Raw genomic sequence first — 53,337 nt, forward strand, 5'->3', positions numbered from 1 at the left:
TGTGACTTTTTTGCCATAGAAAAGGAAATAAATGTAATCAACAACCATTTTTATGTCACAAACAGTTATCATGAGATTCATTTATAACTAATCGATCGAAATAAAAAAAGGCGAATTCTTTCTGAATTTCACCCGATTATAGAAGCTGACTGTAACGTATTTTTGACAAACTCAAACAAAAAAAAGAAGGAAAAACCGAAGTTCTCCCTTCTCAGTAAAGCTTATTTAAAACGTTCTTTTTTGGAATAGGTCGTATGAAGCAGCTCATGGGCAAGATGGCTTCCCGGTTCTTTTAAGAACTCCTCATACAAAGCAATAATCTGCGGATTTTCATGGGATTTGCGTACACTCTGCATCGCATCTTCATCATACAGAGCCTTGGCCCGTTCCTTCTTCCAATCAATCGGCTTAAATCCATTGCGGATCGTAGCCGAGATGATCGGCTGACCTCCGCCGTTGATGCAGCCGCCAGGGCAGCCCATAATCTCAATGAAATGATAAGGTGAAGTGCCTGCACGGATCTCATCCAGCAAAGGCTTAGCGCAGCTCATACTGGACGCTACCGCAACCTTAACCTTCATGCCAGCAACTTCCAGCTCGGCTGTTTTAACACCTTCCATGCCGCGGACGACGGTGAAATCTAAAGATTCTAATGGTTTATTTTCCAACGTTTCCTTGACGGTTCTTAATGCAGCTTCCATGACTCCGCCGCTGGCGCCGAAGATGACGCCGGCTCCGGAATACTGGCCGAACATATCCTGATCAAAATCTTCATCCGGCAGGTTTTCAAAGTTAATGCCATACATCTTGATCAATCGGCCTAATTCGCGGGTCGTCAAGACAACATCGACATCCGCTACGCCGTCTTTGCGCATTTCTGGCCGTACGACTTCGGCTTTCTTGGCCGTACACGGCATGATCGAAACAACGGTGATCTTGCGCGGATCGAGATTGTGTGTTTGTGCGTAATATGATTTCAGAATTGCCCCGAACATCATATGCGGAGACTTGCAGGAACTCAGATGATCCAACAGATCTGGATACTCAAACTCACAATAGCGAATCCAGCCTGGGGAACAGCTCGTAATCATCGGCAGGACGCCGTGATTCCGGACACGTTCAATAAATTCATGCCCTTCTTCCATAATCGTCAGATCCGCTGCATAATTGGTATCATAGACGCGGTCAAATCCGATTCTGCGCAGAGCGGCAGCCATTTTGCCCGTGACGCGCGTACCAATCGGCAACCCGAATTCCTCACCTAAAGCGGCCCGAACGGCCGGAGCGGTCTGCACGATGACATGCTGCTCAGGATCATTCAGAGCTTCGATCACCCAATGAATATCTTCCTTTTCATATAAGGCGCCCACCGGACAGGCGTTGACGCACTGACCGCACTGCATGCAGTTGACGTCGTTTAAGCTGCGGTCAAAGACCGGCGCGACCTTCGTATTGAAACCACGGTTGATAAAGCTGAGAATTCCCAATCCCTGAACCTTCTTGCAGGTTTCAATGCAGCGTCCGCACAGCACGCACTTGGACGTATCGCGAACGATTCCCGGGGCGACTTCATCGAATGTTGGGCTTGTCTTTTCCCCTTCATAGCGAACTTTGCGGATCCCCAGCTGCTGCGCCAGCTTCTGCAGTTCACAGTTCTGATTGCGAATGCAGGACAGACAGTCGTCGCAATGATTTGACAGAATCAGCTCCACTGTATGTCTGCGGGCCTCCAGCGCTCTTTGTGAATTCGTAAAGACTTCCATCCCTTCGCTGACAGGATAAACACAGGAAGCCCCTAAGCTTTTTGCCCCCTTGATTTCAACGGTGCAGACACGGCAGGCCCCGGTCTTGTTCACATCTTTTAAATAACAAAGCGTTGGAATCTGGATGCCGGCTTCACGGGCAGCTTCCAGAATCGTGGATCCCGGCTCAGCCTGAACTGGAATATTATTGATTTTTAAATTGATTTTCGTCATATTTCCGCTGCCTCCTTAATCGCGCTTAACCGCACCGAAGCGGCAGGTTTCCATACAAGCGCCGCACTTGATGCACTTGTCATGATCGATAACATAAGGCTTCTGACCTGGAACACCGCTGATCGCCCCAACCGGACAATTGCGGGCGCACATCGAACACTTGCGGCACTTATCCGGATCAATCGAATAATGCAGCAGTTTCTTACAAACCCCAGCCGGACAGCGTTTCTCCTTAACATGCGCTTCATACTCATCACGGAACAGCCGCAGCGTGGATAAAACCGGATTGGCCGCCGTTTGTCCTAAGCCGCATAAAGCGGTATCCTTAATCATCTTGCCCAGATTTTCTAGTTCATCTAAGGTTTCCATTGTTCCGCGGCCTTCGCAGATATCGGTCAACAGCTCCAGCATGCGCTTTGTGCCAACACGGCATGGCGTACACTTGCCGCAGGATTCATCGACGATAAATTCCATATAGAAGCGGGCCACGTCAACCATGCAGTTGTCTTCATCCAAAACAATCATGCCGCCGGATCCCATCATCGAACCCAAAGCGATCAGGTTGTCAAAGTCAATCGGCGTATCCAGATCTTCGACAGTCAGACAGCCGCCGCTTGGACCACCGGTCTGAACCGCTTTAAACTTCTTGCCGTTTGGACAGCCGCCGCCGATTTCATAGATGACCTCGCGCAGCGTAGTCCCCATTGGAATCTCGACCAGTCCGGTATTGACGATCTTGCCGCCTAAGGCAAAGACCTTAGTGCCTTTGGATTTTTCCGTTCCAATCGAACTGAACCAATTTGAGCCTTTTAATATAATCTGTGCAACATTGGCAAAGGTTTCAACATTATTAATAATCGTTGGCCGGCCCCAGACGCCGCTGACTGCCGGAAACGGCGGCTTCGGCACCGGCATGCCGCGCTTGCCCTCAATCGACTGAATCAAGGCCGTTTCTTCGCCGCAGACAAACGCACCTGCACCTAAACGAATCTCGATGTCAAAGCTGAAGTCCGTACCTAAAATATGCTCGCCGAACAAGCCCAGTTCCTTGGCCTGATCCATCGCGATCTGCAAGCGCTTGACCGCAATCGGATATTCCGCCCGAATATAGACGTAACCCTGCTGAGCACCGATCGCATAACCGGCAATCGCCATCGCTTCCAGAACCGCATGCGGATCGCCTTCCAAAATCGAACGATCCATAAAGGCTCCCGGATCGCCTTCATCGGCATTGCAGATGACATACTTGTCGCCGGCCGGCTGATCCGCCGCAAACTGCCACTTCACACCCGTCGGAAAGCCCCCGCCGCCGCGTCCGCGCAGACCGGATTTTTTTATTTCGTCGATCACTTGCTGCGGCTGCATCTCATGCAGCGCTTTGGCCAGCGCCTCATAACCATCGCGGGCGATGTATTCGCGGATATTCTCTGGATCCAGCTGACCGCAGTTCTTCAAAGCGATGCGCTGCTGCTTGGCATAAAAACGAATCTTATCGATATCAAAGATTTTTTCCTGAGTAAGTTCATCAATATCATTCATTTCCAGACGTTTAACCGGCTGCCCCCCGATAAAATGCTGCTCGATGATCTCCGTGACATCTTCCGGTTTGACATGACAATAGAAAATTTTATCCGGATAAACCGCCACAATCGGGCCTTTCTGACAAAGGCCGAAACAGCCGGTTTTAATCACGCGGATCTGTTGATCCAGTCCGCGTGAGCAGAGCTGTTCATTCATCTGTTCCATGATCAGCTGCGATGATGACGAAGTACAGCCCGTTCCCGCGCAGACTAAGACATGCAGCCGTGGTTCTCCCGGAACTGCCTGAGCGCCGGGATTGCGCAGAGCGATTTCCTTCGCCGCTGCTTCCCGCAGCTGACGAAGTTCATTCCATGATTTCATGTGCTTCTCCTCTTCCTTCCCTAGTGAATGCCGGACTCGGTCTTAATGATCGCTTTGATCCGATCCTCCAGCGCGGTTGAGCTGGTCGCATTGCCATAGACCTGATCGTCCAGAATAGCCACCGGCGCTAATCCGCAAGCGCCTAAACAACGCGTTGCATCCAATGAAAACAAGCCGTCAGCACTGGTCTGATTCACTTTTGTTCCCGTCAGATCGCAAATCCGCTGCAATAGATCCGCTGAGCCTTTGACATAACAGGCCGTCCCCATGCAGACGTTAATCACATGCTTGCCCTTAGGTTCCGTTGTAAACTGCGTATAGAATGTAACAACACCATACACCTCGGCCGCTGATACGCCGGACGCCGCGGCAATCTTTTCCATCGCTTCAAACGGAATATAGCCCAGTTCTTTCTGGACATCGTGCAGCATCAGCTTGACCGGTCCCGGCCGTCCGCGATGACGATCGACAATCCGATCAATGACCTGCATCGACTGTTCGTTGAGTTTCCCCATCCTTTCACCTCCACGTGTTATTTGGGTTCTCTATTGAAAACATCACAGGGATGATTCAACCTTGTTTTTCAGCCAGCCTAGTATGCCGTCAGCGGCTGCGCTGAGCAGGATAATCCACAGCGTCCAGGCCATCAGCCCGGTCATATCCAGCGCCACCCGCGCCGCATACGACATCTGCCGGCCAATGCCAACCCGCACCTGAGTAAGCACTTCCGCCATCACACAAACCCGCAGGCCAAGCCCAAAGCCGGTCTGAATCGCTGCCGCCAGATGCGGCAGAGCCTGGGGAAGACGGATCTTCCAGAAAACAATCCACGGCGTTTCCGGATAGCAGCGCAGCACATCCTGCAGCTCGCTGTCCAGCAGATCCTGACTGAGCAGGATAGCGGTATAAAAGACCGGAAACAGCACGCAGAAGCTGGTTACCATCACGCTACCTTCGCTGCCCAGCCAGATCAGAAAAACCATAATATACGATAAATTCGGAATCGTCTTGATAATCACTTCCAACGGTTCAATGAAGCGCCGCACGGTTTTGTTCAGGGCTGCAGCATAGCCGCACAGACCTGCGATCACCAGTGAAAGACCGAAACCTTTCAGCATCCGTCCCAAACTGGTCAGGGTCTGACGATAGAAATCGGGCCGGGCAAGATCGCCGAGCATCCGGTTCAGTACGTCCAACGGCATCGGAATCAGAATATCGTTATTGACTTTCATCGCCAGCCCCTGCCAAAGCACAAGCAGCAGCACGATCATGATTCCCTGTTCTTTTTTTAACCCTTGTCGCTGATTTCTCATGAAATTATTATATCATCAGACCGAATGGAAACGCTATCTTTATTTCCGCTTTTTCGACCTTTATTTTGTTTTCCATTTCACAAAAAAGGCAGATTAATCCGCCTTTTTCGGTTCTATTCTGGATTATTTGTTCAAACGAAAAACAACATGATTGCTTGCGCCCAGCATCTGCGGCTTTTCACACATCGCCATATGAAATTCCAGCCAGCTTTGAAACGGTTCCGGTTTCAGCGCATTGAGCTTCTCTGCCAACAGCTCAGCCATCCCATCCGCCGCAAATTCCTGCACCGGCGTCCAGCCCTCTGCATCCAGCCAGCGATGAACTTGTTCCAGGCTCAGAAACACAAACGGAATATCCGCAACCTTAAAGGTACTGCGGTCATACCGGCCATTGTCCAGAAATTCTGAATTGTAGACCATGGCTTCGGTCACAAACACCATATCGTTGTTGATAAAGGCAAAGAATGCCGCCCCGCCTGATTTTAAAACCCGCAGCACCTGTCGGACGCATTGGGTTCGCTGAGCCTCCGTTTCAAGATGATACAGCGGCCCCAAACACAGGACAAGATCAAATGCTTCCTCCGCCAGTGAGCTGAGATCCAGGGCATTGCCCTGAATCACCGTCAAATCCATTTCCGGCTGACGTTTGGTCTGAATGAGCGCGCAATGCTTCTTCACCGGTTCCACGGCTGTGACTGAATATCCTTCAGCGGCATATTTCAGGCTGTACGCGCCCGTTCCGGCCCCAACGTCCAGAATCCGCATTCCCGGCTTCAGAAATTTTTCAATCTGCCGCGTCGTCGTTAAAAATTCAATGGTACGCGCCGGCGAAGCCGTCAGCCGATGTTCTTCATCGAAATAATCATAGATCAGTTCCAGATCCATTCGTTCCGCCCCCTATCTTCTTGCCTCTAACTTAAAGCTTCGGCTTAGGCGTCCAGACGGCTCAGCAATTCGCAAAGCAAAGCGTAGGTTCGCTGGAATGAAGCCAGATTCAGCTTCTCCTGCGGCGTATGAGCACCGCTGGCTTCCGGCACCATTGTGACGATGTCAATATCGGGAATCATCTCGCAGAACACACCGCATTCCGTACCGCCATGGCCCGCTTCCAGTTTCAGTTCCTTCCCGGTTTTCTCTTTCACCAGCTCCGCCAGTTTCTGCCGCATCACACTTTCTTCCTTGTAATCCCACGCCGGATAGCCGTTGTCAAAGCTGCAGGTCCAGCCATATAAGCCCGAAAGAATCTCCAGTTCATCACTCATCTTCTCAATCCAGCTTTTCTGCGCGGAACGCAGCGAAAGCGTGATGACTAGGCTGGAACCACGGCGCTTGATCGAGGCCAGATTTTCCGAAGCCCAGGTTAAGCCTGGTATCGCCATGCTTTTGGCCCGCAGACCATTGGGCAGAACGGTGATAAAATCAATAAATGCCTTGGAATCCTCAGCGGAATAGACGTTTTCAATCGTCGTGTCCTCACTTAAGGTCAGCGTGACCTCCGGGTCACTGGCTTTCAGTTCCGCCTTCACATCCGCCGCTACTTTTTCAATGGCTTTGCGGACCTTCCGCGAATCCTGACTTGCGAAGCGAATCCAGCAGTCCCGCGGAATAGCGTTGTCTTTGTTGCCGCCGTCCCAGTCCGCAATCCAGACTTCCAGCTCGTTTTTGACTAATTCCCGCAAAGCGCGGATCGCAATCTTGTTGGCATTACCTAGCTCCTTATCGATATTGCCGCCGGAATGGCCGCCTTTCAAGCCGGAAACCGTCAATTTCCAACCGCTGCCGTCCCATTTTTCCTGCGGCCGCACACGCGTCATTGTGCAGACCAAACCGCCTGCTGTCGACACTGCCGTTTTATCCTCACCGCCGCAGTCCATATTGATCATGCGATGCGCGGTGAAATACTCCTTTTTCAGCCCCTGAGCACCGTTCAGGCCGATTTCTTCCATAACGGTGAAGACGCATTCCAGCGGCGGATGCGGTTTCTGATCATCCTCCAGCAGGGCCAGCATCATGGCCACACCAACTCCGTCGTCCGCCCCCAGCGTTGTGCCGCGGGCCATCAGCCAGCCGTCTTCGACATAGGTGTCTAACGGTTGGGTTTCAAAATCAAAATCAACGTCTGCTTCCTTTTCACAGACCATGTCCATATGCGCCTGCAGAATCACGGCGCCGTGCTTTTCCATCCCAGCTGTTCCGTCTTTGTAGATCATCACATTGTTCATTTCATCCTGAATCCAGCGCAGGCCATGATCCTTCGCAAATTGCACCAGCCAGTCGCTGAGCTGTTTTTCGTTGCGGGAGCCATGCGGGATCTTGGTCAGTTCGTTAAAGTAATAGAATATCCGTTCGTTGCAATCCATTGTCATCGGTGTACCACCCTTTCCTTGTTCTTTATTATATCGCTCACTTTCACTTACTTTCAACCAAAAATGAAAATTATTTCTTTTCATAACGAAATATTTACAAACAAAAAGGGAGAAGTTGTTTCTCCCTTGATTTCAGTCTAGTGAGCTAAGATGCTTTCGATATCGGTGACCTCAAATAAATTGAGGAAGGATGTCAGCTCTGGCTTGACGTCCTCAGCTGCTGCCAGCCTCAGATTCATCCTTGGCCAGGTCTTGGCAATCACCGCGCCGCTTGGCACGCCTAATGTCTGTGCGCCAATCGTTTCGATGTCCTGCTCGACAGCGGACGGATCTTGCTGAGCCTGATTCAGATAATCTTCGATGGATTGAAGCAGCGCTTCCACCGCCGCCTGGCGCTCCTGCGGCAAATCCTGCCGAACAAACAGCGCAGCCTGCGGATAGCCCTGGGTGCCAGTGACGGCTTTCCATTGTTCCTGCAGATCCAGAATAATCTTCAGTTCCTGACCGTTTTCTTTCGCTTTGGCAATCGTTGCCGTTGCGGCTGGTTCCGCCATCAATGCCACATCAGCCTTTCCTGCAAGCACAGCGCCCTGCACTTCCGCCACGCTGGCATACCAGGAGATTTCCGGAGTGACCGGATGCTTTTCCAGCACGGTTTCCAGAACTTTACCCGGTACCGCGCCTTCGCCAAAGGCGGCAAACACGCCGTCCTTCTCCAGCGCCGACTCCTCAGCGCCAATCAGATACAGGTTGCCCCAGGTAATCACACTTTCCATACGGTAAGTTGTCTTGCCGTTGGCAGCCAGCTTGGCACCCAGGTTGCTTGGAGCAACGAGAATGTCATATTCCGGATTCGGATTGACAAAAGCCGCCTGCAGTACATCTGTCCCGTCGACAAAAGTCACGTCGTGACCATTCTTCACCGGAGCGATCAGGGCCAGTGCCGGAGCTCCGGTTGGGCCTAAAATTGACAGCGTGACCGATTCAGCCTGAGCCGTTGGCTCCGGAGTTGCCTCCGGCGTCGTTTCAGGTGCTTTCGGATTTGCCGCACAGCCTGCAGCCAGCAGCAGAACACTCAGCAAACAAAGCCATTTTTTCATACGCGGGCCTTCGTTTCGATTTCGTTAAGAAGGCTTTCCAGCAGCTCTTCTTTAGTGATCGTCATGGAATCTTTTTTACCATAACGGCGAACCGTAGCCGTGCCGTTTTCCACTTCGCCGTCCCCAACGACAATCTGCATCGGGATCTTATGCGTCTGCGCTTCGCGGACACGGTATCCGAGCTTTTCATTGCGGCCATCGACCTTGACGCGCACGCCCTTAGCCAATAACATCGCTTCCAGTTGCTGCGCGTAAGCGAGATGGCGCTCATGATGCACCGGAACAATCACGACCTGCTGCGGCGCCAGCCACATTGGAAAAGCCCCGGCATAATGCTCGATCAGAATGCCGATGAAACGTTCGATGGATCCAAAGATTACGCGGTGAAGCATAATCGGCCGCTTTTTGGAACCATCGGCATCAACATAGGTCAGATCGAAGCGCTCCGGCAGATTCATATCCAGCTGAATCGTTCCGCACTGCCATACCCGGCCTAAGCTGTCGGTTAAATGGAAGTCCAGCTTCGGGCCATAGAAGGCACCGTCACCCGGATTGATCTTGCAGCTCTTGCCGGCTGCATGACAGGCCGCTTCCAGTGCTGCTTCAGCCTTATCCCAGATTTCAATCGAGCCGATATATTTCTTTTCCGGACGGGTGGACAGCTCAATCGCATAGCTTAAGCCAAAGACAGAATACACACGGTCGATGAAATTAATCAGCCGGACAACTTCACTTTCAATCTGATCCTCACGCATGAAGATATGCGCATCATCCTGGGTGAAGGTTCTGACCCGGAACAGACCGTTGAGCGCTCCGCTGGCTTCGTGGCGATGAACCTGACCCAGCTCGCCGACCCGCAAAGGCAGATCCTTATAGGAATGCAGACCGTTCTTATACACCAACATGCCGCCCGGACAGTTCATCGGCTTGATCGCAAACTCCCGATCATCGATCATCGTCGTATACATATTTTCCTGATAGTTTGCCCAATGACCGCTCAGCTCCCAGAGTTCTTTGGAAAGCATGATCGGCGTCTTGATGAATTGATAGCCTTCCTTGGTATGCTCTTCATACCAATAGTTTTCCAGAACATTGCGCAGAATCATGCCGTTAGGCAGAAAGAACGGGAAGCCCGGTCCGTATTCGCTCATCATGAACAGATCCAGTTCTCGGCCCAGCTTCTTGTGGTCGCGCTTCTTCGCTTCTTCGAGGAAATTCAAATAATTCTGAACTTCTTCCTCACTGTCAAAGCAGATCCCGTAGACGCGCTGCAGCATCTTATTGTTGGCATCGCCCTTCCAATAAGCTCCGCTGACCTTCAGCAGCTTAAAATGCTTGAGTTCTTTGACACTTTCGACATGCGGACCGCGGCACAGATCGGTAAAATCCCCCTGCGTATAACAGCTGATCACCGTATCGGCTTCATCCATGTGGCTGATCAGATCCATTTTATACGGATCCTCCTTGAACATTTCCAAGGCTTCTTCCTTGGAAATCTCATGACGGACAATCCGTTTGCCGTCCTTGGCAATCTTTTTCATTTCCTTTTCGATCTTAGGCAAATCTTCCTCATGCAGCACATCATCGCCTAAATCAATATCGTAATAAAAGCCATCGGTAATGACCGGTCCAACCCAGAATTTAGCGTGCGGATACAGATGTTTGACAGCCTGTGCTAACAAGTGCGCGCAGCTATGATTAAGCACATGCAGATGTTCGTCTTCTTTGATGTTGATCATCTTTCTATTCCTCCTATTTTTCCAAGACCACAAAAAAACGCCCTTGATTAAGGACGTTATTCAACGCGGTACCACCTTACTTCCTGCTTCCTATCCAGAAACAGACACCTCAGCTCGATAACGATGAGAATCGTCGCTTTTTCAAAAGCGATACTCGCAGGCGGTAATCGTTTCCCTTTTCAGTTTCCTTTCACCTACCGGAAACCTCTCTGATCCAAGTTCTGAAACAATCTTGTCCTGGTCTTGATATGTAATTCATTTATACACCGGTTTATCATCCTTGTCAATGGAAATGAATTTTTTCTTCATGACTCCCGACAAATTTTTCTGCTTATTCCGGTGACAGCCACTCTGTTTCATTGATCAGCGAGAAATCTGCCTGAACATGCAGCTGAGCTAACGTCAGCGACAGTTTATCGTCAGGCTGCCAGACGGCTTCACTATCCAGCATCAGACGTACCGGCTCCCCACTTTCATAGTTCACAGCCAAACAAACAGCAAGTTCATCCTGACTTTTGATCAGCGAGAGGATCGGCTCCTGGACTCCCCAGCTCTGTAACAGATCCACCGCTTTCTCAGCCTCGAGCTTCACGCTGACCTCAGCACAGCGAAGGCCGCGAATCGTTTCGTTCATCGACCATTGTCCGGCTTTTAACAAAGTCCACAGCGCTTCTTGATCCAGCGATATTTTCTCTGGAGGCACGTCATCGACCCATTGCTTTTGCTTTTCCTCGTAGCACTGCCATTGATCATTTCTTAACCGCCGCTGAATTTGAGTATGCAGCGGAATTTGAAGAAGACCGCTGCCGCCCTGCCAGTTCAGATCCAGATTGAGGGAAGTAGGTTCTTTTTGCCACTGCAGCCTTCCCTGGCCTGTTACCGTATACGACAGCCATAGATAGAGGTTGCCGGCTTTGCCTTCGGCTTCGACTTCAATTTCTGCGGTCAATGAAGTCATCGTCGACAATGCCCGGCCTGCCTTGGCCATGATCCACAACTGATCGAGCCAGCCGCATCCGCTCAGCAGCAGCGCACACATAAGCAGTACGGCTATCTTTCGTCCTGTCCGCTTCATCGTCCTCCCCGCCTTTCCGATTTCATTATACCATGCAAAAGAAAAGGCAGAGTCTTATTGACCCTGCGTTGACGACGGTACACGGTATTGGGAATAAATTTCTTTGAGATCTTCGATCATTTCCTTACTGTCGTAGATCAGCGCGGTATTCCCGTTGACATAAGCGTAGTATTCGGTTTCCTGTCCATTCGCATTGACTTTCATGCGGCCGTTCTGGCTGGCATAGTTCAGCATTTTCTGGCTTTCTTCATTGGCCGGATCAAAGCGATAAAGGTAATAAACCTGATCGTTATACTGAAAGGAAGTGCCTTCCAGGGCGTTGAAATCGGTGTTTTCGATCGGCGTTACCTGATTGAAGGTGTAGTTGTTGGTCTGGAAATAGTCCAAGAGATCCTGCACGCTGGCAATGGTTTCCGGTGTTTCCGTCGGCATCACTGAGCTTTCCGGCGAAGCGGAAGGCGATGGCGAAGGGGTTGCTGAATTGTTGTTGTTCCGGCTGCAGCCGCCCAGGATCAAGGCAAAACCCAGACACAGGACAGCGAACCGCAGAATTGTATTTTTCATTTTGATTCCTCCTGCCAGTATTCTCGGCGTTTTTTTCCGATTTATACCTCGGCAGAAAGGAAAAACTACTGAAACTGAATCGGTGAGGCCAGATTGTTGAGCAGTGCGACAAGACTGTAGCCAGCGATCGCACTGGTTCGGGAATAGATCGCAATCTCAGCCTTGATTTCTTCCCCTTCAACGCGAATCGTGTGCGTATCGCCGATAAAGCCCGGCGTGCTTTCAATTTTCACCCGAGTTTGTTCAGGTCCGTTAGTGGCCAGCGAGGTGGCCACCGCTACGTTGACCCGCCGCGGAAGCAAAGCGATCGCTTCCTTGGCATTGCCTTCAAAAGCGGTCAGCGTCGTTTTGCTGTCGGCCATTTCTTCACGATAGACCGGGGTTGAGCGCAAATATTGAGGACCGGTTTGCGAAGTGATCGAAGCTTCGATCGGACTCATCAGCCCTGCGGTTCGCATCACATCAAACCCGCCGATGGCTCCGGAAGCAATATAGACCTTGCGGCCATGCTGCCGAGCCGTCTTTTGCACCTGCTTGTAAAAATCGTCATCCGCAAAAGCGCCGATCGCCAAAGTGGCCAGATCTATGCCAGCCTCCAACAAGAGAATCGCATACGTTCTGACCGCTTCCACGGAAGCCGCTTCAGCAACGATCTGCGGCTGCCAGGACAACAGCTGTTCCACCTCTGTCGTCCCTTCCACGCCCACCTCTTCTGCCAGCTTTAAAACCGAGTCCGCCGTCCGGCTGAAAATTCCAACCAGCTCATAATCCGGCATTTTTCCGGCTTTCCAGGCTCGCGCTACAATCTGTCCTAATTTACCAGCGCCTAAAATCGCAAATTTTGTCTTCATCTGTTTTCTCCTCTGCTTTGCATGCCTTTCTTTCTTTTGTTTGCCTCATTTTCATAGAAAAGGCAAGCTGCAAATCTCAGCCTGCCTTTATGTTTCGAATCCGATTAATGCTTGTCGTTCTTAATCGCTGCCTGCGCCGCAGCCAGTCGAGCGATTGGCACACGATACGGACTGCAGGAAACATAGTTCAGTCCCACATGGTGACAGAATTCAATGGAGCTTGGATCGCCGCCATGTTCACCGCAGATACCGAGTTTGATGTTTGGACGGGTCTTGCGTCCCAGTTCCGCAGCCATCGCTACGAGCTTGCCAACACCATGCTGATCCAGACGGGCAAACGGATCCTGTTCGTAGATCTTTTTGTCATAGTAGTGAGACAGGAATCCGCCGGCATCATCACGCGAGAAGCCGAACGTCATCTGCGTCAGATCGTTGGTGCCGAAGCTGAAGAATTCAGCTTCTTCGGCAATCTCATCTGCCAGCAGAGCAGCACGCGGAATTTCGATCATCGTTCCGACCATGTATTTCATTTCAATTCCGGAAGCACTGATGATTTCATCCGCGACCTTCGTAACGATGTTCTTCACGTATTTCAGTTCGTTGACATCGCCGACTAACGGAATCATGATTTCCGGTGTGATGTGATAATCCGGATGCTTACGGTTGACGTTGATCGCTGCTTCAATGACCGCGCGGGTCTGCATTTCGGCGATTTCCGGATAGGAAATTGCCAGACGGCAGCCGCGGTGACCCATCATCGGGTTGAATTCATGCAGCGAAGTGATGATGCTCTTAAGATCATCAATATTCAGGTGCATGTCCTGAGCCAGCGTTGCAATATCATAAGAGGATGTCGGCAGGAATTCATGTAACGGCGGATCCAGGTAACGAATCGTAACCGGACGGCCTTCCATCGCCTCATAGATGCCCTCGAAATCTGAACGCTGCATCGGCAGCAGCTTCGCCAACGCCGCGCGGCGCTGTTCTTCCGTCGAGGAAACAATCATTTCCCGCATCGCTTTGATACGGTTGGAATCAAAGAACATATGTTCAGTTCTAACTAAACCGATGCCCTGAGCCCCAAAGGCTACAGCCTGTTTAGCATCTTTCGGTGTATCCGCATTGGTTCTGACCTGAAGGACGCGGCGTTCATCCGCCCACTTCATGAAGGTTTCAAAATCACCGGAAATCTGAGCAGGTACAGTCTTGACGGCTTCGCCATAGACATTGCCGGTCGAGCCGTCCAGCGAAATCCAGTCACCTTCCTTGAAGGTCTGACCTGCAACGGTAAAGGTTTTCTCTTCTTCATGGATGTCGATTTCACCGCAGCCGGATACGCAGCAGCGTCCCATGCCGCGTGCGACAACTGCCGCATGCGAAGTCATGCCGCCGCGGACCGTCAGAATTCCCTGAGCCACGTTCATGCCTTCAATATCTTCCGGCGAAGTTTCCAAACGGACTAAAACGACCTTCTTGCCTTTATTGGCTTCAACAATTGCATCCTCGGCGCTGAATACCACCTGACCGCAGGCGGCGCCCGGCGAGGCTGGCAGACCGTTGGCAATCTGATGGGCCTGTTTCAGTTCAGCCGGATCAAACTGCGGATGCAGCAAAGCATCCAGAGCTTTCGGCTCAACCATCATCAGCGCTTCATCCTTGCTGATCAAACCTTCGGCAACCATATCGCAGGCAATTTTCAAAGCTGCCGCCGCGGTGCGCTTTCCATTTCGCGTCTGAAGCATAAACAGCTTGCCGTTTTCAATCGTGAATTCCATGTCCTGCATATCGCGGTAATGCTTTTCCAGCTTGCCGCAGATTTCAACAAAGCTGTTGTAGGCCTCCGGCATGACTTCTTTTAATTCATCAATCGTCTGCGGCGTACGGATTCCTGCCACGACGTCTTCGCCCTGCGCATTCATCAAGAATTCGCCGAACAGTTTGTTTTCACCGGTCGCCGGGTTGCGGGTAAAGGCTACGCCTGTACCGCAGGTATTGCCCATATTGCCGAACACCATCATCTGAACATTGACCGCTGTTCCCCAAGAACCTGGGATATCGTTCATCTTGCGGTAATAGATCGCACGCGGGTTGTTCCAAGAACGGAAGACGGCTTCAACAGCGCGGATCATCTGTTCTTTCGGATCCTGCGGGAAGTCTTCATTCAGGTTTTCTTTATAGAACTCCTTGAAGCGGGCCGTCAGCTCCTTCATATCATCAGCATCCAGCTCAGTATCCAGCTTTACGCCCTTGCGGTCTTTGATCTCGTCGATAATCACTTCAAACTTGCTTTTCGGCAAGCCCATGACGACGTCTGAGAACATCTGAATGAAACGCCGATAGCTGTCATAAGCAAAGCGCGGATTTTCCGTCTTCGCCGCAATCGTTTCAACAACTTCATCGTTGATGCCCAGATTCAGAATCGTGTCCATCATGCCTGGCATTGAAGCCCGGGCTCCTGAACGTACGGAAACCAACAGCGGGTTTTCCTTATCGCCCATCTTTTTCCCTGTCATTTCTTCCAGAGTTTTCAGATTGCGGTTAATTTCCTCCGTAATCTCCGGTGCAATTTTCTCTCCATCTTCATAGTAACGCGTGCAGACTTCCGTCGTAACGGTAAAGCCCTGCGGAACCGGCATGCCCAAATTGGTCATTTCTGCCAGATTTGCCCCTTTTCCGCCGAGCAGCTCGCGCATTTTACCATTTCCTTCAGAGAAAAGATAAACATATTTTTCGCTCATTGTTCCTCCTTATAGGCGTATTTTCCAGCCAACTTTCATAGACTTATTATAGCGGAACTGACCAGGAATTTCCATAGTTTTTGTAAACGTTTACATATTTTTGGTCTAACCAGATTTCCCTAAAATGACAAAAAAGCCTTTCAGATCGGGTCTGTTAGGCTTTTTTTGTACTTAAACTTTTTTTCTGATTTTATCCGCGGTTTAGGTCTGAATGCAGGAAACGGCGGATGAAGCGGAACAGCCGCTCATCGTAGTGCGGACTGTGATAGGCTTCGCAATGTCCGGCAGAAGGAACGGTATACAGCTCTTTTTCACTGGCGCAGGCATAATAGTTTTCAAACACCATGTCATACGGCACGAAATCGTCTTCCTCACCATGGATAAACATCATGGGTACGCGGCACTGCTTCAGCTGTTCGACAGCACTGGCCTGCCAGACAGAATAACCGCAGCGCATTTTGATCAATGTCGACAAGCCGATCAAAACTGGCTGAGTTGCGATGCCAAACGCTTGACGCACCTGCTTTTCGGCAATCGCCGGAACACTGGTATAGCCACAGTCTTCAATCGCACAGACAACGTGATCGTTCAGATCTTCTTCCCCACACGCCATCATCACTGCGGAAGCGCCCATCGACAGACCGAACAGAACAATTTTGCTTTCAGGATGCTCCTGGGCAATCCGATCGGTCCATAAAATCAGATCTCGCCGGTCATTCCAGCCCATTCCGACATAATCGCCCTCGCTCAAGCCATGGCCGCGCAGATCCGGCAGCACGATATTAAAACCTGCTTCATCCAACGTTTTCGCCCGCGGCAAAAGCGCCAGACTGTCCGCTCCATAGCCATGGGCCATGACGATCCACTTTTCACTTTCCGGATGGTTAAGAATCTGCGTCGCATGCAGCCGCAGCCCATCAAAGGAAGTCAGCGTCAGATCGAGAACCTGACTGTTGACAAACCATTGCTGAACAGCTTCCTGACGCAGCAGCCGTTCCGTCCGCTGCGTCTCGGAGAATGCTTCTTCCTGCGGACCCATCGCAAAGAACTTCGGTCCGCGGCGGATAAAACGGTTATATGCCAGCTCACAGATTCCATAATAGCCGGCCGCTGCTCCAACAGCCGCTCCGGCCGCAATCATTACTTTTGTTTTTGTTTTCATGGTTATCACCCGTTCCTATTATATCATGACTTCGCTTTCCCTGCCGCATCTTTTGTCTGTGCCAAACCCACAGTTACCGCGATTTGTCCAAATTACCCAGATTTTCGTTCACGGCGATAGCGCAGGATCACAATCCCATCATCAATCCAGGTCTGTTCCAGATGCAGCGGAATCGACGCAAAATCGGCCTGAAACAACCGTCGGCCCCGGCCTAATAAAATCGGAATGATGCCGATGATATACTCGTCGACGGCATCTGCCTGAATAAACGGCTGAGTAAGACCGGCTCCGCCAAACAGCCAAATATCTTTGCCCGGCTGCTGCTTCAGCGCCATAACCTGAGCCACAACATCCCCGCTCACTCTCACCGCCGGCGGATCCAGTGAGATCTTCTGTGAGGAAGCAACCCAAAACTGCTTGCCAGCCGCCTCCTTAATAAAATCCAGACCGCAGTCCGCATAGGCTTTTCGGCCCATAACCACCACGTCAATCTGACGGGCAAACTCCTCAATATCATAAAGCGGCTGCGTATCCAGCGACCGATCACCCTGACCGCGGATCCACTCAAAGCCACCGTCGCAGTCACAGATATATCCATCCAGACTGACGGCCAGATTTAAAATAACTTTCCGATCCATTTTTGTTTACCTCTTTCTTAATTGGACTTCCTGTTGTTTAGTTTAACCTGTTCAGCGATTTTTACCGCTTCCTTTTCAAATAAGCCAAAGCAGAAATTGCTGCCAGCATCCTCCCCCTTTTCTGATTTAAACGTTGGAGTTGACAGTCCCTGATCTCCTGTCTTTTCCTGATGCTTCGCGGCTTTTCATTCACCAATCCTAAAAATCTACAAGGGCCGCAAAACAGAAAACCCGATCTTCAAAAGACCGGGTCATGCGGAAACAGAACTTCACAATTCCATCTCTGCGTTATTTTTCAATTTCCTGTAAGCGCGTCTCTACAATTTCCAGCTGCTGCTTATAGGTTTCCAGCTTTTTGCGTTCGGCTTCAACCTTTACAGCCGGCGCCTTGGCAACAAAGCGTTCATTGGAAAGCATGCCCTCCGCACGCTTGATTTCGGCGTTCAGATGGTCTGCTTCCTTTTTCAGCTTGGCCTTTTCTTCTTCCAGATCAACGACGTCGCTCATTGGAATGCTCAGAGAACCACCTAGGATTGGACGAACAAGCATTTCTCCGTCCAGTTCCCCTTTCCAGCTGGCCTTGCACATCTTTTCATAAATTGATGCGATCTGAGCATCGACGGCGGCCGGCTGATTCTGCGCGTTTTTGATCGTCATGGCCAGCGGTGCGGACGGCTTCAGATTGTAGTCAACCCGAACCTGACGAATCGTCTTAATGACCGAAATCAGCTGATCGACTTCGTAATTATGACTCAAATCCAGACCTTCGACCGGTGTCGGCCAGGCCGCCAGGCAGCAGGCTTTTTCCGTATGCGGCAAAACACTGTAAATTTCTTCGGTCACAAACGGCATAAACGGATGAAGCAGACGGATGATCGCCCGCAGGCAGACGATCAGCGTCGACTGCGTCGCGCGCTTGACGGACGCATCCTCGCTGTTTAAGCCGGCTTTGCTCAATTCGATATACCAGCTGCAGAAATCATCCCAGATAAAGCCGTACAATTCATTGCCGACTAATGCGAACTCATATTTATCCATGTTGGACGTTACCGAGGTTACCGTTTCATTCAAACGGTTGAGAATCCACGTATCCGTGATCGACAGATGGCTTAAATCAACCTGCTCCAACGTGAAATCCTCCGGCATGTTCATCATGACAAAGCGCGAAGCATTCCAAATTTTATTGATGAAGTTCCAGGAAGCTTCCAGTTTTTCTTCAATGTAGCGCATATCCTGACCTGGTGTGGAATTGGTCGTCAGGAAGAAGCGCAGGCTGTCGACACCGTGCTTTTCAATGACGTCCATCGGATCGACGCCGTTGCCCAGCGACTTGGACATTTTCCGGCCTTGGGCATCGCGGATCAGGCCATGGATCAAGACATCCTTGAATGGCCGGGAATGAGTGAAATACCGTGCCTGAAAGGCCATTCGGGCAACCCAGAAGAAGATGATATCATACCCGGTGACTAAGACGTCGTTAGGATAATAACGATCCAGATCCGGCGTGGCATCCGGCCAGCCCAGCGTTGAGAACGGCCACAGCGCACTGGAGAACCAGGTATCCAGGACATCTTCATCCTGCGTCCAGTTTTCGATATCCTGCGGCGCTTCAATTCCAACGTAGATTTCTCCGGTTTCCTTATGATACCAAGCTGGAATCCGGTGCCCCCACCACAGCTGACGTGAAATACACCAGTCTTCGATGTTCTCCAGCCACTGCGTGAACGTCTTTTCAAAGCGCGGCGGGTAAAAATTGATTTTCTCATCGGCATTCTGCTGATGCTGCAAAACATCTTCCGCCAACGGCTTCATTCTGACAAACCACTGCTTGGAAAGCATCGGTTCAACGATGACATCGGTCCGCTCCGAGTAGCCGACCTGATGGATATGCTTCTCAATCTCAATCAAATTGCCTTCCTGACGGATTTTCTCGGTCAGCTGCTTCCGGCATTCAAACCGATCCATCCCTTCAAATTCACCGCAGCGCTCATTCATCGTCGCGTCCGGATTCATACAGATGATCCGCGGCAGATGGTGACGTTCCGCGATCGCAAAGTCATTCGGATCATGCGCCGGGGTACATTTCATCGCTCCCGTTCCGAATGCAATATCGATGTAATCATCACCAATAATCGGCAGTGCTTCACCGTTGGCCGGGTTGACTGCATGCAGGCCGATCAAATGTTTAAACCGTTCATCTTCCGGATGAACAACGACGCAGACATCTCCAAACATCGTTTCCGGACGGGTCGTTGCGACCTGGAAGCATTCGCCGGTTTCAACAACCTTGTAGTTGAAGGTATACATCGCTCCTTCGGTTTCCTTATGAATGACCTCAATGTTGCTTAACGCTGTCTTGGCTGCCGGATCCCAGTTGATGATCCGCTCGCCCTGATAGATCAGCCCGGCATTGTAATAATCGACGAAAACCTTGGCTACGGCTTTGCTCAGACCTTCATCCAGCGTGAACCGCTCCCGAGTGTAATCCAAGGACAATCCCATCTTCGCCCATTGCTGCCGAATATGGCCGGCATATTCTTCCTTCCAGTCCCAGGCCCGCTCCAAAAACTTCTCCCGGCCGAGATCATAGCGGGAAACGCCTTCCTTTTTTAACCGCTCGTCAACTTTAGCCTGCGTCGCGATACCGGCATGGTCCATGCCCGGAACCCACAGCATGTCCATTCCCTGCATCCGTTGATAACGGGCGATAATGTCCTGCAGCGTTGTATCCCAGGCATGACCTAAATGCAGCTTTCCGGTAACATTGGGCGGCGGGATAACGATACAGAAAGGATCCTTGCTTTGATCTCCGGCTGTAAAATAGCCTTCTTTGATCCAGTTGTCATAGCCCTGCTCAACATCCAAATGGTTATATTTCGGGGCCAGTTCCTTATTCATCAGTGCTTCCTCCTTATTTTAATTCTTTACACGCTGAACAAAAAAAGCGTCCTGCAACAAGGACGCTTTACGCGCGGTACCACCTTACTTCATCTTTTTCAAGATGCGCTTTCACCGGTAACGACGGCTTTCGGATTTTCCTACTTTGCTTTCAGAAAATCAACTTCCGGACGACTTTTCACCAAGCTTCTTCTGACTCCCTTTCACCTTCCGGGAGCTCGCTGATTTCCTAAAGCGGCTACTTCTTCCGTTCAACGTAGATGGCTTTATTATAGACATTGCGCAGGCGCTTGTCAATTCCAATTCCCCAGTTTTTCACACTGAAATGGATCAGGGACATCAAATTATTACGTTTTAACTAAGTTGCCTCTTAAAACCTGAATCACGCCTTATCGGACAGCTCAAAGAACTGCGGACATTCGTGCTTAAGCATCGCCAAAGCTGTTTCCCAATAGTTACGCTCCGCCTCAGATTCCATGGTAAAGGTCAGCTTATCCTTCGACCAGTGTTCTTCCAAGGGGCCAAACGTATTCTTTGGCAGATCAAAATCGAACCGTTGCATGACCAGTAAGGCAAATTCGCGGAAAGCCCCGCCGAAAGCAGTGATGATGTGATCCTGTTCAACAATCGGCTCAAAACGGAAATTCGCTTTCTGCATAAATGGCAGATCCTCCAGCACTTCCTGATAGAACCCACCGCAGTAAGCCCGGTTTTCCAATAATCCCGCTGCCCCTAACAGCACCGGCGAAACCGAAATCGCAGCGATCAAAATGTCGGATCGATCTTTGAAGCGAGCTAAAAAGTCGAGCTGCCTGCGGTCTTTCAGGACTTCCGGAAATTCTGCGATTCCCGGCAGGATCAGACAATCAATTTCATCAAGATCCAATTCCTCGTAACAAAGATCCGGCAGCACCGTAAAGCCTTCCTCCGTTTTCACTGGATTGCGATCTGCGGCACAGACAATCATCGGTTTGCCCAATCCCACCATCCAGTCAGTCAGACAGCTGATTTCCTGCATACAGAACGCACGATAGATCATTACCGCGGTTTTCTTCATTTTCCACCTCCCCTTTCCTATTATTAATTTTAATGTAGCACATCCCCAGCTGAACCACAAGTTTTCTCTGATTTTGATTCGATTCAGTTGTATTGCAGCACAGCGGGATCCAAGAAAGAAGAAAAACCCCTGAGTCGGGGTTGTTGTCTTGAACGATTTTGCTTACAGCGGCAGCAGAACCAGCGTTTTTTCCTCTAACGGCTTGTTGTGATTGACAGCGATCAGCTGCTTTTCATTAACCCCGTAACGTTGAGCAATTGCGGCATAGGTATCACTGGCCAGCGCCAGCATATAACGGCTGGTCACGATGACATTCTCGGCATCGTCAAAAAGGTCTTCAATCTCAGCTGCTTCTTCTGCCTGCGGTTCAGTTTCCTCAGCCTCTTCTTCAACCTCAGTGTTCTCTAGCATATCCGACACTTCTTCCGCTACGATTTTCTTTTCCTTAACCGCTGGCTTCGGCGCTGTCATCGCTGCGGAAGCAAGCTTTGCACCCTGATCTACGTGCTGAACTTCCGTCTGTGCAGGCTGAACAATGGATGCCGGTGCAATTTCCGCATCGGACTCCAAAATTGCCGCAGCTCGTTCTTCTTTCATCCCATAGACATTCAAATAGATCGTCACGATCATATCCCGATCTTCGATGCGGGCGTCGTAGTGATGCAGACGGATGCGGAACTGTGAGGCATCCTGCAGCTTATCCATTGGTGCCAGAACATCCAGCGTGATTTCTTCATTCAGCGCATAAGCACCTTGTTCATCAGCAGCCTGCCCTTTGACCCACAACGAGCCTAAGGCCCGGATACCGTCCGTTTCCGTGTGATATTGAATCTCATTGGTGATCTGACATTGCAGAATTTGATCGACCGGACGGCTAAGTTCCAGACGTTTCTCAATTTTCATTGGTTTCATCCTTGTTTCCTCCCCAGCATTCCTGCTTCAATGTCAGTGTATGCCCAAAGCCTTAAAATATGAAAAAAGCCCGAATCACTCGGATTCAGGCTCCTTGTTGTCTAATAACGCTTCGATCGCTTCCATCAGTTCTTCCCGGCCTTGTTTTGTAATCGCCGAAAAGGGAATAATCACCTCTTGGCTGCAGGTCAGAGCTTCAGCAATCAGCTTAATCTGTCGGCTTTGTTGAGAACGCGGAACTTTGTCCATCTTGGTCGCGACCACCGCAAAGGGAATCTCATAATAGCGCGCATACTCGGCCATCCCGATATCATCCTCGGTCGGCGCGTGACGCAGATCCACTAACAGAACCAGACCTTTCAGCTGCGAACGGCTGGAAAAATAATCTTCCATCATCTCGCCGAACTGGATCAGCATCTGTTTGGACGCATTGGCAAAGCCATAGCCCGGCACATCCACCAGCATGAAGCGGTGATCAATGTCAAAGAAATTCAGCAGCCGTGTCTTACCCGGCGTGTTGCCGACATACGCCAGCGCCTTGCGTCCGCATAACGTATTGATCAATGAAGATTTGCCGACATTGCTGCGGCCGGCCAAAACAATTTCCGGCAGTTCACTTTCCGGCCAGTGCGCTTTCGACGGCGCGCTGACTACCAGTTCAGCTTCTTTAATTTCCATTTAGCGAACCAACGCTTCCTGGATCACCTGATCGACGGTTTCTACCGGAATGAAGTGAATATCATTTTTTACGGTTTCCGGAACTTCATCAAGATCCTTGACATTGTTCTTCGGAATGATGACCGTGGATATTCCGCTGCGGTGCGCAGCCAGCGATTTTTCACGCAGGCCGCCGATCGGCAAGACATTGCCGCGCAGCGTCACCTCGCCGGTCATCGCCAGATTCGCATGAACCGGATGCCGGGTGATCGCCGAAACCAACGCTGTAGTCAGCGTGACGCCGGCACTTGGACCATCCTTCGGCACAGCTCCTTCCGGACAATGAATATGAATATCATGCTTATCGAAGAAAGCTGGATCAATCTTGTATTCAACCGCTCGGCTTTTGATATAGTCTAAGGCAATCTCGGTGGATTCCTTCATAACATCGCCCAGCTGGCCGGTGACGATCAGCTTGCCCTTACCGTCAAAATAGGTGACTTCAACCGGCAGGATATCGCCGCCGAAAGAGGTGTAGGCCAAACCGGTAACCACCCCGATCTGATCCTTTTTCTCCTTGACGCCGTATTCAAATTTCTCTTTGCCCAACCATTCCTGAATTAATTTCTTCGACACTTTGACAGAACGCTTGCCGTCCTTCATGATCGTCAGAACGCTCTTGCGGCACAGTGAAGCGATCACGCGCTCCAGCTGACGGACGCCGGCCTCCCGGGTGTAATGGCGGATTAAATAAATCAGCTCCGCATCGCTCAGCTTGAACTGACTTGGCTTTAAGCCGTTGATTTCAGCCTGCTTGCGGATCAGGTGTTCCTGAGCAATACTGACCTTTTCCACCTCAGTATAAGAAGACAGCTCGATAATTTCCAAGCGGTCGCGCAGCGCCGCCGGAATGCTGTCCAGCGTGTTGGCTGTCGCAATAAACATAACCTTGGACAGATCATACGGTTCTTCCAGATAGTTATCCGAAAACAGCTTGTTCTGTTCCGGATCCAAAACTTCCAGCATCGCACTGGAAGGATCACCCTTGTAATCACTGGCCATCTTATCGATTTCATCGATCAGGAAGACCGGATTAATGACCCCGGCTTTTTTCATGCCCTGAATGATCCGCCCCGGCAGCGAACCCAAATAAGTCCGGCGATGACCGCGGATTTCCGCTTCATCCCGCACGCCGCCTAACGACGCTTTGACAAACTTGCGGTCCAGCGCCCGCGCAACGGACTTGGCCAACGAGGTCTTGCCGACACCCGGAGGCCCGACCAGACACAGAATCGGCGCATTCAGCGACTGCGTCATCTGCTTGACTGCCAGATATTCCATGATGCGGTCCTTCACCTTTTCCAGTCCGAAATGATCTTCATCCAGGCGCTTCTGCACCAGTTTAAGATCTTCGTTATCTTCCGTTTCCTGCCACCATGGAACGCCTAAGAGCCAATCCAGATAGGTTCGGACAACCCCGGCTTCCCCGGAAGCTCCCGGCAGCATTTCATAACGGGCCAGTTCTTCACGGGCTTTTTCCTTGATTGCTTCCGGATATGGATTTTCCTCAATCATCCGGCGCAGTTCTTCAGAATCGTCGCTCTGATTGGAAACATCGCCCAGTTCTTCTTTAATCGCACGGAGCTTTTCCCGCAGATAATATTCCTTCTGCGACTCATCGATCCGCTCTTTCACCTTTTCATTGATATTGTTTTCAATATCGGACAGCTGTTTTTCTTTTTCCAGCTCCTGGATAATCATCATCAGCCGTTCGTTGACATTCAGTGTTTCCAACAGGAGCTGCTTCTTTTCCAGCGGCAATGGGAAATACTGGGCAAACTGGTCGGACAGCGTCGGGGCAGAAACTCCCTTGGTCAGCTGCGCGATGATCTCCGGAGGGAAATTATTGGCACTGGAAGCAATGTTTTCAAATTCCTTGGCCACCCGGCGGATCAGCGCCATCTCTTCAAGATTGTCGCCGGCCTCATCCGCAATCGGCAAAACCGTCGCCATAAACATTCTGCCCTCATCCTGCATGGAAACAAGCTTAGCCCGTTCCAAACCGCTGAAGGTAATCCGCATAAAGCCTTCTTTTCGGCGGATATTTTTGATTCGGCACAGCGTGCCGAAAGCGTAGAGATCCGAAGGAGCAGGATTGTCAACCATGATGTCTTTCTGGCAGACGAGCCAGACATGACCATCGAACTTTTCTTCTGCTTCCTCAACGGCACGAATGCTCTTTTCCCGGCCGACCTCAATCATGATATCCTGCTGGGGAAAAACAATGATTCCTCGTGTTGCGATGACCGGAACACTGATTTCCATTCTTTCGTTGTTCATTGACACCCTCCTTGTCTGAAATAATACGTGTTGTAAAGGTCAAAAAAGACGCGAAGCGTCTTATTTGTTTGTGGAATCCTTAATCAGGTCCAGCGCCTTGCGCAGCCGGACATCGTAAGAGATCGAAGACGCCGGAATTAATTCTTTTACCTTGTCTTTCTCCATGTTGTATTGGGAAGCGATCAGACCGTATTCCGTATCGATATCTTCCTCGCCGACTTCCAGGTTTTCCTGGGTTGCAACCGCATCCAGAACCAAGCGCAGCTTCACTTTGCTTTCAGCGTCCTTGGCCATCTGTTCACGCAGCGTTTCTTCACTCTGACCTGTGATCTGGAAGAACTGCTGCAGGGAAATGCCCTGCTGCTGCAGACGGTTGGCATAATCCTGAATCATATCATCGGTTTCATTTTTGATCATGATTTCCGGGATTTCAACTTCGCAGGCATCCACAACCGTGCTGATCAGCTTGTTGGTCGCTTCATTTTCTGCATTCTGCTGCTTCTGTTCTTCCTGATTCTTCCGAATCAGCGCTTTTAAGTCTTCCATGGTTTCCACATTCGGAGCATTGACGTCCTTCGCCAGATCGTCGTTCAGCTCCGGCAGAACTTTGGCTTTGATTTCGTGAACCGTTACTTTGAAGACAACCGGCTGACCCGCCAGTTCAGCAGCCTGATAGTTTTCCGGGAACGTGACGTTGATGTCCTTCGTTTCTTCCTTCTTCATGCCGATAACCTGTTCTTCAAAGCCTGGGATGAAGCTGTTGGAGCCGATTTCCAGCGGATGATTTTCACCCTTGCCGCCCTCAAATGCAACACCATCTTTAAAGCCTTCAAAGTCGATGACCGCGGTATCGCCGTTTTCGACTTCGCCCTCTTCCTTCACTTCCAGTTCGGCAAAGTTTTCCTGAATCCGCTTCAATTCAGCATCCACTTCTTCCTCACTGACGGAAGTTTCGGCAACTTCATAAGCTAAACCCTTGTATTCGCCCAGCTTGACTTCCGGCTTAACCGCAAAAGTAAAGCTCATCGTTGCGGCTTCCTCGCTGATTTCTTCAATATTCAGCTCCGGCCGGGAGATCGGCCACAGGCTGTGCTCATCAATGCCGGCATCCAGCAAATCCTGAGCGCAGTGCTCGACAGCTTCCAGCATAATCTTCTGAGCTGGTACATACTTCTTCGCCATTGCAGCCGGGACGGAACCCTTTCTGAAACCCGGGATTTCCAGTTCTTTCGCTAATTTATTAAAAGCTTTTTTCTGAGCCGTTTTCCAGTTTTCACCTTCAATGGTGACTTTCAGTTCGCCTGTTGATTTTTCTTTTAGTGTCCAAGTTGACATAAACTTCTTTGTCCTCCTTATGTCTAGCCTTTCTATTATAACAAATGTTATCTGAATTTCAAATAAATTGGCTTTTTAAATCAAATAAATTGACATTTTCAAGCTGCTGCTGAGATGCGAACTGACGCCATCCTTCCTCATCCTGCATACTGCAGTATACTAGATGAACACAGCTGGCCGCAAGCGAGACGCCCTCTTCTTCCTCAAAACCCAGCGGCAGCGCCAGGTAAGCCTCACGGATCAGCACCTGTTCGCACAGATTAAATAAGGAAGGGTTCTCATTTTCCAGCCATTCGCGCAGCTGTGAACGGGCGGCAAGAAACCCATCGCTTTCCGCGGCCCCTTCTTGGTAGCGGGGAATAAACGTATATTGAATTCCATCGCGGTTCAGCGTCAGCTCCTCATTAATCTGCTGCTCAATCAGCGAATCGATCAGCAGCGCTGAAGCCAGCGGATCCGGATCCGTTTTTAAATAGACCCGCACAAGATCCAGACAGGAGCGCAGATTCATCCCGTGCATGGCGTCGACAGCCTTGAGCTGCTGCTCGCGCCCGCCTTTCAAGCTTTCTTCAATTTCATCCAGACTCATCCCGCCGGCAGAAGGCCTGCGGTTTTCAGCGGCCAGTCCGCGCAGCTGCTGATCAAACTGGCGCAATACCGGAAGAATGTCGGAAGGCACATACGGCATTGCCAGTTCCGTATCGACCTTTGTCCGAGCTTCCTCGAATCGTCCCTGAGCGATCAGCTCTGTGATTTCCTCAATCAGTTCTGCATAAAATCCCGAGCTCATCTTCATCACTCCTTTATCAAAAAGAAAAGAAGGAAACCTTCTTCTGTTTGTTCCTATTATAACACAAGCCCTTCATTCCCGCATGCTTTTTGCCTGCAAGGAAGAAAAAAATCCTTCATTGAAGGATTTCTGTTATAAGTGGCGTCCCGGAAGGGACTCGAACCCCTGACCGTGCGCTTAGAAGGCGCATGCTCTATCCAGCTGAGCTACCGGGACAGCATTCGTTCAACTGTTTTGAACGCTCAATCATAATATCAAAAAGCGTTGAAGAATGCAAGTCATTTTGGCATATTTTGTTGACAGCGTACATTGAGCATCAAAACCGCGTCCAGTTGACACGTTCGATGTTCATTTCCCCCTCCTCAATCGTAATTACCGCATAACACGGCGGGGTGCCGTCGCGGTTGCGGGACAGCGCGCCCGGGTTCACAAGAACCACACCGTCACGCTGCTGGCTGGAAAAAATATGCGTATGTCCGTAAAAGACAAAGTCGCAGCCTTGCCGCCGCGCTTTGCTGACCAACATATCGAGCTGACCCATATACAGATGATGATGGCCGTGAACAATCATCATGCGATGATTTTCCAGTTCCAAAATCTTCATCTCCGGATACTCATAATAAAAATCATTGTTGCCCCTGACGCACACATACCCCTGTAAAAACTGCGGCGGCAGCTCGCTGTCCCCGCAATGGATAAACACATCCGCATCCCGATGGAGCTCTAAAATCTGCTCCAGCGGTTCAGTCCGACCGTGGTTATCACTGACCACTACTATCTTCATTTTACCACCTGTACTAATAATATCAGATTTACCGTCTTCCTTAAAGCAATATTTGGTTGAGAATCAAGGAATTTAAGTCAATCGGATCATCGTTGACACCGCTGAGATTCACCGTCACCCCATCGACCTGCAGTTCTACGCGACTGACGCCCAATGAGCTTTGAATGCTTAAAAGCAAACTGGTAACCAGCTCTTCATTGACTTTCTTTTCCTCATCCAGAATCTCGCCGTTCACGTTAATTGTCAGTAAATCCGCATCCAGCGAGCAATCCAAGACGGCAATCGGTGTTTGGGCTAAGGGCTGTTTCAGCTGACTGAACACGCTGATATCCGACAGAATGGAAGACAGGGTATCCTGCAGACTGGTCTGATTGCTGATGCGCAGCGTCTTCGGCACATACACGCTCATGCCATTTTTCTGGCGGGTATAGAACACGGTTAGGGAATGACTGTCATGCAGACGGTTGACGGTATTTTCAAAATTGTTGATTCCGATCTGCCGGTTTAACGGCATCGGCACCGGGGTTGACAGCTGCGGCATATGCGTCAGCGGTTCGCCGGCCAGATAAAGCAGCACCTCGCTGACCTCATCAAACTGCGTGACTGCCCAGGTCACCCCTTCCAATAACCGCATCTCCGTTTTGGGATCATAATTGCGAAAATTCTCTGGAAAGTACAGCGACAGCTGACTGCCCTGCAGCGAGCAGCTTTCAAGCTGGGCATTGTTTGGCAGCAGGCCGCGGACCCCCTGCACCGGTTCATTGCCGATCGTCATTAGCCGCAGCACCTCGGCGATTTTCTGATTCAAGTCCAGGTTTTCCTCAATCCCCAGCGTATAGGGAATCAGGGTTGCATCTTCATCCAGCAAATAGACTTGGACCATATCCCCGCTGGCGCCAGGACCGCTGACGGTCGTGATGGACTGCGGGCGGGAAGGCCACAGCACGGTGGTCAGATAAGCAGCCAGCGCTACCGCTCCGAACATCAAGGCTGCGCCCTGCTTCAAAGTTTCAGGTTTGATTTTCATGAACATCCCCTCCTGTCACAGTGTATGCGCGCCTGCTTCAGGAAATGATGCCCAGGACAAATTGAAATACCGGATTATGAAGCCGGAGCGGCAGAAAAAAAGAACAGGTTTCCCTATTCTTCGATCGGCAGGAAAGCGGATTGTTCATCCATCCACTGTTTTCTTATTTTTCGATTTGAACATGTTCGCAAACTGTATCCCAACGCATTAATTGATGCAGCTGCCGGCTTAACTGTTCCCCGCTGCCGGTCGTCACGATCCGCAGAGTTCCCTGACCCGCTTTCTTTGGTGCTTCTAACGCAATGCTTTCCGAATCGATCAGCGGTATCTGCAGGACCTCCGCAAACTGCTCGCGGGCAAAGGGAAAATGCGTACAGGCCAGCACCGCCGCGTCATATTGCCCACGATAGGCTCTGAGCTCACCTTGAAGATAAGCCAAGATTTCCTGCTTTGGGCACAGATGTTCAATCATAAACGCCAGACAGCTCAACCCGACCTCTGTGACTTCCGCCTGCGGACGCTGCTGAGCCAGCACTTGTTTATAGCGGTGCGACTGAACGGTGAACGGCGTGGCCAAAACAAGAATTTTCCGGGCAGACTCGGGAATCAGTTCACAGGTTTTGGAAATAATCTCAATCACCTGCGCCTGTCCGATATACCTACGGGCAATTCCGGTTGCACTGGCGGTATTGCAGGCCACGACAATCGTCTTTGCGCCCTGATCTTCCAGCCATCTCAGATTCTGCTGCAGAAGCTCCAGCAGGGTATCGCGGTCGAGCGAACCATAGGGAACGTGCGCCTGATCTGCCAGGTAGATGAAATCTTCCTGCCCCCAGCGCTGACGCAGCTGATCCAATAACCGCAGTCCGCCGATGCCTGAATCAAAAACACCGATCATTCTGTCCCCTCTTTCAATGTATGATGTGCCTCGACCAGCTGCTGCGCCAGAGCCAGACCGACATAGCGGTAATGCTCAGGCCGGGCCAGTTTGTTGGTCTCGGTCACTTTGTCTTCGGTGTACGACTGGACAAACCCGAACCGCCAGGCATTTTCCTGCAGCCATTGCGATTGGGGCGTCGTACTGAAATCCTCCGCATTCTTGCCGGTCGCGGCGAAATCCACAGCTAAGCCTAGCTGATGTTCACTGTGTCCGGGATAATCGACATACAGAATGGCTGAAGAACCATACTGTTCTTTTGCCAGCTTAAACAGCTCTTCCTGTTTTTGATAACTGACATAACCTTCAGTTACTATTAACCCGCCGCAGGCACGGCTGCTGACTTCCGCCTCCGCCGCTTCACACAGCTGTTTTAAAGGATACTGAATCCGCTCATCCACAAGGATCGGCTTTTCCTCGCCGTCAAGCTCCACCGTCAGCTGCGGGATATCCGTCAGTGCCTGCAGATGCAGCGGCACATGCGTAGCGATCGTATGATCATCATCCACCAGCGTGTCTAAGGCTGAAGGATCAAGCACAAGCGAAGCGCTGCGGTAATATGGATCGCCGCGGTCCAGCCAGTCTTTCACTTCTTCATAGCTGTAAACAAGCATCAGCTGAGCCAGATCCTGCACGGCAATCTGATCGCGGGTTTCCTCCACCATGTTTACGATTGCCACCGGGGCATAGTTGCGGTAAGAAAACGCTTCTTCCATGTAATTGTATTCCGGGGCATGATAAACACTGAACCGTTCCGCCTGAATATACGGCACAAAGGTCGAAGGGGCGATCGAATATTCAATGATATATTCGATATCCGCATCGCTTAAGTATTCATCGATCAGCTCCCGGCTTTCCGGATCCTGGTACGGATAGCGGGAAAGCCGGTCATAGCGGATATTCATCACGATTAAACAACCGGCGCACAGCACAGCGACGGCTGCGACAAAAAGCAAGCGTTTGATTTTCAAAAAAACCACCTCATGTCTTAGTATAACATAAATCCAAAAGAATAGCCCCCTCTTGGGGGCTAGATTTCAATTTCGCGGCATCGGATCAGCTCCACGACAGCCTGCGCCCGACCTTTGACGGCCAGCTTCAGGATCACGTTGGAGATGTGGTTGCGGACGGTTTTCTCACTGATGTTCAGCTTTTCACTGATCTCTTTCGTATCGTAATTGCTGACCAACAGATCAAAGACTTCCTTTTCCCGCCGGGTCAGAATCTTTTTCATTCCAGTCCTCCTCTTGGTTTCTAAACCATAGTATGCAGGACAGTCCGGTTAAGGTTCCACATGCAGCGTATCAAAAATTCTTTCTGCAACCTCAGCCGGCACGACTTGGGCAATTTCCTCGATGCTGGCCTCTTTTAAGCGCTTAAAACTCTTAAATGTACTCATCAGCTTTTTCTTCCGGACTTCGCCAACCCCTTCAATTTCATCCAGAATGGATTTCGTCTGGGCTTTCTGACGCAGCTTGCGGTGATAGCTGATCGCAAACCGGTGAACTTCATCCTGCATCCGCGTCAACAGAAAGAACAGCGCGGATCCTGGTTCAACGTCGACAATCTCCAGATTCTGATTCATCAAGCTCGCGGTCTGATGCTTTTCATTTTTAACCAAACCGCAGATTGGGATATCCAGATCCAGCGAACCGAGGATTTCCTTGGCCGCTTCAATCTGCGTCAGCCCGCCGTCGACCAAAAGCAGATCCGGGAACCGGCCGCCCTCGTTTAACAGCCGGAAGTAACGCCGGTACAGCACTTCCTTCATCGAGTCAACATCGCTGTTTTCGGTATGCAGCTTAAACAACCGATAGTCGTTCTTGCACGGCAGCCCATCCTCAAATACGACCATCCCAGCAACGGTAAAAGCCCCGGAGATATGCGAGTTATCGAAGATTTCGATCCGCGACAAACCGGGAATCCGCAGTTTTTGAGCCAGCTGCCGCATTGATTCTTCCGTCGTTTCATTCTGGCGCTCCATGACCTCAAACTTTTGCAGCAGGTTGGTCTTGGCATTGTTGGACGCCATTTCCAGCAGTTTCTTGCGATAGCCTTTGACCGGCTGAATCAGCTTGCAGGTGATGACTTCCTGCAAGGCTTCAATATCCAGCTCCAACGGCACGATCACCTCCTGAGGCAGCGGATGGTTCTGATAATACTGCATCAGAAAGGAGATCAGTTCTTCCTCGGGATCACCATACAGCGGAGTGAGCGACAGCTGCCGTTCCAGCAGCTTGCCGGAACGGATGAAGAAACCCTGAATGGCCAGATAGCCCTTATCTGCGTAGCAGGCAAAGACGTCGCGGTCTTTGTTGTCCTCAACCTGAACCTGCTGCTTATCTGTGATGTGTTCAATCGAGGTGATCAGATCGCGGTATTCGCGGGCCTTTTCAAACGCCAGTTCTTCAACCGCGGCATTCATCTTGGTTTTCAGTTCACTGACCAGATCCTTGACATCCCCACGCAGAAATCGGGCGATTTTTTCTGAGATTTCCTTATAGATTTCCGGATCAACGGTCAGCTCGCAGGGACCGAGACACTGGCCGATATGATAGTACAGGCATAGTTTCTTCGGCATCTTCTCACACTTGCGCAGCGGATAGAGCTGATTGAGCAGCTTCATCGTCTGATGGGCCGCGGAAGCATCAGGAAACGGCCCGAAATATTTCGCTTTGCGGTCCTTTTTGGCGTCGCGCACCACCCGTAAGGTCGGATAGGCTTCGTTGGTTAGTTTTATATAAGGATAAGAGGAATCATCCATGAACATAATGTTGTAGCGCGGACGGTATTTTTTAATCAGATTGATTTCCAGCACAAGCGCTTCTTTTTCGCTGGAGGTCACAATGTAGTCAAAGTCAACGATGTTGCTGACAAGCTTGGTCGTCTTGTAATTGTGCGCTCCGACAAAATATTGGTTAACGCGGTTTTTCAGCTTCTTCGCTTTGCCGACATAGATGATCGTATCATTTTTATCTTTCATCAAATAACAGCCCGGCTCCAGCGGCAGCGTCTGCAGCTTGGCCTTCAGCGCAGAACTGATCATTTTGATTTCCCCGTTTTTAACGTAACCACCGTTGCGCCGGCGCCGCCCTCACCCGCGCCGCCGATCCGCCAGCTTTCCACGCGCCGATCCTTGTTCAGTTTATCCTGAACCGCTTTGCGCAGGACGCCGGTGCCGGCACCGTGAATAATCCGTACTGAACCAATCCGGGCAACGACGGCGTCGTCCAGATATTTATCAACAATTTCCAGACCGTCCAAAACATGACAGCCGATGATATTGCATTCCAGACTGACAGTCTTCGCCCGCAGTGCCTTCATCGAGGTGCTGGAAGCGGCCGGCTTGTTTTTGCGGCGCTGCGTCGGACGCATGTCCTCCAGCTTGACTGTCGTGCGGATGCCGTTGAGATCGACGACGGCCTGGTTGCGCTTCAGCTGTAAAATTTCAGCAATCTGACTGGATTTTTTCAGTTCCACAAAAGAACCGACCTGAAACTGCGGCTCCGGCTCAGCCGCAGCCTCTTCTTCAAGCTGTGCTTCGCTTTTGCCTAAGGCATTGAGCTGATGCTGCTTCTCGATGATCTCATGCAGCTTCATCGTTTTCTCACTCTGACGCAGCTCTTCCAGCAGCGCTTCGCCTTCTTCTTTGATTTCTTCCAGATGCTTCTGCGCCTGCTTCTCTGCGGTATCCAGAATCTTCTGTTTTTCCGCGCTGAGTCGATTCAGCTCTCGTTCCAGCTGTTTTTGACGCTGTTCAGTTTGGGCAATCAGCGCTTCCTGCTTTTCTTTCAGCTGCTGATTTTGTAGAATCTGAGCTTCAAGCTTTTCGATCAGTTCATCTTCTTGGGAACGCTGCTGCCGCTTTAAAAATTCGGCTTCCCTGATAATTTTTTCTTTCAACCCAAACCGCCGGGCAATTTCAAACGCATTGGACTGTCCGCTTAGCCCTTCAATAAAATGATAGGTCGGCATCATCTTCTCAACGTCAAACTGAACGGAAGCGACCAGGATATCCTCATGCCGTTTACCATAGAGTTTTAAGCGGCCATAATGGGTGGTGACCACACTCAGACAGCCTTTCTCGCGCAGATCATTCAGGACGGCAATCGCCAGGCTTTCACCTTCCTTCGGATCAGTGCCCGAACCTAATTCATCGAGCAAAACCAACGATTTTTTCGTCGCGTGACCGGTAATATCTGCCAGTTTGGACAGATGGGCGGAAAAGGTTGACAGCGACTGCACGATCGACTGATCATCGCCGATATCCACGAACACCTGATCAAACAGCGGAATTTCCGCTTCCTCACAACAGATCGGAATGCCGCAGTAGCTCATTAAAACAAACAAGCCGATAATTTTCAGCGATACAGTTTTTCCGCCGGTATTCGGACCGGTAATCATCAGCATCTTCTGCGGCTCAATTATCCGATACGTATTGGCAACTACGGTCTTGGGATCAATTAACGGATGCCGTGCCTGATTTAAAATCAGCGTCCGGCCTTCGGAGAGCTTGGCGACGACGCCGTTATGCCGCTGCCCCCATTGGGCTTTGGCAAACAGGGCATCGAGAATGGCCAAAGTTTCCAGATTGGCCAGATACGGCTCAGCCACGCTTTTTAACAAGCGGCTGCATTCTACCAGAATCCGGTCGATTTCATCCTGCTCCCGTGAAATCAACGTCTGCTTGCGGTTATTCAGCTCGATCAAACAGCCCGGCTCTACATAGGCCGTAGCTCCCGAAGCACTCTCACCATGCACAAACCCACCCAGACTGTTCTTTTCTGATATTTTCGCCAGCACGACAATCCGACCGTTGCGGGTCGTGGTGATCGAATCCGTCAACAGACTGGCATGCGACTGCACAAAGCGCTGGCTTTCCCGCACCAGCTCGGCTTCCGTCTGATGCAGACTGCGGCGGATCTGTTTTAATTCCGGTGATGCACTGTCCAGCACTTCGCCATACGGGGTAAAGCAGCGTTCCAGCTGCTGGGCCACTTCCAGATGCGGCTGCATCGTATCGGCCAGCTCATGAATTTCCGGGCATGGCAGTTCCACAGACTTCAGATAACTCTGTGCCCCACTGACGCCGCGGGCATGATCGGCTGCCTGAATCAGTTCCTGGGGAGTGCAGACGCCATCCCGCAGCACCGTATGCAAAGACCGTGAAAGATCGCGGATACCATAAAACGGCATCGGTCCGAACTGAATCACAGCCTGTAAAGCCTCTGCAATCCTCCGGTTTTCCTTCGCGATCAAAAGCGGAGAAAAACTGGGCTGCAGTTCCTCGATTTTTTGTCTTCCTAATGAAAAGGCACAGAGCTGAGCGATCTGTTGCTTGATCAGTTCCAGCTCCAGGCCATTGCCAATTGTCATTGTCCTTCTCCTTTCAGCGAATTCAGTAATTCTTGAAGATTTTGAAAGGTCAGCTGATTGTCATTCAGCCAATCTTTAATCATTGTCCGATCTTCATCGGTCAGCTGATCCCATCCCTCGACCAGCTTCTGCAGCTGGTTTTCATCCTGCGGCATCTCCAGCAGCTTTTCATTGAGCACAGCCGCCGCTTTTCCCGGCATCGACAACAGCGTCGCATCAATCACCTGCTGACCATTTTCAAAGAAAGGCAGCATCAAAATGATCGAGAACACCACCAGCCAGATGCCCGTATTCACAAGTCCGAACAGTCCGCCAAGCAGCTGATTCACCTGTTTGACTAACGGAATTTTGCCCAGCATCTTGATAATCGGACGAACCAGCAGCAGCACCAGACGGCACACGATAAAGATTGCGATAAACCAGACGATCTGATTCATTAAACCATAAACCCAGGGACCCAATATTGTTTCCCGTGCCGGATTCAGCGTTTCCGGCACAATCGCCGCCCACTCCGAGAGTACCGGCGAAAACAACCATGCGACAAACAGGGAGACCAATAAGCCTACGCAATCCATCAGCTGAATTAAAAATCCCCGCTTGATCCCCACTAAAACCTGAACCACCGCGATAATCAGCACCGCGATGTTAATCACCATATAAGTTTGGCTCTCAATGACCATTTTCCATCACTCCTACCTGAGCAACATCATACCGAAAAACAAGCGATTTTGCAAATCTTGTGTTATCATTATGGCCAGAGGTGAATGCATGAATACGATAACACTGCTGCTGACTCTGCCCCAGATTGAGCGTCTATACGAGGTCTGGCGTGAGTTTGAAGTCAAAGCTCCGGCTTATTCCCGCTATCAGCTAAAACCGGAAAACTGCACAATAACCGCTTATCAATCCAATAAAGTTGTCTTTCAAGGCAAGGATGCCGCCATCTATGCTGCCCCGTTTCAAACGGAGGAAAGCTTTGATCAAAGTCAGGGTCAAAACGATTTCCGACGTTTTGCCAAACAGACCCACGCCGGCAGTGATGAGGTAGGCACCGGCGATTATTTTGGATCAGTCTGTGTCTGTGCCTGTGCCGTTGAAAAACAGGATCTTGCCTGGTTGGAGACGCTGAAAGTCAATGATTCCAAACAGATCAATGACGAAGTTATTTTAAAAACCGCTCCGCTGTTAATGGAACGATTGGCTTATTCTTTATTAATTCTGCCTCCGGCAAAATATAACCAGATTCATCAACAATGCAACATGAACCAGATTAAAGCGATCCTGCACAACCAAGCCTATGTTCATTTGAAGCACAAGCGCGGTGAGCTCCCAAAGGCTGCGATTGTCGATCAGTTCACACCCCAAGCCAGCTATTATCGCTATTGTAAAGATCAGAAAGAAATTGTCCGCGGGCTGCATTTTGAAACCAAAGCCGAAAGTCATTATCCGGCTGTCGCCTGTGCTTCCATGATCGCCCGCTGCGCGTTTTTAAAAGCCTGGACCGCAATGGAAAATCAATGGGACATGACTTTTTCCAAAGGCGCTGGAAGTGCCGTAGATCAGGACGGCGCCGCTTTCGTCAGAAAACATGGTGAACAGCATCTCAAGGAAGTCGCAAAGCTGCACTTTAAAAACACCGAGAAAGTCGCAGATTTGTTATAATTTCCTAAGAAAACCGAAATCTAAAACAAAAAGAGGAAGATCAAGATCAAGCTGAATCCAGCCAAGCCCTTGTCGTTCCTCTTTTGTTTTCTCATGCCTGCATAATTATGCATAGGGCGATTTGATTTCTGAATTAAGAAACAAAAAAACATAAAAATACGCGCAAAAAAAGAATTCCTGCCCACCCAACCGATGCATCATACAATGCCACGACTAGAACGCCCAAGGCGAAAGTAGGTACGGAATTCAAGAATAGTATAGCAAACAAATCAAAAAGTCTCAATTAGTTCCGAAGCGAACCACTCACGGTTTTCATAGGAACTTCCAGTTCACACTTTTATAATTTGCGCTTAATCGGCAATCACTTCTACATTTAAACGCACGCGCTTGCCTAAGCGTACCAGTTCTACGCCTGCCGCATTCAGCATCCGTTTTGAAGCGATGACATTGTCCGCGGTGGCATATTTATCATCCTCATAGACAATTCTGCGAATCCCGCTCTGAATGATCGCCTTCGCACATTCATTGCATGGAAACAACGAAACATACAGTGTGCAGCCATGCAGATCACGTGTACTGTTGAGAATCGCGTTCAGTTCAGCATGCACAACAAACGCATATTTGGTTTCCAGCATTCCGCCTTCCCGATCCCATGGAAATTCGTCATCAGAACAACCGATCGGCAAACCGTTATACCCGATGCCAACCACTTTGTGTTCGGCATCCACGATCACGGCACCAACCTGGGTTGACGGATCCTTGGAACGCATGGCTGACAAATGTGCCAAACCCATGAAATATTCATCCCAGCTTAAGACATGTTCTCGCTTCATATGTTCTTTCCTCCTAAAGTGATGAACCTACGTAGGTTTCAACCATTTTTTTGCTTAAATGATCGCCATAGAAATCCAGATGCAGATCCCTGAGCATTTCCACAATCATCCGATCCGTTCCCGGGTAGATCGCATCCAGTTCTCTCGCCTTCGGCTCCACTGTTTTCAGGCCGATAAACACAACGGCAACGCATAAAGCAACCATTGTATTTTTACGCAGCTGAGCCCAGGAATCGTTGCGGGTTAAGACAACACTGATCAGCAAGCCTCCAACAAAACCGCCGAAATGCGCGGCCAGTGACACGCCCGGCATCAGGCTGATCATTAAATTGATCATCAGAATTAATAAGAACTGCGTCCTTAACTGCGGCTGGAAAAGAATTCGGGTCTGAATGCCGTAGACCAGAAAAGCGGCCAGCAAGCCATACAAGCCGCCGCTGATGCCCATCGCCACAACATTGCCGCTGCCCAAAAAGACAAACGCCGAGCCAAACAGGACAGAACCAAACAGCACGATTAGATAGTTGCGGACACCAAACAGCTTCTCACAAAGCATGCCCATGTTGTACAGCGCCATCATATTCATTAACAAATGCAGAAAATCAACATGCACAAATGCACTGGTCAGCCAGCGCCAATACTCATTCGCTCCGACCACAAACGCTTTGTAATAGCCGCCCAACAAGACCGCAACGGCCACGCTCACTTCACCAGACCCGCCTAAATTCTTAAACATGAACGTGAAAACAAGACTTAACAAGTATACCGCGATGCAGATGCCCATTAAAATCATCGTTGCCTTCGGCGGCTGAAGCGGTGATTTTTTCTGCGTACTGTGCGCCCGCTGACGCTGCAGTTCACTCAGCTTCTGGGTAATCCGATCATACTCCTGCTGCGGATCCTGAATCGGCTGCACTGCATGATCAATTCCCGGAAACACAGCTGTCAGCTGCGGGTCCGATACCGTCTGCGGCGATATGGTCACCAGATCGATCTGTTCTTCCTGATCCTCCACAATTTCATCACTGAGATGGATATCCAGCAGATCGCAGTTGCGGCGGAATAAATTCCGGATAGCCTGATGAATTTTCAGAATCCGGGTCTTATCAAAAAACACGGTGCTCAAACGCGTCTGTGAAAGCCGGATAATCGGGTATTCCGGATGCTTCGGATTGCCCAGCCAAATTTCATCCTGTGCTTCACGTGTTGAAATAAACTGATACTGACAGTCAGAAACAAAGTAATAAGCCAGCTGCAATAACTGGACGTCTTTCTCTGTAAAGCTGCTCATAGGCTGCTCCTTTCCTGGCGCAGCTGCGCCAACAGCGCTTCAAACGCAGGCGGCAGCGGTGCTTCAAAGGTCATCCGTTCACCCGTGGAAGGATGGACGAAGGACAGCTGATAGGCATGCAGCATCTGTCCCTGCGTATTGAGCGTCTTGCGCAGCGAATATTTCGGATCGCCGACAATCGGAAAACCGATGTACTGCATGTGAACACGAATCTGATGCGTCCGGCCGGTTTCCAGCCGGCAGCTGAGCAAGGTATACCGATCAAACCGTTCGACAACCTTAAAATGCGTGATCGCAGGCCGGGAATTCTTTTCCGTAACGGCCATTTTCTGGCGATCCTTCTCATCGCGTCCAATCGGCGCGTCAATCGTTCCATATTCATGCGGCATCACGCCATGGACTAAAGCGTAATACTGCCGACCGGCGGTCTTTTCTGCCAGCTGCTGCGCTAGGGACTGATGAGCGTTGTCATTTTTGCAGGCAACGATCAAACCGCTGGTATCCTTATCAATTCGATGCACAATTCCCGGCCGCAGCACGCCGTTGATCCCGGAAAGATCCTGACAATGCCAAAGCAGACCGTTGACCAGCGTATGATCCGGATTCCCCGGTCCTGGATGAACAACCATGCCCTTGGGTTTATTGATGACAATCACATCGTGATCCTCGTACACAACATCCAGTTCCATTTCCTGCGGCTGCGCTTCCAGCGGTTCATCCTCCGGCAGCGTCACTTCGATTTCATCGCCGGCTTTGACCTTATAGCTGTTTTTTACCGGCAGATCCTCGATCCGCACCGCTTCCGCATCGATCAGCTGCTGGACGCGGCTGCGCGAGCAATCCTCCATAGCCTGGCTTAAATATTTATCCAATCGCGTTCCCTGGTCTTGTTCTGCGACAATTAAAATCCGTGTTTCCATCAATGTTTCTCTCCTTCCGGCCGAACCAGCGTGATCAGAATCAGCAGGCCAACACCGATGCACAATGCCATGTCCGCCACGTTAAAAATCGGAAAATCGTATCCGAAAATAATAAAATCAAGAAAATCCCGGACGTAATGAAAGACCACGCGGTCGATCAGGTTGCCCAGTGCTCCGCCGATCACCAGCACTGTCGCCATTCGCGTCCAAGTATCCCGTTTATCTGTTTTCCATAAATACCAGGAAAAGCCGACGACCGCAATCGCTGTGATGATATAGAAAAATACCATCTTTCCCTCAAGCAGACTCCAGGCTGCCCCTGTATTCTGAGCATAGGTAATATTGAAAAACCCGCGGATGACCGGAATGCTTTGGCCCAGCGTCATTGTGGACTGCACCCAGAATTTCGTAAGCAGATCGAGAACCAGCACCCCTGCCAACAAAAGTATTTCTTTTATTTTCATAACTTTCACCATTTTCTATAACTCTTGTATTGTATCATACGCCCCGCGGTTTTTCAAAGCCTACACTTATGCGCCTTTGTCGTATTTCCAGTCACGGTAAAGTCATCGCTTTTTCTCTGAGATCCGCTCCTGCAGCCGAACATGGACTTCATCGCCCGGCTGTTTTCCAATTTGCGCACGAATGTCCTTACGCACACCGACGATATGCCCCGGTGTGCCCATCCGCACCAGACTGCCTTGGTAAGCAACCCCGTCAAATTCAACGCTGACCAACACCCGTCCGCGCCCAAATTCTTCCCGAACATCCCAAGGAAATTCGATATATGCCCCATCGATTCCATCCACCTTGCGGATCACGGCGTCAAATTCATAAACTTTTTGATTCATCTTTTTCTACCTCCAGGTTTAGTCTGACCTTCCTGCTTCAAACTCAGTCGATTCCTGTCAAAGACATGATTTCAGTAGCGGCCAACAGAAGAAAACCGCCTGACACAGCGGTTTCATTATCATTCAATGCGAAACAGAGATCAAACACAGCGGACACCAAACTGAAGCAGTCGGGCCCGTGCCTGTTCCAGATCCCGGTTGACGTTGCAGGGATCATGCGCATCGCTGGCCGTGATAACCGGAATTTCCAGGTCTGCCAGCATCTTCAGCCAGTCTGCGGATAATCCATAATCCGGATGAGCATACCGCCAATGACAGCCGGTATTGCATTCCATGATCACGCCCCGGCGTTTGGCTTCCAAGGCGATCCGGCTGATCCATTTGCGATCCATCACGGCATCCGAAGCTGCCATTTTAATCGTATCCGGATGGCCGATCTGATCAAACAAACCGCTCTGCACTGATTTCAGTACGCATTCACAATATTGTTCGACAATCGCTGAATGCGGTTGTTTCTGCCACAACAGCGGCTGAGAAAAGGACATATCATAGAGATAACCGCCAATTGAATGTACGCTGCCGACGAGAAAATCCAACGGCAGTCCCCGACAGATTTCCTTTAAAAACGGTTCACTTTCAGGCGTGTAGCAAACCTCCAGACCAAACCGAACCTCTAGCGGCCACCTCCGCTGCTTCATCGCGCGGACTAATGCCAGATAATCCCGCAGCGAATCCTGGAACTTGCCCTTTCCGCTGAGCCACTGCGCCTGCGTCGGATCAGCTTCGATCACACTTCGATAAGCCGGATGAAATTCTTTAAACCGATGGGTATGATCTAAGATCTGAATGCTTTCCAGCCCCTGCTTCTGCGCCGCATCCACAAACGCTTCAATGTATTCAGCACAGATTGGTCCGTGTTCTAAATGCACATGCCCATCGATTCTCTGCATCCTGAGTGCCTCCTGGTTAATATTCCTTCTTTTCTACGATTTTAACAGAGCAGAACCAGGAAATCAAGAACGCTGCCGCAAAGACCACAATCAGCCCCAGTGCCAGGGCAGTGAAGGAAATAGCCTCGGTATCAATGGACAATGCTGGCAAAACCCGCAGCACGCCAAAGCCCAGTACAAAGATCAGCGCCATCGCTCCCATCAACAGAATCCGGCTTTTCTCCGCTCCGAATTTATAGATCAGCGGGATAATCGCAATATCCAGAATGCAGGCCACCAGGGTGCTGAGCAGTCCGGTTGCGATCTGAAACTGGAAGTCCGCTTCCGGTGCAATCAACGTCGTCGCAAACGCCAGAACAACGTTGAGCACCAGCGCCCCCGCTCCCAACAAAAGCAGAAACACATATTTGCTGAGGACCAGTTTTCGGCAGCTGATCGGCAGTGTGGCTGCAAAGATATCCCAATGCGCCAGATCATCATAGCTGAATGAGGAAATCGCCAGGGTTACAACTAACAGCGCCATCATCGAACTCACCATCGAAAAACCATTGCCGGCCATCGCTGTCACCAGAAATAAAACGACGATCACCGCCATCATGCGGGCTGAATCCAAAACAACCATTAAATCCTTATACAGTAAGCCTTTCATTATTTTCGCTCTCCTTTTACCATGCACAGCATTATTTCTTCTAATCCCGCCGGCTCGACGCTGAGCATCGGATAGGCCTGCCGGATTTCCTCACGGTTGCGGACCAAACCCTGACACGTCAGATTCTGCGGCAGCAGCGCCAGCAGCGAGTCCCGGTCAATTTTTTCAATCTGAGAACGCGGCCCTTTCACGATGCCATATTCATCGTGCAGCACATCCTTTGGCAGGCAGAACTGCAGCGCTCCCTGATGGATGAACGTAACCACGTCGGCAATTTTCTCAATGTCAGTCGTGATATGACTGGAAAACAGAATCGAATGTGTTTCATCCTGAATGAAATCATAGAACAAATCCAGGATTTCATCACGGACAATCGGATCCAGACCGCTGGTCGGCTCATCGAGGATCAAGAGCCGGGCATGATGCGACAGCGCCGCCGCAATCGACAGCTTCATCTTCATGCCGGTCGAAAATGATTTCACGGTTTTGTTTAAAGGCAGACCGAAGCGCTCGCACAGCTTCATGAACTGACCATGATCCCACTTCGGATAAATGCCGGCCAGAACCTTGTCAACCTGCGGAATCTTCAGCTGATCATGAAAATGACAGCCGTCCAGAACAATTCCAATCTGACCGCGTTCCTCAACACTGAGCTGATCTGCGGGTTTGCCAAAGATCTGAATCTGACCCTCGCTGCGGATTAAACCGAGCAGAGCCTTGATCGTGGTGGTCTTCCCGGCCCCGTTTTCACCGATAAAGCCCATGACTTCACCGGGTTTGAGCGTAAAGCTGAGGTTTTTAAGTTCAAAGTCAGGATACTGCTTATGCAGCTTGTCTATTGATAAAATGGCGTCCATTGTTAATCCTCCTTATACAGCAGCGTCAGGATCTCGATCATCTCATCCAGTCCGATTTCCGCCAGATGAGCCAGCTGAACCGCCTGGGTTAACTGCTGCTCAATCTGCCGGTAGTTCTCTTCCCGGATCAGCTCCACATTGCGCGCCGCCACAAAACTTCCTTTTCCGCTCTGCGTCACGATGAAGCCTTCACGTTCAAGTTCTTCATACGCCCGCTTCGTCGTAATCACACTGATTCTCAGCTCCTTGGCCAAGATTCGCATTGAAGGCAGGGCGTCCCCTTCCTTTAATGCGCCGCTGAGAATCAGATTTTTAATCTGCGAAGTAATTTGTTCATAAAGCGGCTTATCGCTTGTGTTGCTGATAAAGATTTCCATACCGTCATCCTTCCTTACCGTATATATACAGTATATACAATATACTCGCTGTGTCAACAGGATTTGAAAAAAAAACTGACCGTTTCGTCAGTTTTCAATCAGATTCTGCTTTTTCCATTTTCCCGAATACCACCGCATCAGAAACAAGATCGCCCGCAGGACTTCATCGATCATCATTGCCAGCCATACGCCGACCACGCCCAGCTTGAACGTTACCGCCAAAAGATAGGACAACGCTACGGCCACACCCCATTGTGAAGCGATGCCTAACAGGATCGGAAACTGGATATCACCGGCGGCCTGAAGCGCCCGAACCTGTGTCATATTCACCGCCCGCCCGGCTTCCAAAAAGATCTCGATGAACATCACCTGTTTGCCCAGCCGCAGCACGGTTGGATCCTGCGTAAACAACCCGAACAGCTCATCTGAAAAACAATACAGCAGCACCGACACGCCGACGCCGATGATCAGTGAATAAACGAGGGTGCGCATCACCTGCTTATGAGCCTCCTCCAGTTTCCGTCCACCGATCAGAATGCCCACAAGAATCTGAGCAGCCTGCGAAACAGCGCTGCCATACATATAGGAAACCATCGCAAACATGTTCGCATAAACCCGCGTATTGATCACCGCTGTGCCAAACCCGTTGACAATTTTGGTGATGACCATCTGCGACAGATTGTAGGAAACACTTTCCCCACCTGAAGGCACCCCGATCGCCAACAGTTTTTTCAGCTGCTTCCAGGGAAATGGAGTCAACGTGCGCAGACTGACCGCAATCGTGGAACGCAGATTGAACATCACGATTAAAAGTCCCAAACCGATAAGGCGGCTCACCGTGCTGGAAATCGCAACACCCGCAATACCCAGCGGCGGAATTATGCCCCATCCGCGAATGAAAACGAAATTACCAACGATATTCAAAACATTCATCAGTGCCGATACTGCCATCGTCTGCTTCATCCAGCCCTGGGTGCGAAACATCGCGATATAAGTCATAAACAAAGCCTGAAAGATCATGCCCAAACCGATAATTGTGATATACACTGAACCATCATGCAGAATTTCCGCCGGCACACGCATCCAGTTAAAAATCGACATATTAAAAAACACCAATGCCGCGCTGATGACTAAACCAAAGCCAAAATTAACGGCCAAAGCCAGCGAATAAGTCTCCGATACCCGTTCAGGGTTGCCACTACCGAAATACTGCGTAACCAGAATGGTCATCGCTAACGAGATTACACTGAACGTGATGATTAGCACATTGACGATCTGATTGGCATTCCCGATCGCCGCCACAGCATTCTGCGACACCTGACTCATCATCATCTGGTCCACATTGCCGACCAGCATTTGTAAAAGCAGCTCGATAAAGATCGGCCACGTATAATGAAACAATGACATTTTGTGTGTTTGAAATTCCATCGAATTCATCCCCCTGATTTCAGAACTTTTTTAGAATACGCTCGGGATCAAGGGATGTCAAGATAAAATGAAAATGGAAGCGGTGTCAGTTTTCATTGCTTCCATTCTTGTTACATTTAGATTTTTACATTCAGAACGCGGCGGTAAACAACGCCTTTTCCTCCAGCTCATACGGTTGGTAACGAGCCTGTGTTTTATCAATCTGATGATTGGAAACATCCTGCTCATAACCAGCGTCAAGAATCCGTTTGAGATGATTTTTGACCTGCGCCGCATCCGCTGTGCTTAACGTCAGCTGCCGCAGGGCTATAACTTCATCCTGAGCAGATATTAAAGCCAGCGTCACCGCCATCTCTGGCCGTTTGAAAAGTGTCTGCGCATTCTCACATTCCTGAATGACAAACGGCAGATCTGAGGTTTCCAGGACATCATCGACATTGACTGTAAAGAACACTGCCGTATCCAACGGCAGAAATGCCAGCCGCCCAGGATTGCGGCGGAAGGCCTTGATTTCTTCCGGCTGCCACAGCGCATCTTTGATTAAGATCAGCCACTGATCCTCGACATAGTCAATCATAACACCCTCATCAATATGGAACGGACAACGCGTTCCGATTTCTAGTTTCATAGACTTCGCTTCCTCTCACTTAACTTCGGCTGCGGTTGAGCAGCTGATTTTCCAGGTCCTCATTGAACTGTGCGGTATACAGACGGGCATAATAGCCGTTTAAGTGCATCAGTTCACCATGCGTTCCCTGTTCTACGATCTTACCCTTTTTCATGACCAGAATCAAATCCGCGTTCACAATCGTCGACAGTCGATGCGCGATGATAAAGCTTGTCCGGCCTTTCATTAAATGCTCGATCGCATACTGAATGACCTGTTCGGTTTCGGTGTCAATCGAAGCCGTTGCTTCATCCAGAACGAAGATCCGCGGATCAGCCAGGACCGCACGGGCAAAGGAGATCAGCTGTTTCTGGCCGGTGGACAAGCGGGAACCGCCTTCACCGACATCCGTATCATAGCCCTTTTCCAGCCGCAGGATGAACTCATGCGCATCGACCATTTTCGCCGCATCCTCAATTTGTTCATCACTGGCGTCCAGCTTGCCATAGCGGATATTGTCCTTCACCGTTCCGGAAAACAGATGCGGTGACTGCAGCACATACCCGAGATTGGAATGTAGCCAGCCTAAGGAACGTTCGCGTACATCTTTTCCATCAATCAATACCTGCCCGGCAAGCGGCTGATAGAAGCGGCAGAGCAGATTGACCACGGTACTCTTGCCCGAACCGGTTTCCCCAACCAAAGCCACGGTCTGTCCGGCTTTGATCTTGAGGTTGAAATCGGTCAGAATCCGCTCGCCTTCCAGATATTCAAAGTCGACATGAGAAAACTCGACATCGCCGATCAACGGTTCATAGTTCTGAGGCTTCGGATCCAGTTCCGTGCCATATTTTTCAATGACCTGCGGCGTATCGACAATCTGCGGTTCGCTGTCCAACAAAGAAAGCACCCGTTCGGCACTGGCCTGAGCCAGCTGCAGCTCAGCGATCAGCCGGGCAATCTGCCTTAACGGCTCAAAGAACTGCGTTGCATACTGAGTAAACATCATCAGCGTACCAAACTGCAGCGTCTGCATCAATACCTGATGTCCGCCTGACCACAGAATCGCCGCTGTAGAAATCGCACCCAGTCCCATGACGACCGGCATAAACAGCGCTGACAGCGTTGCCGCCCGCACGCTGGCCGCTTTCATTTCCAGCGTTTCAGCATTGAATTCCTTGAGATTGTCCGCTTCAATAACAAGGGTTTTGGTCGTTTTGGCGCCTGTGATTCCCTCGTTGAACGCGCTGGTAATGCGCGAGTTAATCCGCCGCACACTGCGGTAATTTTTCAGAATTCTTACCTGAAACCAGACACTTAGCCACGCCAATACCGGCACCACCATCAGCACCAGCAAGGCCAGCTTCCAGTTCACGATCAGCATGACAACGCTGACTCCCAGCATGACCGCCAATCCCCAGATCAAATCCATCAGACTCCATGACAGGATTTCAGCCAGCCGGGCAATGTCGCTGTTCATCCGCGCCATCAGCCAGCCGATCGGTGTGCGGTCAAAATAGGAAAACGATAAGGTCTGCAGCTTGGCAAAGGCTTTTTCACGTACATCATAGGAAAACGCCATTTCAATTTTGCCGGCCTGCATAAAAAACAGATAGACGCTGAAGGCCTGAAACAAAACCCCGGCCATGTAGACGATGGAAAACAGCCACAGCGAGCTGTCCGGCTGGCCGCCGGCCGCAAAGGTATCAATCGCCACTTTGTTGAGGATCGGAAACAAAACGTCGCAGCCGGCTACCGCCACCATCAGGATCAACAGATGGACCAGTTCTTTGCGCAGCGGCTTCATCAGCACAAAGATCCGCTTCCACAAGCCGGCATCCAAGGACTCCGTGTTATATTGTTGTTCTTCAAAACGAATCTGACTCATGCTTCCTCACCTCCCCCTTCATTCATCCGGGCCGTCTGGATATCCACGATCCGGCGGTACAGTCCGTCTTCATTCAACAATTGTTCATGCGTCCCAGACTGCGTAATCTGCCCCTGTTCCAGCACCAGGATCAGATCAGCATCCATGGCGGAAGCCACGCGCTGGGTGATGATCAGCGTCGTCGTCTGACTCTGAACCTCTTTCAGCGCAGCTCGGATCTGAGCGTCGGTCTGCGTATCCACTGCCGACAAGGAATCGTCAAAGATCAAAATCGGCTGCGGCGACAAAACGGTCCGGGCAATCGCGATCCGCTGCTTCTGTCCGCCGGAAAGGGTCACGCCCTTCTCACCGACTAACGTATCATAGCCCCGGTCAAACTCCGCAATGACCTCATGCACCGAAGCAATCCGGGCCGCCTGTTCCACTTCCTCGCGCCGGGCACTGCGGCGGGCCAGATGAATGTTGTCATAAATCGTTTTGGAAAACAGAAACGGTTCCTGCAGCACGATGCCGATGTTCTGGCGCAGCCATTGACGCTGAATCTGTATCAGATCATGACCGTCAATCCGGATCTGTCCGCCGGTCGGATCATACAGCCGCATCAGAAGATGCACCAGCGTGCTCTTGCCTCCGCCGGTCGGTCCGATCAGCGCAACCGTCATGCCTTTTTCAATCGTAAAATTCAGATCTTTCAGCACCGGCTGACTGTCGCCCTCATATTGAAACTGAACGTGATCAAATTCAATCCGGCCTTCAATCGCCGGTGTTTCTCCGCTTGTCACATCCTCCGGCGCTTCATCCAGAATTTCCTGGAGCCGGCCAATCGACACGCTCATCTTGCCCATATCTGCCAGAATCCGCCCCAAATTGCGCACCGGCCATAAAATCATGCCTTCATAGGAAATGAACACAAAGAAGCTGCCGACGCTGAGATCACCGCGGGAAGCGGCAAAAATGCCCGCTAGGATAATCACGAAAATCTGCGTCAGACAGATCAAATCACTGGTTCCCCAATACGCTCCCAGATACTGAATCATCTTGAAGGTCAGATCGCGGTAACGGATATTTTTCTTATCAAATTTACGAATTTCCTCGCGTTCGTTGTTGAACGCCTTCACCACGCGGATTCCGGATAAATTCTCCTGAACCGCAGTGCTCAGATCACCTTCTGCCTCATCCGATGCCAAAAACGCTTTCTGCACGCGGGTGAAGAAAACATAGGCGTAAATCACTAACAGCGGCATTGAAATCACCGCCAGCCATGCTAACGGACGATAGATCGAAAACAAAATCAGCAGTGCCGCCAATGCCGTCGCAATCGAATAGACCACTTCAGAAATCTGACCGGATAAAAACCGCCGAATCTGATCGACATCACTGGTACAGCGCTGCACCAAATCACCGGTTTTAATCCGTACATGGTAACTGAACGGCAGAGACTGCAAATGCGCATACAACCGATTGCGGACCTTGCGGCATACTTCTTCGGAAATCACCGCATTCCAGTATCCGCGTAGGAAGACGCACACGCAGATCAAGGCGTTGATCGCCAGGATCGCCGCTGCGCCCATCCATAAATTCCGCTGCAGATATTGAGCTCCGCCTAAGCTTTCCAACAGCCAGGCCAGCACCGGATTGGCCGCCGGTTGTTGATGAATGACATTGTCAATCATGAAACTGAACAACAGCGGCGAGCATAAGTTCAGAAAGGCATAGACGCAGACCAAGACGATCATCGCCGCCATGCGTTTGCGGTTGCCTTCCAGAAACTCCCAAATAAATTGAAACTTTCGCATTTTCCCCCTCCTTTAAAATTCAAAAATAAAAAGCACGCTCAGCAGTGCTTTTCATTCTTATCTCATTCATTTTCATCCATGACTTCTGCCAGATATTCCATCGGCGTCACCTGTGTCATCAATTCGATGACGTCAAACGACAAACCGATCTCCACCAGCGTTTTCGCAACTTCCATCTGCGGTTTTTTCATACTCTCACCTGTTCTTAGGCTGAGCCCTCTGCCCGCAGACTATCCTTTAGTTTGATTGGAAGTGTTTGGTTAACGCCGCTGCGATCTGATCAGGACAGGATGTCGGCTTCGCGCCGCAATGAACTCCCTGAAAAGCATCTACTACTTCTTTTACAGTCTTCCCCTTGATGATTCTGGAAATACCCAATAAATTGCCTGGGCACCCGCCTGTAATCGTTACGTTGGTGATCACATCGCCTTCCAGCTCAAAATCAAAGCGCTTGGAACATACGCCCTGGGGAATATATGTAAATTTCTCTTTTGTCATTGTCATAAAAAAAACCTCCTGTCTTATATGGTTATCATAATAACATGGTTCAATTTCCTCTACAAGTCCAAAAACGAAGAAAAAGCGGGAATTCTGAAAGCCTCGTTCGTTTCCCGCTTGTTTTTGCTTTAATTTAATCTCTTTCTTAAATCCGGAATAAGGATTCAAATTTCTTGAAAATCTTATTATCCGCAATGACCAGAAGCTGATCATTGGTTTCAATAGTGTAGAAAGCATCAGGAGAAATGGACAGATGTTCCTTTGGATTTTTACGTATGCCTAAAACGTTGATTCCATAATTCGTTCTTAATTCCAGAGCTTTGAGCGTTTTGCCGACCCATTTTGCCGGCGCTGCAATCTCAACGATGCTGTAATCATCATCAATATCAATTAAATCGATAATGTTGCGGGAAACCAGTTTTTTCGCTACGCGCTCGCCCATTTCTTTTTCAGGACGAACAACATAATCCGCACCAATCTTCTGTAAAATCTGCATGTATTTCTTGTTTTTAGCCTTGGCCATAATAAACGGAATGCCCAGCTCCCTAAGATTCATGACGCCCATGATGCTTTCTTCCAGATGGGATCCCGTCGCTACAACCGCCGCATCACAATCCTGAATGCCAATCGCCCGCAGCTGATCGATATCCGTAAAATCTGCCTGAATCGCCTGTGTGACAAAATCACTAACCCGATCGACACAGGCTAAATCTTTATCAATCGCAATCACTTCATGATTGTATTGAGAGAGTGTTTTTGCAATGGTTGATCCAAAGATGCCAAGTCCAAGAATAACATACTGTTTCATTTCCGCCATAAATTTATCCTCCTACCCGATCAGCACGTCCCCGTGCGGATATACGAGATTGTTTGTTTTTCGATTTTGTTTCATTCGCATTAATGACAGAACAATCGTGATCGGACCCACGCGGCCGATATACATCAACATGATGATGACGATCTTGCCTAAAGCGGATAACAACGGTGTTACCCCGGCTGACAAGCCGACCGTAGCAATCGCTGAGAAAGCTTCAAAAGCTAACGGCAAAAATCCAATTTGCGGTTCTGTTAATGTCAGTAAAAAGATCGCAATAACCATAATGCAGGCATACGTCAGCGTAATCGCAAAGGCCCGGTGGAACGTAGAGCTCGGCAAAGTCCGCTTAAACAATGTCATATTTCCGGAATCCCGAATTTCCGAAATAATCAGGACGAATAACATTGAGAATGTCGTTGTCTTGATACCGCCTGCCGTTCCGCCTGGAGAACCGCCGATAATCATATAGAATAACATGATAAATAAGGAAGCATCTTTCAGTAACGCAAAGTCAATGGTGCTGAAGCCCGCTGTCCGCAGGGTTGTGGACTGGAAGAAGGCTGCCATAATCTTCTGCGGGAAATTCATCCAGCCTAAGGTATTCGGGTTGCCATATTCCACAAGCAGCACGATCAGCGTTCCGCTGCCCAGCAAAATCCCTGTAACAACTAAGACCAGCCGGCTGTGCAGTGACAGTCTTGTCCAAAGCCGCTTCCAGCTCAGCTTTTTCTTCTCCGGCAAAATCCGCCGCAGATCAAACCACACCGCAAAGCCTAAACCGCCGGTGATGATCAGACCGCAGACCGTAAAATTGATCAGCGGATCACTCGTGTATGCCATCAGAGATGAGCGCGTCAAATTATCCAGACCTGCGTTGCAGAACGCCGATATGGAAAGAAAGACTGAATTGTAAAGGCCCTGCGCCAAGCCATACTCAGGAATAAACCGCAGCGCCAGCAATCCCATGCCGATCCCTTCAAAAATAAAGGTGTAGCGGAAGATACTTTTTAAGAAATTCGGAATGTTGTCAGCATCATTTTTATTTAATGAATCCTGCAGCATTTTCTTCTCTGAAAAGTTCAGCTTGCGCCGCATCAGCGTTAAAAACAAGGCCAGCAACGACATCAAGCCCAAACCGCCGATCTGCATTAAGAAGATCAATACGGTCTGACCGATCAGATTGTACTGATCAATAACCGCAAACGGCATCAAGCCTGTCACGCAGGTAGCGGAAGTAGCGACGAACAAACTGTTTAAGTAACTGGCCCGCATCCCCGGATTCTGGGCGATTGGCAGCCACAGCAAGACTGATCCGACAAGGATGACCAAGACAAAGCTCAAAGCAATCATACGGGTAGGTCCTAAAAAGCGCAGGATTTTATCCCGAAACGGCAGATTGAAATTCATGACCTTTTTCCCTCCTTAGAAAGGAACCGAACAAGCGGCATGCCAAACCGCAGGGTAACAAAAGGGTTAACCACCTGACAGATTTCACTGTTTCCTTCCAGACTCATCAGCATTCCTGCCATTTCCGGCGACAATCCCAACTGTTTCTGGAGTCTTTGATTCATTTTATAACAACCTTGCTTCAGCGCTTCTTCCATGGTTTCTGCGGAGGTAATCACATACACCCGATCCCGATCCACAACCCAAGGTTCACTGCAAGTTTCTTTTATAACTTCTATTTGAACGATCACATCCGCTGCGATTTCCGCACCGCTGCCCATGACTTCACCATCACCCATCGCTGCATGCACATCTCCCAAGGCCAACAATGCCCCGGGATGGAACACCGGCAGATAGACAACCGAGCCTTCACGAATCTTACGGCAGTCCATATTACCGCCATGAACGCCTGGCTTTCTGCATGCCACTGACTCTGCTTCTGGGGCAACGCCGATCACTCCGATCATGGGCGCCGTTTTCACAACCAGATCTTTCTGAAATTCCAGCTGATTTTCCTGAACTGGCAGAAAATGGATCATCCGCCGTTCTATCCAATCGGCCATCATCCCACTTTTAGGATAACTCCCCACCAAGGCTTGGTCTTGAAGCGTGATCTTCTCAATGGTCACCTTCAGTGTGTCTCCAACCTGAGCCTCTTCAACAAATACCGGACCTGTAGCCGGATTGATTTGAAGCGGTCGCCTGTCAGGATCCTGCGGCGTAATTTCATCACCATAGCAATCCCTTGTTTCAAAACATATTCTGTCCCCGGAATGAGCTTTTAAAACCGGCTTATTTTCCGAAGACATCGCGTAGATCACTTGATCTTTAGCAATCTTTTTCATAACCAGCCCTCTTTAAGCGTATACGATTCCTAGTCTACACCTTTTAATGGGAATACTCAATACTCTGTCTTGAAAATTTTACATC

General features: G+C 50.1%; 48 protein-coding genes, 1 tRNA gene and 2 other annotated features. Of the genes, 1 reads left to right on the forward strand and 48 read right to left on the reverse strand.

Annotated elements, in window-relative coordinates; genetic code table 11:
• Positions 1-221: 221 nt before the first annotated feature.
• The 30 genes from BN162_RS03045 to BN162_RS03190 all read right to left on the reverse strand — a co-directional run bounded on the left by BN162_RS03045 (position 222) and on the right by BN162_RS03190 (position 36,217).
• Positions 222-1,976, reverse strand: coding sequence for an NADH-dependent [FeFe] hydrogenase, group A6 (locus BN162_RS03045; RefSeq protein ID WP_020223597.1), 1,755 nt, complete (start codon positions 1,974-1,976; stop codon positions 222-224).
• Between the two features lie 15 nt (positions 1,977-1,991).
• A complete protein-coding gene (gene nuoF / locus BN162_RS03050) occupies positions 1,992-3,878 on the reverse strand; it encodes an NADH-quinone oxidoreductase subunit NuoF (protein WP_020223598.1) in 1,887 nt (628 codons plus the stop codon).
• Between the two features lie 20 nt (positions 3,879-3,898).
• The gene (locus BN162_RS03055) at positions 3,899-4,393 is read right to left on the reverse strand and encodes an NADH-quinone oxidoreductase subunit NuoE family protein (RefSeq protein ID WP_020223599.1); all 495 of its coding nucleotides are present in this window, start codon (positions 4,391-4,393) and stop codon (positions 3,899-3,901) included.
• Positions 4,394-4,435: 42 nt separating this feature from the next.
• A complete protein-coding gene (locus tag BN162_RS03060) occupies positions 4,436-5,191 on the reverse strand; it encodes an ABC transporter permease (RefSeq protein WP_020223600.1) in 756 nt (251 codons plus the stop codon).
• 123 nt (positions 5,192-5,314) lie between these two features.
• Complete coding sequence (locus tag BN162_RS03065) at positions 5,315-6,076, reverse strand: class I SAM-dependent methyltransferase (RefSeq protein ID WP_020223601.1); 762 nt, start codon at positions 6,074-6,076, stop codon at positions 5,315-5,317.
• A 44-nt stretch (positions 6,077-6,120) separates the two neighbouring features.
• Positions 6,121-7,557 (reverse strand): beta-Ala-His dipeptidase, encoded by a 1,437-nt coding sequence (gene pepD / locus BN162_RS03070; protein ID WP_020223602.1) that lies wholly within the window; start codon positions 7,555-7,557, stop codon positions 6,121-6,123.
• Positions 7,558-7,694: 137 nt separating this feature from the next.
• Positions 7,695-8,657, reverse strand: a complete 963-nt coding sequence (locus tag BN162_RS03075; protein ID WP_020223603.1) for a substrate-binding domain-containing protein — start codon at positions 8,655-8,657, stop codon at positions 7,695-7,697.
• Positions 8,654-10,396: a threonine--tRNA ligase gene (gene thrS / locus BN162_RS03080; protein ID WP_020223604.1), complete on the reverse strand. Its 1,743-nt coding sequence runs from the start codon at positions 10,394-10,396 to the stop codon at positions 8,654-8,656. The genes BN162_RS03075 and thrS overlap by 4 nt, the downstream gene beginning before the upstream one ends.
• Before the next feature lie 46 nt (positions 10,397-10,442).
• Positions 10,443-10,650: a binding site (T-box leader), on the reverse strand.
• Between the two features lie 77 nt (positions 10,651-10,727).
• On the reverse strand, positions 10,728-11,471 hold the full coding sequence (locus tag BN162_RS03085) for a hypothetical protein (RefSeq protein ID WP_020223605.1): 744 nt from the start codon (positions 11,469-11,471) through the stop codon (positions 10,728-10,730).
• A 54-nt stretch (positions 11,472-11,525) separates the two neighbouring features.
• On the reverse strand, positions 11,526-12,035 hold the full coding sequence (locus BN162_RS03090; protein WP_020223606.1) for a hypothetical protein: 510 nt from the start codon (positions 12,033-12,035) through the stop codon (positions 11,526-11,528).
• A gap of 65 nt (positions 12,036-12,100) precedes the next feature.
• Positions 12,101-12,886, reverse strand: a complete 786-nt coding sequence (locus BN162_RS03095; RefSeq protein ID WP_020223607.1) for an aspartate dehydrogenase domain-containing protein — start codon at positions 12,884-12,886, stop codon at positions 12,101-12,103.
• 104 nt (positions 12,887-12,990) lie between these two features.
• On the reverse strand, positions 12,991-15,624 hold the full coding sequence (ppdK, locus tag BN162_RS03100) for a pyruvate, phosphate dikinase (RefSeq protein ID WP_020223608.1): 2,634 nt from the start codon (positions 15,622-15,624) through the stop codon (positions 12,991-12,993).
• A gap of 190 nt (positions 15,625-15,814) precedes the next feature.
• A complete protein-coding gene (locus BN162_RS03105; protein ID WP_020223609.1) occupies positions 15,815-16,786 on the reverse strand; it encodes an alpha/beta hydrolase in 972 nt (323 codons plus the stop codon).
• A 92-nt stretch (positions 16,787-16,878) separates the two neighbouring features.
• The gene (locus tag BN162_RS03110; RefSeq protein WP_020223610.1) at positions 16,879-17,424 is read right to left on the reverse strand and encodes a dihydrofolate reductase family protein; all 546 of its coding nucleotides are present in this window, start codon (positions 17,422-17,424) and stop codon (positions 16,879-16,881) included.
• Between the two features lie 288 nt (positions 17,425-17,712).
• Positions 17,713-20,322, reverse strand: a complete 2,610-nt coding sequence (locus tag BN162_RS03115; protein ID WP_020223611.1) for a valine--tRNA ligase — start codon at positions 20,320-20,322, stop codon at positions 17,713-17,715.
• A 55-nt stretch (positions 20,323-20,377) separates the two neighbouring features.
• Positions 20,378-20,586, reverse strand: a binding site (T-box leader).
• A gap of 118 nt (positions 20,587-20,704) precedes the next feature.
• Complete coding sequence (locus BN162_RS03120; RefSeq protein WP_020223613.1) at positions 20,705-21,379, reverse strand: DJ-1/PfpI family protein; 675 nt, start codon at positions 21,377-21,379, stop codon at positions 20,705-20,707.
• 162 nt (positions 21,380-21,541) lie between these two features.
• Positions 21,542-22,291 (reverse strand): LysM peptidoglycan-binding domain-containing protein, encoded by a 750-nt coding sequence (locus BN162_RS03125; RefSeq protein WP_020223614.1) that lies wholly within the window; start codon positions 22,289-22,291, stop codon positions 21,542-21,544.
• A gap of 75 nt (positions 22,292-22,366) precedes the next feature.
• Positions 22,367-22,969 carry a ribosome biogenesis GTP-binding protein YihA/YsxC gene (yihA, locus tag BN162_RS03130; RefSeq protein ID WP_020223615.1) on the reverse strand — a complete coding sequence of 201 codons (603 nt, stop codon included), beginning with the start codon at positions 22,967-22,969 and terminating at the stop codon, positions 22,367-22,369.
• Complete coding sequence (gene lon, locus BN162_RS03135) at positions 22,970-25,288, reverse strand: endopeptidase La (protein ID WP_020223616.1); 2,319 nt, start codon at positions 25,286-25,288, stop codon at positions 22,970-22,972. It lies immediately after the preceding gene.
• Positions 25,289-25,348: 60 nt separating this feature from the next.
• On the reverse strand, positions 25,349-26,623 hold the full coding sequence (tig, locus tag BN162_RS03140) for a trigger factor (protein ID WP_020223617.1): 1,275 nt from the start codon (positions 26,621-26,623) through the stop codon (positions 25,349-25,351).
• A 58-nt stretch (positions 26,624-26,681) separates the two neighbouring features.
• On the reverse strand, positions 26,682-27,413 hold the full coding sequence (locus BN162_RS03145; RefSeq protein WP_020223618.1) for a hypothetical protein: 732 nt from the start codon (positions 27,411-27,413) through the stop codon (positions 26,682-26,684).
• A 139-nt stretch (positions 27,414-27,552) separates the two neighbouring features.
• A tRNA-Arg gene (locus BN162_RS03150) sits at positions 27,553-27,629 on the reverse strand.
• A 100-nt stretch (positions 27,630-27,729) separates the two neighbouring features.
• Positions 27,730-28,197, reverse strand: coding sequence for a metallophosphoesterase family protein (locus tag BN162_RS03155; RefSeq protein ID WP_020223619.1), 468 nt, complete (start codon positions 28,195-28,197; stop codon positions 27,730-27,732).
• Positions 28,198-28,237: 40 nt separating this feature from the next.
• Positions 28,238-29,224: a GerMN domain-containing protein gene (locus BN162_RS03160; RefSeq protein ID WP_020223620.1), complete on the reverse strand. Its 987-nt coding sequence runs from the start codon at positions 29,222-29,224 to the stop codon at positions 28,238-28,240.
• Positions 29,225-29,387: 163 nt separating this feature from the next.
• Positions 29,388-30,122: a glutamate racemase gene (locus BN162_RS17655; RefSeq protein ID WP_020223621.1), complete on the reverse strand. Its 735-nt coding sequence runs from the start codon at positions 30,120-30,122 to the stop codon at positions 29,388-29,390.
• Positions 30,119-31,132 carry a M15 family metallopeptidase gene (locus tag BN162_RS17660; RefSeq protein ID WP_020223622.1) on the reverse strand — a complete coding sequence of 338 codons (1,014 nt, stop codon included), beginning with the start codon at positions 31,130-31,132 and terminating at the stop codon, positions 30,119-30,121. The genes BN162_RS17655 and BN162_RS17660 overlap by 4 nt, the downstream gene beginning before the upstream one ends.
• Positions 31,133-31,191: 59 nt before the next feature.
• The gene (locus tag BN162_RS03175) at positions 31,192-31,395 is read right to left on the reverse strand and encodes a helix-turn-helix domain-containing protein (RefSeq protein WP_020223623.1); all 204 of its coding nucleotides are present in this window, start codon (positions 31,393-31,395) and stop codon (positions 31,192-31,194) included.
• Between the two features lie 48 nt (positions 31,396-31,443).
• The gene (gene uvrC, locus BN162_RS03180) at positions 31,444-33,207 is read right to left on the reverse strand and encodes an excinuclease ABC subunit UvrC (protein WP_020223624.1); all 1,764 of its coding nucleotides are present in this window, start codon (positions 33,205-33,207) and stop codon (positions 31,444-31,446) included.
• Positions 33,204-35,537 carry an endonuclease MutS2 gene (locus tag BN162_RS03185; protein WP_020223625.1) on the reverse strand — a complete coding sequence of 778 codons (2,334 nt, stop codon included), beginning with the start codon at positions 35,535-35,537 and terminating at the stop codon, positions 33,204-33,206. Before BN162_RS03185 ends, uvrC begins: the two co-directional genes overlap by 4 nt.
• Positions 35,534-36,217: a CvpA family protein gene (locus BN162_RS03190; RefSeq protein ID WP_020223626.1), complete on the reverse strand. Its 684-nt coding sequence runs from the start codon at positions 36,215-36,217 to the stop codon at positions 35,534-35,536. Before BN162_RS03190 ends, BN162_RS03185 begins: the two co-directional genes overlap by 4 nt.
• A gap of 88 nt (positions 36,218-36,305) precedes the next feature.
• Here BN162_RS03190 and rnhC point away from each other — a divergent pair, with 88 nt between their 5' ends.
• Positions 36,306-37,199 carry a ribonuclease HIII gene (gene rnhC / locus BN162_RS03195; protein ID WP_020223627.1) on the forward strand — a complete coding sequence of 298 codons (894 nt, stop codon included), beginning with the start codon at positions 36,306-36,308 and terminating at the stop codon, positions 37,197-37,199.
• 350 nt (positions 37,200-37,549) lie between these two features.
• Here rnhC and BN162_RS03200 read toward each other — a convergent pair whose 3' ends face one another.
• The 18 genes from BN162_RS03200 to BN162_RS03280 form a co-directional block, all read right to left on the reverse strand.
• Positions 37,550-38,032, reverse strand: coding sequence for a deoxycytidylate deaminase (locus tag BN162_RS03200; RefSeq protein ID WP_020223628.1), 483 nt, complete (start codon positions 38,030-38,032; stop codon positions 37,550-37,552).
• 13 nt (positions 38,033-38,045) lie between these two features.
• Entirely contained in the window at positions 38,046-39,323 is a 1,278-nt protein-coding gene (locus BN162_RS03205) for a rhomboid family intramembrane serine protease (protein WP_020223629.1), read from the reverse strand.
• Complete coding sequence (locus BN162_RS03210; protein WP_020223630.1) at positions 39,320-40,243, reverse strand: RluA family pseudouridine synthase; 924 nt, start codon at positions 40,241-40,243, stop codon at positions 39,320-39,322. Before BN162_RS03210 ends, BN162_RS03205 begins: the two co-directional genes overlap by 4 nt.
• Positions 40,243-40,707 (reverse strand): signal peptidase II, encoded by a 465-nt coding sequence (gene lspA, locus BN162_RS03215; protein WP_040451414.1) that lies wholly within the window; start codon positions 40,705-40,707, stop codon positions 40,243-40,245. Before lspA ends, BN162_RS03210 begins: the two co-directional genes overlap by 1 nt.
• Before the next feature lie 102 nt (positions 40,708-40,809).
• Positions 40,810-41,094 (reverse strand): DUF1905 domain-containing protein, encoded by a 285-nt coding sequence (locus BN162_RS03220; RefSeq protein WP_020223632.1) that lies wholly within the window; start codon positions 41,092-41,094, stop codon positions 40,810-40,812.
• A 140-nt stretch (positions 41,095-41,234) separates the two neighbouring features.
• Positions 41,235-42,044, reverse strand: coding sequence for a PHP domain-containing protein (locus tag BN162_RS03225; RefSeq protein WP_020223633.1), 810 nt, complete (start codon positions 42,042-42,044; stop codon positions 41,235-41,237).
• 16 nt (positions 42,045-42,060) lie between these two features.
• Positions 42,061-42,693: an ABC-2 transporter permease gene (locus BN162_RS03230; protein WP_020223634.1), complete on the reverse strand. Its 633-nt coding sequence runs from the start codon at positions 42,691-42,693 to the stop codon at positions 42,061-42,063.
• Positions 42,693-43,550 (reverse strand): ABC transporter ATP-binding protein, encoded by an 858-nt coding sequence (locus BN162_RS03235; RefSeq protein WP_020223635.1) that lies wholly within the window; start codon positions 43,548-43,550, stop codon positions 42,693-42,695. Before BN162_RS03235 ends, BN162_RS03230 begins: the two co-directional genes overlap by 1 nt.
• A gap of 2 nt (positions 43,551-43,552) precedes the next feature.
• Positions 43,553-43,927: a GntR family transcriptional regulator gene (locus tag BN162_RS03240; RefSeq protein ID WP_020223636.1), complete on the reverse strand. Its 375-nt coding sequence runs from the start codon at positions 43,925-43,927 to the stop codon at positions 43,553-43,555.
• An 87-nt stretch (positions 43,928-44,014) separates the two neighbouring features.
• Complete coding sequence (locus BN162_RS03245; protein ID WP_020223637.1) at positions 44,015-45,355, reverse strand: MATE family efflux transporter; 1,341 nt, start codon at positions 45,353-45,355, stop codon at positions 44,015-44,017.
• A gap of 130 nt (positions 45,356-45,485) precedes the next feature.
• Positions 45,486-45,983 carry a hypothetical protein gene (locus BN162_RS03250; RefSeq protein WP_020223638.1) on the reverse strand — a complete coding sequence of 166 codons (498 nt, stop codon included), beginning with the start codon at positions 45,981-45,983 and terminating at the stop codon, positions 45,486-45,488.
• Between the two features lie 19 nt (positions 45,984-46,002).
• Positions 46,003-47,850, reverse strand: a complete 1,848-nt coding sequence (locus BN162_RS03255) for an ABC transporter ATP-binding protein (protein ID WP_020223639.1) — start codon at positions 47,848-47,850, stop codon at positions 46,003-46,005.
• A complete protein-coding gene (locus tag BN162_RS03260; RefSeq protein ID WP_020223640.1) occupies positions 47,847-49,646 on the reverse strand; it encodes an ABC transporter ATP-binding protein in 1,800 nt (599 codons plus the stop codon). The genes BN162_RS03255 and BN162_RS03260 overlap by 4 nt, the downstream gene beginning before the upstream one ends.
• A 62-nt stretch (positions 49,647-49,708) precedes the next feature.
• Positions 49,709-49,837: a hypothetical protein gene (locus BN162_RS19125; protein ID WP_020223641.1), complete on the reverse strand. Its 129-nt coding sequence runs from the start codon at positions 49,835-49,837 to the stop codon at positions 49,709-49,711.
• Positions 49,838-49,883: 46 nt separating this feature from the next.
• Positions 49,884-50,150 carry a TIGR03905 family TSCPD domain-containing protein gene (locus tag BN162_RS03265; RefSeq protein WP_020223642.1) on the reverse strand — a complete coding sequence of 89 codons (267 nt, stop codon included), beginning with the start codon at positions 50,148-50,150 and terminating at the stop codon, positions 49,884-49,886.
• A 139-nt stretch (positions 50,151-50,289) separates the two neighbouring features.
• Entirely contained in the window at positions 50,290-50,961 is a 672-nt protein-coding gene (locus tag BN162_RS03270) for a potassium channel family protein (protein ID WP_020223643.1), read from the reverse strand.
• Positions 50,962-50,973: 12 nt separating this feature from the next.
• The gene (locus BN162_RS03275; RefSeq protein ID WP_020223644.1) at positions 50,974-52,368 is read right to left on the reverse strand and encodes a TrkH family potassium uptake protein; all 1,395 of its coding nucleotides are present in this window, start codon (positions 52,366-52,368) and stop codon (positions 50,974-50,976) included.
• Entirely contained in the window at positions 52,365-53,252 is an 888-nt protein-coding gene (locus BN162_RS03280) for an acetamidase/formamidase family protein (RefSeq protein ID WP_020223645.1), read from the reverse strand. The genes BN162_RS03275 and BN162_RS03280 overlap by 4 nt, the downstream gene beginning before the upstream one ends.
• Positions 53,253-53,337 lie beyond the last annotated feature (85 nt).

This window comes from Holdemania massiliensis AP2 (assembly GCF_000327285.1).
Taxonomy (GTDB): Bacteria; Bacillota_I; Bacilli_A; order Erysipelotrichales; family Erysipelotrichaceae; genus Holdemania; species Holdemania massiliensis.

What these genes read in the sequence shown, in the direction of transcription:
- BN162_RS03090 (WP_020223606.1), bottom strand. Translation starts at nt 12,035, where the DNA reads ATGAAAAATACAATTCTGCGGTTCGCTGTCCTGTGTCTGGGTTTTGCC.
- BN162_RS03085 (WP_020223605.1), bottom strand. Translation starts at nt 11,471, where the DNA reads ATGAAGCGGACAGGACGAAAGATAGCCGTACTGCTTATGTGTGCGCTG.
- BN162_RS03155 (WP_020223619.1), bottom strand. Translation starts at nt 28,197, where the DNA reads ATGAAGATAGTAGTGGTCAGTGATAACCACGGTCGGACTGAACCGCTG.
- BN162_RS03210 (WP_020223630.1), bottom strand. Translation starts at nt 40,243, where the DNA reads ATGGAAACACGGATTTTAATTGTCGCAGAACAAGACCAGGGAACGCGA.
- BN162_RS03125 (WP_020223614.1), bottom strand. Translation starts at nt 22,291, where the DNA reads ATGAAACCAATGAAAATTGAGAAACGTCTGGAACTTAGCCGTCCGGTC.
- BN162_RS17655 (WP_020223621.1), bottom strand. Translation starts at nt 30,122, where the DNA reads ATGATCGGTGTTTTTGATTCAGGCATCGGCGGACTGCGGTTATTGGAT.
- BN162_RS03115 (WP_020223611.1), bottom strand. Translation starts at nt 20,322, where the DNA reads ATGAATAAGGAACTGGCCCCGAAATATAACCATTTGGATGTTGAGCAG.
- BN162_RS03105 (WP_020223609.1), bottom strand. Translation starts at nt 16,786, where the DNA reads ATGAAAACAAAAACAAAAGTAATGATTGCGGCCGGAGCGGCTGTTGGA.
- rnhC (WP_020223627.1), top strand. Translation starts at nt 36,306, where the DNA reads ATGAATACGATAACACTGCTGCTGACTCTGCCCCAGATTGAGCGTCTA.
- BN162_RS03245 (WP_020223637.1), bottom strand. Translation starts at nt 45,355, where the DNA reads ATGGAATTTCAAACACACAAAATGTCATTGTTTCATTATACGTGGCCG.
- tig (WP_020223617.1), bottom strand. Translation starts at nt 26,623, where the DNA reads ATGTCAACTTGGACACTAAAAGAAAAATCAACAGGCGAACTGAAAGTC.
- ppdK (WP_020223608.1), bottom strand. Translation starts at nt 15,624, where the DNA reads ATGAGCGAAAAATATGTTTATCTTTTCTCTGAAGGAAATGGTAAAATG.
- BN162_RS19125 (WP_020223641.1), bottom strand. Translation starts at nt 49,837, where the DNA reads ATGAAAAAACCGCAGATGGAAGTTGCGAAAACGCTGGTGGAGATCGGT.
- BN162_RS03250 (WP_020223638.1), bottom strand. Translation starts at nt 45,983, where the DNA reads ATGAAACTAGAAATCGGAACGCGTTGTCCGTTCCATATTGATGAGGGT.
- BN162_RS03205 (WP_020223629.1), bottom strand. Translation starts at nt 39,323, where the DNA reads ATGAGCAGCTTTACAGAGAAAGACGTCCAGTTATTGCAGCTGGCTTAT.
- BN162_RS03120 (WP_020223613.1), bottom strand. Translation starts at nt 21,379, where the DNA reads ATGAAGAAAACCGCGGTAATGATCTATCGTGCGTTCTGTATGCAGGAA.
- BN162_RS03190 (WP_020223626.1), bottom strand. Translation starts at nt 36,217, where the DNA reads ATGGTCATTGAGAGCCAAACTTATATGGTGATTAACATCGCGGTGCTG.
- BN162_RS03230 (WP_020223634.1), bottom strand. Translation starts at nt 42,693, where the DNA reads ATGAAAGGCTTACTGTATAAGGATTTAATGGTTGTTTTGGATTCAGCC.
- BN162_RS03225 (WP_020223633.1), bottom strand. Translation starts at nt 42,044, where the DNA reads ATGCAGAGAATCGATGGGCATGTGCATTTAGAACACGGACCAATCTGT.
- BN162_RS03175 (WP_020223623.1), bottom strand. Translation starts at nt 31,395, where the DNA reads ATGAAAAAGATTCTGACCCGGCGGGAAAAGGAAGTCTTTGATCTGTTG.
- BN162_RS03280 (WP_020223645.1), bottom strand. Translation starts at nt 53,252, where the DNA reads ATGAAAAAGATTGCTAAAGATCAAGTGATCTACGCGATGTCTTCGGAA.
- BN162_RS03235 (WP_020223635.1), bottom strand. Translation starts at nt 43,550, where the DNA reads ATGGACGCCATTTTATCAATAGACAAGCTGCATAAGCAGTATCCTGAC.
- BN162_RS03095 (WP_020223607.1), bottom strand. Translation starts at nt 12,886, where the DNA reads ATGAAGACAAAATTTGCGATTTTAGGCGCTGGTAAATTAGGACAGATT.
- BN162_RS03265 (WP_020223642.1), bottom strand. Translation starts at nt 50,150, where the DNA reads ATGACAATGACAAAAGAGAAATTTACATATATTCCCCAGGGCGTATGT.
- BN162_RS03185 (WP_020223625.1), bottom strand. Translation starts at nt 35,537, where the DNA reads ATGACAATTGGCAATGGCCTGGAGCTGGAACTGATCAAGCAACAGATC.
- BN162_RS03045 (WP_020223597.1), bottom strand. Translation starts at nt 1,976, where the DNA reads ATGACGAAAATCAATTTAAAAATCAATAATATTCCAGTTCAGGCTGAG.
- lon (WP_020223616.1), bottom strand. Translation starts at nt 25,288, where the DNA reads ATGAACAACGAAAGAATGGAAATCAGTGTTCCGGTCATCGCAACACGA.
- BN162_RS03255 (WP_020223639.1), bottom strand. Translation starts at nt 47,850, where the DNA reads ATGAGTCAGATTCGTTTTGAAGAACAACAATATAACACGGAGTCCTTG.
- BN162_RS03275 (WP_020223644.1), bottom strand. Translation starts at nt 52,368, where the DNA reads ATGAATTTCAATCTGCCGTTTCGGGATAAAATCCTGCGCTTTTTAGGA.
- BN162_RS03240 (WP_020223636.1), bottom strand. Translation starts at nt 43,927, where the DNA reads ATGGAAATCTTTATCAGCAACACAAGCGATAAGCCGCTTTATGAACAA.
- BN162_RS03055 (WP_020223599.1), bottom strand. Translation starts at nt 4,393, where the DNA reads ATGGGGAAACTCAACGAACAGTCGATGCAGGTCATTGATCGGATTGTC.
- BN162_RS03200 (WP_020223628.1), bottom strand. Translation starts at nt 38,032, where the DNA reads ATGAAGCGAGAACATGTCTTAAGCTGGGATGAATATTTCATGGGTTTG.
- uvrC (WP_020223624.1), bottom strand. Translation starts at nt 33,207, where the DNA reads ATGATCAGTTCTGCGCTGAAGGCCAAGCTGCAGACGCTGCCGCTGGAG.
- BN162_RS03270 (WP_020223643.1), bottom strand. Translation starts at nt 50,961, where the DNA reads ATGGCGGAAATGAAACAGTATGTTATTCTTGGACTTGGCATCTTTGGA.
- BN162_RS03060 (WP_020223600.1), bottom strand. Translation starts at nt 5,191, where the DNA reads ATGAGAAATCAGCGACAAGGGTTAAAAAAAGAACAGGGAATCATGATC.
- yihA (WP_020223615.1), bottom strand. Translation starts at nt 22,969, where the DNA reads ATGGAAATTAAAGAAGCTGAACTGGTAGTCAGCGCGCCGTCGAAAGCG.
- pepD (WP_020223602.1), bottom strand. Translation starts at nt 7,557, where the DNA reads ATGACAATGGATTGCAACGAACGGATATTCTATTACTTTAACGAACTG.
- lspA (WP_040451414.1), bottom strand. Translation starts at nt 40,707, where the DNA reads ATGAAAATAAAAGAAATACTTTTGTTGGCAGGGGTGCTGGTTCTCGAT.
- BN162_RS03110 (WP_020223610.1), bottom strand. Translation starts at nt 17,424, where the DNA reads ATGGATCGGAAAGTTATTTTAAATCTGGCCGTCAGTCTGGATGGATAT.
- thrS (WP_020223604.1), bottom strand. Translation starts at nt 10,396, where the DNA reads ATGATCAACATCAAAGAAGACGAACATCTGCATGTGCTTAATCATAGC.
- BN162_RS03075 (WP_020223603.1), bottom strand. Translation starts at nt 8,657, where the DNA reads ATGAAAAAATGGCTTTGTTTGCTGAGTGTTCTGCTGCTGGCTGCAGGC.
- nuoF (WP_020223598.1), bottom strand. Translation starts at nt 3,878, where the DNA reads ATGAAATCATGGAATGAACTTCGTCAGCTGCGGGAAGCAGCGGCGAAG.
- BN162_RS03260 (WP_020223640.1), bottom strand. Translation starts at nt 49,646, where the DNA reads ATGCGAAAGTTTCAATTTATTTGGGAGTTTCTGGAAGGCAACCGCAAA.
- BN162_RS03065 (WP_020223601.1), bottom strand. Translation starts at nt 6,076, where the DNA reads ATGGATCTGGAACTGATCTATGATTATTTCGATGAAGAACATCGGCTG.
- BN162_RS03220 (WP_020223632.1), bottom strand. Translation starts at nt 41,094, where the DNA reads ATGAATCAAAAAGTTTATGAATTTGACGCCGTGATCCGCAAGGTGGAT.
- BN162_RS03145 (WP_020223618.1), bottom strand. Translation starts at nt 27,413, where the DNA reads ATGAGCTCGGGATTTTATGCAGAACTGATTGAGGAAATCACAGAGCTG.
- BN162_RS03160 (WP_020223620.1), bottom strand. Translation starts at nt 29,224, where the DNA reads ATGAAAATCAAACCTGAAACTTTGAAGCAGGGCGCAGCCTTGATGTTC.